This window comes from Flavobacterium soyae, from assembly GCF_021245985.1.
GTDB lineage: Bacteria > Bacteroidota > Bacteroidia > Flavobacteriales > Flavobacteriaceae > Flavobacterium > Flavobacterium soyae.
On record NZ_JAJQXA010000014.1, the window covers coordinates 1 to 57671 of the forward strand.

Annotated in this window: 34 protein-coding genes, 1 tRNA gene and 1 pseudogene (1 of these 36 running past the window's edge); 19 read left to right on the forward strand and 17 right to left on the reverse strand. The window is 33.5% G+C overall.

What is annotated here, in order from left to right:
* Positions 1 to 267 precede the first annotated feature (267 nt).
* Complete coding sequence (locus LUU93_RS16740) at positions 268 to 1002, forward strand: DUF2490 domain-containing protein (protein WP_232682316.1); 735 nt, start codon at positions 268 to 270, stop codon at positions 1000 to 1002.
* A 261-nt stretch (positions 1003 to 1263) separates the two neighbouring features.
* Here the strand turns inward: LUU93_RS16740 and LUU93_RS16745 are convergent, their stop codons facing one another.
* Positions 1264 to 4020, reverse strand: a complete 2757-nt coding sequence (locus LUU93_RS16745) for an outer membrane beta-barrel protein (RefSeq protein WP_232682317.1) — start codon at positions 4018 to 4020, stop codon at positions 1264 to 1266.
* Between the two features lie 343 nt (positions 4021 to 4363).
* Here LUU93_RS16745 and LUU93_RS16750 point away from each other — a divergent pair, with 343 nt between their 5' ends.
* Positions 4364 to 6238: a transthyretin-like family protein gene (locus LUU93_RS16750; RefSeq protein ID WP_232682318.1), complete on the forward strand. Its 1875-nt coding sequence runs from the start codon at positions 4364 to 4366 to the stop codon at positions 6236 to 6238.
* An 82-nt stretch (positions 6239 to 6320) separates the two neighbouring features.
* On the opposite strand, the gene der is transcribed toward LUU93_RS16750, so the two are convergent.
* The gene (gene der / locus LUU93_RS16755) at positions 6321 to 7628 is read right to left on the reverse strand and encodes a ribosome biogenesis GTPase Der (protein WP_232682319.1); all 1308 of its coding nucleotides are present in this window, start codon (positions 7626 to 7628) and stop codon (positions 6321 to 6323) included.
* Positions 7629 to 7952: 324 nt separating this feature from the next.
* Positions 7953 to 8834 carry a GTPase Era gene (era, locus tag LUU93_RS16760; RefSeq protein WP_232682320.1) on the reverse strand — a complete coding sequence of 294 codons (882 nt, stop codon included), beginning with the start codon at positions 8832 to 8834 and terminating at the stop codon, positions 7953 to 7955.
* Positions 8835 to 8983: 149 nt separating this feature from the next.
* Between era and LUU93_RS16765 the strand changes: the two genes are divergently transcribed.
* The 7 genes from LUU93_RS16765 to LUU93_RS16795 all read left to right on the forward strand — a co-directional run bounded on the left by LUU93_RS16765 (position 8984) and on the right by LUU93_RS16795 (position 22245).
* Positions 8984 to 9056: transfer RNA gene (locus LUU93_RS16765), tRNA-Met, on the forward strand.
* Positions 9057 to 9376: 320 nt separating this feature from the next.
* The gene (locus LUU93_RS16770; RefSeq protein ID WP_232682321.1) at positions 9377 to 10045 is read left to right on the forward strand and encodes a TetR/AcrR family transcriptional regulator; all 669 of its coding nucleotides are present in this window, start codon (positions 9377 to 9379) and stop codon (positions 10043 to 10045) included.
* A 53-nt stretch (positions 10046 to 10098) separates the two neighbouring features.
* On the forward strand, positions 10099 to 11451 hold the full coding sequence (locus tag LUU93_RS16775) for a TolC family protein (RefSeq protein ID WP_232682322.1): 1353 nt from the start codon (positions 10099 to 10101) through the stop codon (positions 11449 to 11451).
* A gap of 19 nt (positions 11452 to 11470) precedes the next feature.
* Complete coding sequence (locus tag LUU93_RS16780; protein ID WP_232682323.1) at positions 11471 to 12562, forward strand: efflux RND transporter periplasmic adaptor subunit; 1092 nt, start codon at positions 11471 to 11473, stop codon at positions 12560 to 12562.
* 7 nt (positions 12563 to 12569) lie between these two features.
* Positions 12570 to 15620, forward strand: a complete 3051-nt coding sequence (locus LUU93_RS16785; RefSeq protein ID WP_232682324.1) for an efflux RND transporter permease subunit — start codon at positions 12570 to 12572, stop codon at positions 15618 to 15620.
* Between the two features lie 305 nt (positions 15621 to 15925).
* Complete coding sequence (locus LUU93_RS16790; RefSeq protein WP_232682325.1) at positions 15926 to 16864, forward strand: alpha/beta fold hydrolase; 939 nt, start codon at positions 15926 to 15928, stop codon at positions 16862 to 16864.
* A gap of 530 nt (positions 16865 to 17394) precedes the next feature.
* Entirely contained in the window at positions 17395 to 22245 is a 4851-nt protein-coding gene (locus LUU93_RS16795) for a RecQ family ATP-dependent DNA helicase (protein ID WP_232682326.1), read from the forward strand.
* Between the two features lie 778 nt (positions 22246 to 23023).
* Here LUU93_RS16795 and LUU93_RS16800 read toward each other — a convergent pair.
* The 14 genes and pseudogenes from LUU93_RS16800 to LUU93_RS16865 all read right to left on the reverse strand — a co-directional run.
* Positions 23024 to 24382: a hypothetical protein gene (locus LUU93_RS16800; protein ID WP_232682327.1), complete on the reverse strand. Its 1359-nt coding sequence runs from the start codon at positions 24380 to 24382 to the stop codon at positions 23024 to 23026.
* A gap of 12 nt (positions 24383 to 24394) precedes the next feature.
* A complete protein-coding gene (locus tag LUU93_RS16805) occupies positions 24395 to 27646 on the reverse strand; it encodes a hypothetical protein (RefSeq protein ID WP_232682328.1) in 3252 nt (1083 codons plus the stop codon).
* A 65-nt stretch (positions 27647 to 27711) separates the two neighbouring features.
* On the reverse strand, positions 27712 to 29418 hold the full coding sequence (locus LUU93_RS16810) for a hypothetical protein (RefSeq protein ID WP_232682329.1): 1707 nt from the start codon (positions 29416 to 29418) through the stop codon (positions 27712 to 27714).
* Between the two features lie 15 nt (positions 29419 to 29433).
* Positions 29434 to 30777, reverse strand: a complete 1344-nt coding sequence (locus tag LUU93_RS16815; RefSeq protein ID WP_232682330.1) for a PKD domain-containing protein — start codon at positions 30775 to 30777, stop codon at positions 29434 to 29436.
* A 54-nt stretch (positions 30778 to 30831) separates the two neighbouring features.
* Positions 30832 to 31881: a hypothetical protein gene (locus LUU93_RS16820; RefSeq protein ID WP_232682331.1), complete on the reverse strand. Its 1050-nt coding sequence runs from the start codon at positions 31879 to 31881 to the stop codon at positions 30832 to 30834.
* 17 nt (positions 31882 to 31898) lie between these two features.
* Positions 31899 to 32438, reverse strand: a complete 540-nt coding sequence (locus LUU93_RS16825; RefSeq protein WP_232682332.1) for a hypothetical protein — start codon at positions 32436 to 32438, stop codon at positions 31899 to 31901.
* The gene (locus tag LUU93_RS16830; RefSeq protein ID WP_232682333.1) at positions 32356 to 33369 is read right to left on the reverse strand and encodes a hypothetical protein; all 1014 of its coding nucleotides are present in this window, start codon (positions 33367 to 33369) and stop codon (positions 32356 to 32358) included. Before LUU93_RS16830 ends, LUU93_RS16825 begins: the two co-directional genes overlap by 83 nt.
* A gap of 301 nt (positions 33370 to 33670) precedes the next feature.
* The gene (locus tag LUU93_RS16835) at positions 33671 to 34135 is read right to left on the reverse strand and encodes a hypothetical protein (protein ID WP_232682334.1); all 465 of its coding nucleotides are present in this window, start codon (positions 34133 to 34135) and stop codon (positions 33671 to 33673) included.
* A gap of 206 nt (positions 34136 to 34341) precedes the next feature.
* On the reverse strand, positions 34342 to 35190 hold the full coding sequence (locus LUU93_RS16840; RefSeq protein WP_232682335.1) for a hypothetical protein: 849 nt from the start codon (positions 35188 to 35190) through the stop codon (positions 34342 to 34344).
* 46 nt (positions 35191 to 35236) lie between these two features.
* A complete protein-coding gene (locus tag LUU93_RS16845; RefSeq protein ID WP_232682336.1) occupies positions 35237 to 39016 on the reverse strand; it encodes a fibronectin type III domain-containing protein in 3780 nt (1259 codons plus the stop codon).
* A gap of 2 nt (positions 39017 to 39018) precedes the next feature.
* The gene (locus tag LUU93_RS16850) at positions 39019 to 44061 is read right to left on the reverse strand and encodes a T9SS type A sorting domain-containing protein (protein ID WP_232682337.1); all 5043 of its coding nucleotides are present in this window, start codon (positions 44059 to 44061) and stop codon (positions 39019 to 39021) included.
* A gap of 6 nt (positions 44062 to 44067) precedes the next feature.
* Positions 44068 to 46134, reverse strand: a complete 2067-nt coding sequence (locus LUU93_RS16855; protein ID WP_232682338.1) for a fibronectin type III domain-containing protein — start codon at positions 46132 to 46134, stop codon at positions 44068 to 44070.
* An 83-nt stretch (positions 46135 to 46217) separates the two neighbouring features.
* Positions 46218 to 46976: a hypothetical protein gene (locus LUU93_RS16860; RefSeq protein WP_232682339.1), complete on the reverse strand. Its 759-nt coding sequence runs from the start codon at positions 46974 to 46976 to the stop codon at positions 46218 to 46220.
* 164 nt (positions 46977 to 47140) lie between these two features.
* A pseudogene (locus LUU93_RS16865) lies at positions 47141 to 48712 on the reverse strand (DNA gyrase/topoisomerase IV subunit A); the annotation flags it as partial.
* A 1131-nt stretch (positions 48713 to 49843) separates the two neighbouring features.
* Between LUU93_RS16865 and LUU93_RS16870 the strand changes: the two are divergent.
* The 10 genes in view from LUU93_RS16870 to LUU93_RS16915 are tightly spaced (at most 56 nt apart) and all read left to right on the forward strand, a layout consistent with a single transcriptional unit that may run on beyond the window.
* Positions 49844 to 50446 (forward strand): Pvc16 family protein, encoded by a 603-nt coding sequence (locus tag LUU93_RS16870; RefSeq protein ID WP_232682340.1) that lies wholly within the window; start codon positions 49844 to 49846, stop codon positions 50444 to 50446.
* Positions 50443 to 51279, forward strand: coding sequence for a hypothetical protein (locus LUU93_RS16875; RefSeq protein WP_232682341.1), 837 nt, complete (start codon positions 50443 to 50445; stop codon positions 51277 to 51279). Before LUU93_RS16870 ends, LUU93_RS16875 begins: the two co-directional genes overlap by 4 nt.
* 21 nt (positions 51280 to 51300) lie before the next feature.
* Complete coding sequence (locus LUU93_RS16880; protein WP_232682342.1) at positions 51301 to 53403, forward strand: phage tail sheath C-terminal domain-containing protein; 2103 nt, start codon at positions 51301 to 51303, stop codon at positions 53401 to 53403.
* 28 nt (positions 53404 to 53431) lie between these two features.
* On the forward strand, positions 53432 to 53860 hold the full coding sequence (locus LUU93_RS16885; RefSeq protein WP_111290789.1) for a phage tail protein: 429 nt from the start codon (positions 53432 to 53434) through the stop codon (positions 53858 to 53860).
* A 2-nt stretch (positions 53861 to 53862) separates the two neighbouring features.
* Positions 53863 to 54309, forward strand: a complete 447-nt coding sequence (locus LUU93_RS16890; RefSeq protein ID WP_012025138.1) for a phage tail protein — start codon at positions 53863 to 53865, stop codon at positions 54307 to 54309.
* A gap of 7 nt (positions 54310 to 54316) precedes the next feature.
* A complete protein-coding gene (locus LUU93_RS16895; RefSeq protein ID WP_232682343.1) occupies positions 54317 to 54481 on the forward strand; it encodes a DUF5908 family protein in 165 nt (54 codons plus the stop codon).
* 1 nt (position 54482) lies between these two features.
* The gene (locus tag LUU93_RS16900; RefSeq protein WP_066034801.1) at positions 54483 to 55172 is read left to right on the forward strand and encodes a CIS tube protein; all 690 of its coding nucleotides are present in this window, start codon (positions 54483 to 54485) and stop codon (positions 55170 to 55172) included.
* Positions 55173 to 56918, forward strand: coding sequence for a type VI secretion system tip protein VgrG (gene vgrG / locus LUU93_RS16905; RefSeq protein WP_232682344.1), 1746 nt, complete (start codon positions 55173 to 55175; stop codon positions 56916 to 56918).
* A 56-nt stretch (positions 56919 to 56974) separates the two neighbouring features.
* Positions 56975 to 57265, forward strand: a complete 291-nt coding sequence (locus tag LUU93_RS16910) for a PAAR domain-containing protein (protein WP_232682345.1) — start codon at positions 56975 to 56977, stop codon at positions 57263 to 57265.
* Positions 57266 to 57267: 2 nt separating this feature from the next.
* Positions 57268 to 57671: the 5' portion of a GPW/gp25 family protein gene (locus LUU93_RS16915; RefSeq protein ID WP_232682346.1), read on the forward strand. The gene runs 7 nt beyond the window's last position; only the first 404 of its 411 coding nucleotides appear in the window; it begins with the start codon at positions 57268 to 57270; its stop codon lies beyond the right edge, outside the window.

A 57671-nucleotide genomic window follows, 5' to 3' on the forward strand; every position in this document is an offset into this window, starting at 1 on the left:
ATCTTTAAAGACTACTTTTGAAGCTATACACACACCGCAATTTAATCAAATTGCAAGAATTAGGAAAGCGAAAGCTTTCCTTTTTTTATGCCACAAAAAAAGCTGCCTCACTTTTGAGACAGCCTCTAAACTTTTTTAGATCAAATTTATTTATTGAATTATTAAACTAGCAACTTGAATTAATTAACCAAAACAATCACAAAATCAATAAAAAGTGCAATAAAAAATAATTCTTGTTTGTATATATTCGCATCCTCAATTGGGCAAATGAAAATTTATAAATTAATTATTATTTTAGGTTTTACAGGTTCTATTTTATCAGCACAGAATCTAAAAAAAACAGATCAGCAAACGCTGACCTGGATTCGTTATTATAATATTCTTCCTTTAACCGAAAAATGGGCTTTACATTCTGAATTTGATAACCGTAGTTTTGTGAATCCAATTCATCAAAATTTATTTGTTATACGATTACAAGGTCGATACCGAGCCGCAAAAACTATTGATTTGGGTGGTGGTTTTGCTTACTTCAACGTAAATACGCAGGACCCGAACGCTGATCCCGATTTTTCGATTCCTGAATATCGCATACAGCAAGATATTACTTTCATCAACGATATTGCAAAAATTACTTTTCATAATCGATTTCAGCTTGAAGAACGTTTTATACAGAAAGCGACAAGAACAGAACTTCTTGATAATTTTTCCTTTGCATACCGGTTTCGTTATAGGTTACAATCGACTTTTGATCTTTGGAAAAAGGAAAAACAAAGCTTAAAAGGAACAATTTCTGATGAAATTTTATTGAATTACGGAAAAGATAATAAACGAAATACATTTGATCAAAATCGTCTTTACGCTGCACTTCGCTATCATATTAATTCTAATATCGGCTTAGAATTAGGTTATCTAAAAAGTTTTCAAAGACGTGCCAGCGGTGTAGATTTTTATGACCGTGATATTATCCGATTTACTTTTTATCATAAGATTGATAGATTTTAGATTTTAGATTTTAGATTTTAGATTTTAGATTTTAGATTTTAGATTTTAGATTTTAGATTTTAGATTTTAGATTTTAGATTTTAGATTTTAGATTTTAGATTTTAGATTTTAGATTTTAGAAAAAAATCCTAAATCAAATTTCATTTGATTTAGGATTTTTTTCTATTCTATGTTCCTTTTGAACCTTTGTCTCTTTGCTTCTTTGTCTCTTTGCTTCTTTGCTTCTTTGCTTCTTTTGAGCCTCTGAACCTTCAAAAAAAACTATTCTCGCTGCCTTCTCTTCCCTCCTTTTTCAGATCCTGTGAAGTTTCCGATTTTATAAGCCATGGAAAACATTACATAACGCCTTAAAACGGTATTTTCTTCATCACGGATTGCTGTTGCAGAAATCGTTCGTGTCGCACTTAAATTTTGATTTAAAACATCATAAACTTTTACTTTTGCATACAGCTTTTTATCTAAAAATCCGTACGACAAACTAGTGTTCCATAAATAAAAATCTTTTTTGAAATCGCCAGAAATATTTGAATTATAGGTATATCCAAAATCATTTCCGAAGATTAAATTTTCCGGCCAGTACGTTGTCGTCTGCAAATTGATTCTGTGAACCACATTTGAAGTGGCATCTCGTGAATAATTTTCATATTTCGACTGATTGTATGATAAATTATAAGATGGTGCAATTGTTAATATTTCTCCGTAATCATAGGACAAATAAACTTTTGGTGTTATCGAAGTCGATTTTGCATTATATAAAACGGCATTTGTAAATCCTTTGTCAAAAGAATAGCCCGCGTTTAATCCTAAACCGTATCTTAAAGTATGCGCTCCGCCTTTTACCGACTGATTCCAGTTTGCGCCAATAGAGGCATTGTAAACGCCTGAAATATTTACGTAAGTTGTATTTCTTTTTCCGCTTTCGTCATATATAGAAGTCGACACAATATCATTATCATAATAATCTCCTTTTAAATATAAACTGTAACCAGAACGTGAACGGAAATCATAATTTTTGAAATTGAAATTTACACTGCTTTTTTCTATCGGATGTAAATTAGGATTTCCAACAATTGTATTCAGCGGGTTATTAAGGTTCACAACTGGCATTAACTGCGTTGCAGACGGCAATGCGTTTGAATAATCATATTTAAATGATAAATTTTTAGAACGCGTAAACTTGTATCTAAATAAGGCCGTCGCAAATGGCAATGCATATTTTTTACTTAAATCTGTTGCATTATTTAAATACAACGAATGATTATCAAAATTTACGATAGAAGTTCGGCTGTCAAGATTTAATGTAAACTTATTTTTTTGCAGTGTAACCCCAACTTTTGGTGTAACAGAATTTTGCATGGAGCTTGTATAATTAGTTAGAGACAAATTTAGATCACTATATTCCTGTGTATCAGTATTAAAATTAAAAGTCTTTTCATCATTTACACTAGTATTCCAATCAAAATCAGATCCAAATCTAACTCTTAAAGAATCAGTTATTGGTTCTGTATATTCAATATCTGCAGAATAGGCATCGCTGCTGTTTTTCTTTTTTGTCGTTTGATTTCTTTCATCATTTGGCTGATTGTCCTGATAAAAAATCGTTTCAGACAGATTCAAACCATTAGAATCCGTACTTGTATTATTATTGGTAAATACAAAGCTTAGATTTCGAGATTTCTTTTGAAAGGTTTTATTAAAGTTAATTGTGTTACCAAAATTAAGGTTATCACTTTCAGAATACGATTTAGAATTACTTTCGTTTAATGCATTTCCGTTTTCATCTTCAGAGAAACTTGATGAAGTCGAATTACTGTTTGTTCGCGATTGATTCAGTTTTGGTGCCACAACAATTCGCATACTTGGATTAATTTTATATTCTAATTCAAAATTTACATTATTTCCGGTACTTTCGTTTCTTGTTTTAGAATCGGCTTCGGTAATAATATTTCCAGTTGGTAAAAAACTAAGCTGATTTGATTTGCTGTCATTATTATTAATCGTATTCGAAAAATTATAACTTCCCATTGCCAGCAGGTCTTTTGTCCAGTCGTCAGAATAGTTAAGCCCGACTAGATTTGACTGTGTAATTCCCTTTCCGCTTCCGCCGGAATTTGAGCTGCCGCTTTTACTATTTCTTCCGCCCCCCATATTATCAAAAACATCATCCATAGAAAATCCGGTTGAATTGATATTATTTGAAGAAGCCAGCAGACTTATTTTTTGTTTATTATTAAAATAATTCAGGTTAACATTGGCTTCATAGCGGTCATTTGTACCGTAACCGCCCATTATTTTTCCAAAATAACCTTTGTTTTTCTTTTCATCAATAGTAATATTAATACTCGAAAAATCTGAAGTTGATTCCTGCTTTGCCAGTTCTTCTTTTTTGGTTTTAAAATCAGAAACCTGAATCTTTTTTATAATATCTGCAGGTAAATTTTTAATGGCAATAGCTCCGTCTTTATCAAAAAAGGTTTTTCCGTTTACTAAAACCTGATTAACCTCTCGCCCATTTACGGTAATTTTTCCATCATTATCGACATCAAATCCGGGTAATTGTTTCAATAAGGTTTCTACATTAGAATCTGGACGGACTTTATAAGACCCTGCATTAAATTCTAAAGTATCTTTCTTGATTGTTATGGGCGCAGCTTCAGTTTTTATAACCACATCATTTAAGGCGTTTACATTTTCAAGCATGTATATTTTACCAAAATCTTTACTTTCTGTAAGTCCTTTATATTCTTCAAAATAGGTTTGATATCCCATATAACTTACCTTCAAAAACACAGGTTTGTCATATTTTTTTATATCCATTCGAAAAACACCATTTTTATCTGTGGTGGCATATTCAATAACAGTAGAATCTTTAATTGTGGTAAAATAAACCGTTGCCATTTCCAGCGGTAATTGGGTATTTACATCTAAAATTGCTCCTCTAATAGTAATATCATTCTGTGCATGGGCGGTTAAGACGAAAAGGAATAAAACCGATAAAGATGAATAAATCTTAGTCATAAAAAAATTGGTTAGTTAGATGGTTAGATTACAAAAAAGCTAAAAGGTTTAATTGTAGTTTTTACATTTATTCATATAACGTGTCTTTTCTGCAGTTATTAAGATAACTAAAAATACGCCTAGGTTTTTATTTTAAAACATAAAATACTGGTTATCAAAAATTTAAACCCCATAAAAAAGGGTAAAACTGCCCTTTTAAAAACAGTATTTAGCCTTACTTCTATTTCATCAAAATACAAAAACTTTGCGACTACAATAAAAGGAGAATTCAGAAAATCCTAAAACAGAGTATGACAGAAAAGTCGAAAACTGATAAGAGTAGGCAACTTAAAAACCCATTACCATGAAAAATATTTTTAAAGGTTCCTTAAGAGGATATGTATGTGAAGATTGTCTTGAGGCCGTATCTGAAGTAGAAATTTTAATTTACCATCCATACAGAAATGTTGATTCTACTGCAAATACAGCCTCTAGTGCAAAAGAAACATTCCGTTTTGTTTCAAAAGAAGAGGCAAAACAAAGAGCAGAATTACTTGCTTACAAAGCAAAAACAGATGCAGAAGGTAATTTTCAAATTGAAGTCGATGAAAAACATACAGACGCAAGCTTCGATATTGATTTTGTCTGCGGCTCAGTTCCGCCAAAACATCCAAAACCAAAAAGAGATGAAATAGTGCAGCTGCATATTACGACTTTTTCGATGCGTTTAGAACTTGAAAAACAAGCGAAAGATGAAAGATACAGATGGGAATATGCGATTGCTTATAAATGGTGGTGTTATATTCGCGGTCACTTTTTTGATGCGTGGGTTATCTGCGGACATTTAATGAACTGCCAAACCAATAAGCCAATCGCTAATGCGAAAGTTACGGCAATGGATGCCGATTTTTTAACCGATGATAATTTAGGAACGGCAACAACAGATTCAAACGGGCATTTTAGAATCGATTATACTTCGGCCGATTTTAAAAAGACATTTTTATCGCCCTGGATAAATATAGAAACTGATCCAAGTTTCCTTTCTTTTCAAAGCGGACCAGATGTTTATTTTAAAGCTGAATTAGGCGGCACAAAATTAGTTGATGAAACTAAAGCTGATGCACGCAAAAATGTTGGTTTTTGTTTGTGTGTAAATTTATGTTCTGATGTAAATGTTGTAGATCCTAATGATCCGAATTTCCCAAGTGCATGGACTGGAATTGGATCTAAATTCAGCTCTTCTTATGGAACAAGTGCGCCAGATTTTGACGCAGAAGGTTACGCCAGTTCTGATAAAAATGTATTGTATTCAACAATAAAACTGACTGGACAAGCCGCTTTGAAATCAGCCGCCGGAAATCCGATTGAATATCGTTTTTCCGTAAGTGATGCTACTCTTCCAAACGACGATATTAATAACCCTCCTTTAGCAGGTTTTACTAAAATAGTAGGCCTATATCCTAATTTATTTGTTCCTGGCGTTGTTTCTAAATTAATTCGAAAAGTTTATTCTCCTATCCATAATCAGATTTCAGTGGTTAGTGATCAATCTGATTTTGATGCTGAAGGCTGGTTCGATGTCAACCATGCAATTGAAAGAGCATTAGTAAGTGTTGGTTTTACTCCTGCTGATTTGATATTATATAATATTATTGAAGAAGATACATTAATCTCAATGAATACAGCTGCGTTAACGATAGCTCCGGATGTTCCGAACATTTTTAGCGCAGGACAGCCTATTCCTCCAGCAAATGAAATCCCTGTCGAAAAATTTGCCATCCGTTTTGAGATTAGAGAAGTAATCAATAAAGCTGCAAATCAGTTTGGTGTTATAGATGGCGGAAAAATATTGAATTCGGTCATTATGAATAATAACCCGATTTACAGAAGACTTGCAATTAAAGAGCTTGAAGAAACTACTCTTTGTACGCCAATTAACGGTACCGTACACGCAAAATATACTTTGTACCATCCGTATCTGGCATCTGGTCGTTTACACCTAAATAGTAACAGTCTTAGTATAGACCGAGATGTTACCGATGGTATAATAAATACAACATTAGTTAAAAGAATAAACGACAATTCTGCACTCAACGCTCCACCGCTTGATAATTTGGTACGTTGTACTTACGCTTTAAAATTGTATTCTTCAACCAGAAAACACAACGGAGAAAATGGTGATTCTGACGGAGGTACACCACTAGAGCAAATTTTCTTCTATGATGAGAATCAGATATAAGGTTTAATTTGATTTAAAAATAAAAAAGCAACATTTCATAATTTGAAATGTTGCTTTTTTTTTGATTTCCAAAAAGGATTTTTTATTTCTCTCTGATATAAATATCGATTGGAACTCCTGCGAAATCCCAGTTATCACGAATTTTATTCTCCAAATATCTTTTGTATGGTTCTTTAACATATTGCGGCATATTAGCAAAAAACACGAATTGAGGCGTTTGTGTTGGCAATTGCATACAATATTTAATTTTTACATATTTTCCTTTTGTCGCCGGCGGCGGATAAGCTTCGATTACTTTCAACATATATTCGTTGAATTTTGAAGTTGCAATCCTTTGCTTTCTGTTTTCAAAAACCTGAACTGTAGCTTCTAAAGCTTTCAATAAACGCTGTTTTGTTAAAGCCGAAACAAATAAAATTGGCACATCTGTAAAAGGCATTAATTCTTTACGGATTTTCTCTTCGTAATCACGGCTAGACATGGTATCTTTTTCTACCAAATCCCATTTATTAACCAGGATCACAACACCTTTACGGTTTTTTTCTGCAAGCCAAAAAATACTTTGATCCTGTCCTTCAAAACCACGAGTTGCGTCAATTACTAAGATACAAACATCAGCATGCTCAATTGCCCTTACAGAACGCATTACGGAGTAAAACTCTAAATCTTCTTTAACTTTTGCTTTACGACGAATTCCAGCAGTATCAACCAAATTGAATTCAAAACCAAAACGGTCAAATTTTGTATCAATTGCATCACGGGTAGTTCCTGCAATATCGGTTACAATATAGCGATCCTGACCAATTAAAGCATTGATAAAACTAGATTTTCCTGCATTAGGACGTCCTACAACAGCAAAACGAGGTAATTCTTCCGTAACCTGAACTGGTTCTTTTTCAGGAAATACATCAATTAAAGCATCTAATAAATCTCCCGTTCCGCTTCCTGAAATACTTGCAAAAGTAAAATAATCCCCTAAACCAAGATTATAAAACTCAATCGCATCTTTCTCACGCATTGCGTTATCTACTTTGTTTACAGCCAATAAAACTGGTTTCGTTACTTTGCGAAGTAACTTTGCAACCGTTTCGTCCATTGGTGTAATACCTTCTTCTACATCAACTACAAAAATAATAACATCTGCTTCGTCGATAGCAAGCTCAACTTGTTTACGGATTTCACCTTCAAATACGTCATCAGATCCGCGAACGTATCCACCGGTATCAATGACAGAAAACTCTTTTCCGTTCCACTCGCTTTTACCATAGTTTCTATCACGGGTAACCCCAGATACTGAATCTACAATAGCTTCTCTTCTCTGTATCAGCCTATTAAAAAGGGTTGATTTCCCTACATTAGGTCTTCCTACTATCGCAACAATGTTATTCATTTTTTTGAATTTTAGATTTTAGATTTCAGATTTTAGATTCTGTTTTTGACAAAATCATATTAAATCGTAAATCCAAAATGCTGTCTTTAAATTTTTTGCAAAGGTAGTTAAAAAAAGTTGCTGAGATGCTAAGTTTCTAAGTACCTAAGTTTTTATTGTTTTTTGTATAATTTTCAAGAGCTATTTCCCGCTGTTCCTTCCAATCTTTTGTGCCGAACCCCGGCACAAAAGGATTTTCCCTCTCATCGGGGCTAGGGCACCTTGGTTTCAAGAACTTTTCGGTTATCGATTAAACAAATCAACGATTAACCGATTAAACAAAAACTACTGATTATAACCAAATCGTTTCAGCATATTAGCGTTACTTCTCCAGTTTTTGTTCACTTTTACATAAAGCTCGATGTGAATTTGTTTTCCGAAGAATTTCTCTAAATCAACGCGGGCGTCCATTCCAACTTTCTTTAGCGCCGCACCTTTATGACCAATGATGATTCCTTTTTGTGTATCGCGTTCCACCATAATTACAGAACGGATTCTGATAATATTATCGTCTTCATGGAATTCTTCTGTTACAATTTCAACTGCATACGGAATTTCTTTACTGTAATTCAATAAGATTTTTTCACGAATGGTTTCGTTTACAAAGAAGCGTTCCGGTTTGTCTGTTAATTGATCTTTAGGATAATAAGCTGGTGATTCTGGCAATAATTCGATAATTCGGCCAAAAACTTCCGGAACATTAAAGTTCTGCAGAGCCGAGATTGGGAAAATTTCTGCATTTGGCAGCTTTTCTTTCCAAAAAGCAACCTGCTCTTCTAATTGTTCCTGATTTGAATTGTCTATTTTATTCAATAATAGTAAAACCGGGATTTTAGCATAAAAGATTTTATTAAAGAAATCTTCATCTTTTAAGTTCTGTTCTCCTATTTCGACCATGTAAATTAAAACATCAGCATCTTCAAAAGCCGATTTTACGAAGTTCATCATCGACTCCTGCATTTCATAAGCCGGTTTTATAATTCCGGGAGTATCTGAAAGTACCATTTGAAAATCTTCTCCATTTACAATTCCTAGAATTCTATGGCGTGTTGTTTGTGCTTTTGATGTAATGATGGATAATCTTTCTCCAACAAAGGCATTCATTAGTGTCGATTTTCCAACATTTGGATTCCCGATTATGTTTACAAAACCTGCTTTATGTGACATTTGCATAATATTTAATTTTACTGCGTACAGTTCGACCTATCGGTCTCGAGTGCAAAGGTAGTCATATCAACTCAATACAGAAAATAAAACATTTTTTAAAGTTTTCGTTGGATTTCACAAAAATCGGCGTATCTTTGCACCCGAAACATCGCGGGATAGAGCAGTAGGCAGCTCGTCGGGCTCATAACCCGAAGGTCACAGGTTCGAGTCCTGTTCCCGCTACTAAGACAAAAAGCTTCAGATTTCTCTGGAGCTTTTTTGTTTTATACTTTTTTGCAAAACTGCAATTACCTTGATTTAGATTGCGGATGCGAAGTCAGGAGACATTCGCACAGCATTCCAATGAGAACTCTTTGGGGAGCAGGGCAGGTTTGGCTATTACAAAATTGATGGAATGCACTTCGCTTCCATATCATGAAGATATAGTTGAATTTAATCGTTCTCTGTTTCCTAAAATCCTAAGAAAATTTAAAAGTTTATATCATAAAAAAACACAGTAAAAACAAGCATTTTGGTTACTGTGTTTAATTTTTATTAAAAAAATGAACGTTGTTCAAAAAAAATACATACATTTGCAAAAGAATAAATCAATTATGAGTGTAGCAGATAGAAAAGCAAGAGAAAAAGAAGCATTAAAGAATCTAATTCTAAAAGGAGCGAAAAAACTTTTTATAGAAAAAGGAATCGAACAAACTACCATTAGAAACATAGCTGATGAAATTGATTATAGTATAGGTACTGTTTATGTGTATTTTAAAGATAAAAATGCAATTTTACATGATTTGCATTCTATAGGTTTTCAAGAACTGGGGGGGTACTTTCAGGAATTGTTTAGTGTTGAAGATCCAATGGAACGATTGAGGAAAATGGGTTTTATGTATATAAAATTCGCCCTGGAAAATTCTGAAATGTATGATTTGATGTTTAACCTTAAAGCACCAATGGAATTCTTGGAAAACTCTGATAATGAAAATTGGGATGAAGGCGTAACAACATTTAGCCTGGTAAAAAAAACAGTTGAAGAATGTATTAACAAAGGTCATTTCAAAGGTCATAACGTAGAGCCTCTTTCATTTATGGTTTGGAGTTTGGTGCATGGTATGTGCTGTCTTGAAATTCGACAAAGAACCAAAGGTGTTAAATTCACTAACCCTGATACTATCTTATTTGATGGATATAATGAATATTTAAAAATAATAGAGAAACTTTAATTTTTTTTTGCTTAAAAAAATGAACAATGTTCAATTAATAAACAATGTATATAATGAAAAATGTAACAACACTGGTAATGATTTGTCTTGGATATCTAGGATATTCACAAAGCAAGCTCGACAATTATATCCAAATTGGATTAACCACTAACGAAGTTATCAAACAGCATAACTTTGACATTAACAAGAGTGTATATGCCCTAAAAGAAGCTCGTTCCCTATTTTATCCAACAGTTTCTTTAAATGCTAATTATACAAAAGCTGAGGGAGGAAGAACAATAGACATTCCTATGGGGGATTTGTTAAACCCAGTTTACAATACCTTAAATCAAATCACAAATTCCAACGCCTTTCCGACCTTACAAAATCAGTCAGTTCTAATAAATCCTGATAATTTTTACGATGCCAAAATTCATACAACAATGCCATTGCTAAATTTTGAAATCATCTATAACAAGAGAATTAAGATGCAGCAAAGTTCCTTACAAAAAATAGAACTCGAAATTTACAAAAGAGAGTTAGTAAAAGAAATAAAAATTGCTTACTACAAGTACCTGCAATCAATTGAGGGAGTTAAAATTTATCAGGATGCTTTAAAATTGGTAAAGGAAAATCAAAGAGTTAATCAATCCCTGTTTAAAAATGACAAAATAAACCGTACAGCAGTTCTGCGAAGTGATAATGAAGTAATTCGTATAGAGGCTAACCTCGAAACTGCGAAGCAAGTAAACAATAATGCTAAGTCATATTTTAATTTTTTGCTCAATCAGAAGCTTGATACCGAAATAGAAGTTGATTCTGAAATAGAAGTTGATTCTGAAAATGAATTGCTTCCTAATGTAATGGCCAATGAAAATACCCAAAACAGGGAAGAACTTTCACAATTAAGCTTATTTAAAGAGCTTAATGGCAATGTAGGTAAGTTAACACAATCTTATTGGTTTCCGAAATTAAGTGGTTTTGCGGATTTAGGCTTTCAGGATTTTGATTTTGAAGTCAATAAACAATCAAGGTATTACTTTGCCGGGCTTGGGTTGGAATGGAACATTTTTTCAGGGAACAAAAACAAGTATAAGCTTCGACAAGTTGAAGAAGACACCAAGAAAATAAGTTCTCAAATAGATAATGTAAAACAACAGTTATTACTTCAATTTCAGGTTTCACAAAACAACCTGAAATCTGCACTGGAACAATTCAACGCCGATAAAAATCAGAAAGCATCTGCCAAAAAGTATAATGAGGACATAACTAAATTATATAAAGAAGGCCAAGCTATCTACATCGAACTTTTAGATGCACAAAATCAATGGGTAAATGCCCAACTAAATACTAATATATCTCTTTATAATTCCTGGATTGCCTTTGCTGAATTAGAGAGAGCCAATGCCGCTTTTACTTTAAAATAAATTTAAAAACATAATAATTATGAAATCAAGGATTCACAAACACCGAAAAAATAATTTTATACTTGTGAGTAAAAAATCAATAGCAATATGCCTTTTAGCCTTCCCTATTTTTTATGCCTGTAAAGAAGAAAAAAAAGAGCATGACACATTAGAAACTGCTGATGTTATTTCAATTAAAACAGCAACTGTAAAATCTTTGGTACTTACAAGTGATATAAGTGCTTCAGGTTTGGTAACAACAGAAAACGAAGCTAATTACGCTTTTAAAATTGGTGGAGTTGTTAGTCATATTTTTGTAGAAGAAGGGCAATTTTTCAAAAAAGGACAGCTTTTAGCAACTTTAGATGAAACTGAAATTAGTGCAGGGTTAAATCAAACCGATCTGAATGTAAAAAAATACGAACGTGATTATACACGTGCCTACAACCTTTATAAAGATAGTGTCTACACGCTAGAACAATTACAAAATACGAAAACAGGGCTTGACATTGCTAAAAAGCAGAAAGATGCTGTAGCTTTCAATGCTCGTTACGCAAAAATATTCGCAACCGCCGATGGTTTTGTGGCAAGAAAAATAGCTAACGTAGGAGAAATTGTTGGTGCAGGTTCTCCAGTTCTAGCGATAAATGAAACAACCCAAAACAATAATTATTTGCTAAAAATTGGATTGACAGACCAAGAATGGGCATCTGTAAAAATCGGACAGAAAGCAATCGTCAAACTTGATAGCTACCCTGAAAAGCCATTTGAAGCATCCGTTTTCCGAAAATCACAATCTGCTGATGCAGCCTTAGGGTCTTTTCAGGTAGAATTGAAACTCAAAATGGGAAATATCAAGCCAGCTGTAGGTATGTTTGGGAAAGCAGACATACAAACTGAGAACGCACAAGATTTTATCGTTATCCCTTATAATTCACTTATCGAAGCAGATGGAAACAAGGCCTTTGTATTTATCGTAGAAAATAACAAGGTAAAAAGACAGCCTGTTACAATAAATAAATTTGAAAATAACAGGGTATTTATAAAAAATGGACTCCGAAAAACTGACCAAATAGTTATTTCTAATAGTGCTTATTTAAACGAACAATCAACTATCAAAATAATTAAATAACAACGTCATGAAGATAACAAACTTTTCAGTTAAGAATTATCAGTTTACACTGATTCTCGCTCTTTTAATTGCTGTAGTAGGGGTTCTTACCTTATTCACGATGCCTAGAGCAGAAGATCCCGGAACGCATCCGCCACAATATTTGATTACGGTTATTTATCCTGGTACGAGTCCAAAAGATATGGAGGAACAAGTCGTAAAGCCTATTGAAAATAAGATTTACGGATTAGAAAATATCGAAAAAATACTAACTACTGTAGAAGATGGTGTTGCTGCTTTTCAGGTAAAATTTAAATACGGAGTTGATGTTGATAATAAATATCAGGAAATCTCTACCGAAATGAATGCCTTAAAAAGCAGTGAATTACCAAAAGATATTTATCAGATCAAAACGGAGAAAATTTCGTCTTCGGATGTAAAAATTCTTCAGGTAGCTTTGGTTTCCGAGAGTGCATCTGACAAAAAACTGCGAGATGAAGCGGATAAACTAAAGACAAAAATTGAAAAAATAACCAATCTTAAAGATGTAAAATATGCTGGAATTCCTGAACAGGAAATCCGAGTGGATTTGAATTTGGAAAAATTGGCACAATTAAAAATTCCATTGAATATAGTAATGGGAAGTTTACAAAGTGAAGCTGCTGATATTCCTGGTGGAAGTATTGATTTGGATACCAAAGTATTTAATGTAAAAACAAGTGGTAAATTCAAAAACGCAGATGATGTTGCCAATACAGTTGTTTACAATGCCAATGGAAAAATCATCTATATGAAAGATGTAGCCGAAGTGAGTTACAAATCTGAAGTAGTAAATCATATTACAAGAATTAATGGACACCGATGTGTTTTGGTTACAGCCGGAATGAAGGACAATGTAAACATTAGTGATGTTCAGAAAGAATATTTACCAATAGTTGATGAATTTTCTAAAGATTTACCTGCTAACATCAAACTAATAAAAAACTTTGACCAGGCCGATATGGTATCAAAACGTTTGGGACATTTAGGTTTTGATTTTGGATTAGCTATTCTTCTGGTTGTTATCACATTAGTACCGTTAGGTTCCAGAGCATCCCTTATTGTTATGATTTCCATTCCTTTATCATTGGCTTTAGGATTAATTGCAATGAATGCTTTAGGGTATTCCTTAAACCAATTAAGTATTGTTGGATTGGTGGTTGCTTTAGGATTGCTGGTTGATGATAGCATTGTTGTTGTAGAAAATATCGAACGCTGGCTCCGTGAAGGGCATTCTAAAATGGATGCCGTTTTAAAAGGTACAAAACAAATTGGTGTTGCTGTTGTAGGTACTACGGCTACTTTGGTCATAGCCTTTATACCACTGGCTTTTCTTCCTGACATGGCTGGTGAATTCATCAGAAGTTTGCCTATGGCGGTAATCACGAGTGTATTGGCTTCTATGCTTGTGGCTTTAACATTGGTTCCGTTTTTGGGAAGTCGATTCTTAAAAACACATGAACATGAAGGAGGAAATATATTTCTTCAGTATTTGCAAAAATTCCTTACCAGTTCATACAAAAATATTATGCCTAAAGCACTGAAATTTCCAAAAACTACGATTGCCATTTCAATATTTTTAAGTGTTATCGCTTTTGGACTGTTTTCTGTAGCTGGATTTAAGTTATTCCCAACTTCGGAAAAGCCAATGTTTTTAATCAACATAAAAATGCCGCTTCAAGCCAATATTTCGGAAAGTGACAGGGTAACAAAAATTGTTGAAACTGAGTTGAAAAACCATAAAGAAATTGTATACTTCACCTCAAATGTGGGAAAAGGAAATCCGCAGATTTACTACAACGTACATCCTCAGGACAGAAAATCTGATTTTGCTCAAATTTTCGTGCAATTGGAAGACGAAGCAAAACCTTCAGATAAAACTATTCTTATACAAGAATTGCGCGAAAAATTTAAAACGATGCCCTATGCTAAAGTAGAAGTAAAAGATTTTGAACAAGGAACACCTCTGGAAGCCAATATAGTTGTGCGATTATTTGGCGAAGACCAGGAAATTTTACGCAAGCTTTCTTCTCAAGTGGAGACTATTTTAAGAAATCAAGAAGGAACAGTATATATCAACAACGAGTTAAATACTTATAAAACAGATGTTAAAGTAAAAATTAATAAAGAAAAAGCAAGAACATTGGGTGTACTAACAAGCGAAATTGACAAAGTAATTCGCTTTGCCGTTGCTGGTTTAACAGTTGGAGATTATATAGATAACCGAGGTGATGCCAGAAACGTTACTATTACTTTACCTAGGGATAAGTTTTCTAATCTTGATGCACTAAAAAATTTATATGTAAATAATGTTCAGGGAACACCAATTGCACTAAATCAAATTGCAACAATATCTTTTGAAACAGCACCAACAGCAATAAACCACTTTAACAAATCACGCTTTTCAAAAGTCAGTGCCATGACAAAAGATGGTTATTTAGCAAATAACCTGCTGGTAGATATTATACCTAAATTGGATAAACTTAAAATGCCAAAAGGTTATTATTACAAACTATCTGGAGAAAAAGAATCAGAAGGTGATGCATTAGGAGGTAATTTTCTTGCTGTAATTATATTGAGTACGTTTTTATTCATCGCTGTTTTATTACTGCAATTCAAAACATTTAAAGGAATCATCATCGTACTATCCATCATTCCATTAGGAGTTCTTGGAGGTGTATTATTTTTAATAGCATCAGGAAACCCAATGTCATTGGTTTCTATTATCGGTTTCATTGGATTGTCCGGAATTCAAGTCAAAAACTCCCTTCTTCTAGTCGATTTTACAAATCAATTAAGACAAGAAGGAAAGTCCATTGATGAAGCAATTGCTATTGCTGGTGAAACTCGTTTTCTACCGGTAGTTTTAACATCAGTTACCGCAATCTGTGGTTTGATTCCTTTAGCCTTGAATTCCAATCCTCAAATATCTCCATTGGCTATTGTATTGATTGGTGGACTGATAAGTTCAACAATTCTGGCAAGAATTGTAACACCGGTAATGTATAAATTGATTCCTCCTAAACTAGATGAGATATAAAAATGAATATTATCTATTATAATATTAAAGACGATTTGATTGTCAATAAATTAAGGGAGACAATTAAGTCCAAAATAGAGAAAATATATTGGATGGAAACTCTAGTTCTAATAGAGCCTGAGAAATCACACTTTAAAAATGTTGCTTATCTTTTATACAGCTTTTTTAAAGAACACAAGTTAGACATTGAGGACTTTGTTTACATCTACAATTTTTCAGGGATTGATGAAAACAATTGGTTTTGCCAAATACTGAAGAAAAGAGGTTTAAAAAGAGTTAGCTCGAATTTTAAATAAAGAAATATAATGAGAAAGTATTCAATATTGTTTTTACTAATCATGACAATGATTGCGAAATCAACTGGACAAACAAATAATTTAATTAATAACAATTCACTAAAAACTAAAATTATGGATTTTAAAAATGTTAAAACACAATCAATTAATATTAAAGGGACAGATTTTTTTTATCGTAAACTTGGCGAAGATAAACCAGGCTTACCAATAATTTTTCTAAATCACTTATCTGCTACAATGGATGATTGTGACCCCAAAATTATAAATGGCCTGGCTTCAGAACATCCAATCATTTGCTTTGACAATCGAGGTATAGGTTCTACAGGAGGTACAACTCCAAAAACCGTTGCAGAAATGGCTACAGATGCAATAGCTTTTATTAAAGCACTCGGTTATCAAAAAGTTGATCTTTTCGGATTTTCATTGGGTGGTTTCATCTCACAGGAAATTTTACTTCGAGAGCCACAACTTGTAAGCAAAGTAATCCTTGCTGGTACTGGGCCTGCTGGTGGTGAGGCTATCAGTAAAATGTCAAAAGTGGTATTCTCCGATGTATTCAAAGGAATTTTTACATTGAGAAATGAAAAATTCTATTTATTCTTCAAAGGGAATGCTAATGGTCAAAAAGCCGCCAAAAGTTATCTTGGACGCTTAAAAGAAAGGAAAGAGAACAGAGGAGAAAAATTAAAAATGAAGCACTTGATGTTTCAACTCGATGCAATAAAAGACTGGGGCTTGCAAACACCTCAAGACTTATCTGTTATAAATCATCCTGTACTAATAGTAAATGGTGAAGACGATAAAATGGTTCCTATTAGTAATTCATACGAATTAAAAAAACGAATTAAAAATTCCGAAATAATTGTTTATAAAGATTCTGGACATGGCGGAATATTCCAAAATAACGAAGATTTTGTAAAAAGAGCATTAGAATTCATAGCGAAATAAGATAGAAAACAGAAGACTTCAATTACTTCAAAGTTTTATTAGCAAACCATTTTTAGAAAGTCCGGTGAGACAAGTCATAATAACATTAACCAGACGATCATCAACGAGTGTAGTCGTATTATAATCTAAATACGTAAAAAAGATTAGTTTTAAAGACAATCATTCAGCCTATGCTAATATAGCATATTTTAAATATTAAACGATCAAATTATTATTCAGCATAATTTAGATAGTGGATTCTTCGGAATATTCAGTAAATGTCGCAAATCTTCTACAAAAAAGTTCAACATTTGTCCTTCCGAGGCTGCTAAAAGAAAAGCTTCAGAGAAATCTGGAGCTTTTTTGTTTTGTTAAATTTATTATAAGACTGCTGCTGTCCGCCACCTAACCTCATTTAACATAAAGAATCTTATTTAACAAAAATATCTTGAATTTAGAAATTAAATACTAAATTAGCTACATATCTTCCTCGCCGTTAAACATTTGTGTATTTATAGTTTGATTAAAAAACATAATCTTGTCGAGTTTAAATGCTAATAGATGAACAAAATAATACCCGTTTAATTACATTTATTGACACCGAAATTGAACCATCAAAAGGCAAAATCCTTGATATAGGTGCAATTAAAGAAAACGGTAATCAATTCCATAAAGCATCTTTAGGAGATTTTGTCCAGTTCCTCAAAGGTGACGATTATGTATGCGGGCACAACATTTTAAATCACGATATAAAATATATAGGTAAAGCAATTTATGATGCTGGTATTAATTCTTCTAACATAATTGATACTTTACATTTATCTCCTTTGTTATTTCCAACTAAGCCTTACCATGCCTTATTAAAAGATGATAAACTTCAGACGGAAGACACAAACAATCCGTTAAACGATTCTATTAAAGCACGAGATTTATTCAATAGTGAAATCGCTGCTTTTTGGCAGATTGATAAAACACTTAAAGAAATTTTTTATCTCCTCTTAAGTGAGAAAAAAGAGTTTGGAGCTTTTTTTCGGTTAGTAAAATACAAGAATATAAACCCTGATGCAGAAGTACAGATTAGATTAAAATTCCGCAGTGAGATTTGTGAACACTCAGATTTAACCAAAATAATAGCTGAAAATCCTATCGAATTGGCGTATTGCCTGTCACTGATTAATTCATTTATAATCCATAGAAAGGTTCATTCCATTACGCCCCCATGGGTTCTTAAAAACTACCCCGAAGTAGAACGTATAATGTTATTATTACGGAGTAAACCTTGTATAACCGGCTGTATTTATTGCAACAACGCGCTTGATATCTACAAAGGATTAAAAAAATTCTTTGGCTTTGATGCCTACCGAACTTATGGTGGTGAACCGCTTCAGGAAAAAGCCGTTAAGGCCGCCGTTAACAATAAGTCGGTACTGGCAGTTTTCCCAACTGGCGGTGGAAAATCAATAACATTTCAGGTTCCGGCACTTATGAGTGCTGAAAACTCTAAAGGATTAACCATCGTAATTTCTCCGCTTCAGTCGTTAATGAAAGATCAGGTCGACAACCTTGAAAAAAATGGAATAACAGAAGCTGTTACTATTAATGGACTTTTAGATCCTATTGAAAGAGCCAAATCATTTGAAAGAATTGAAGATGGCTCTGCCTCTATTTTGTATATTTCACCTGAGTCTATACGTTCAAAGACTATCGAAAAGCTAATTTTAGGCCGGAAAGTTGCACGTATTGTGATTGATGAAGCACACTGCTTTTCATCATGGGGACAAGATTTCAGGGTCGACTATTTATATATTGGTGATTTTATAAAGTTAATTCAGGAAAAGAAAAACCTTGAAGACTGCATACCTGTATCCTGCTTTACCGCAACAGCCAAACAAAAGGTAATTGAAGATATCCGGGATTATTTTCGTGAAAAACTATCGCTGGATCTTGAAGTATTCACTTCAAAAGCGTCAAGGTCTAATCTTCAGTACAAGGTTTTTGAAAAGCAAAATGAAGATGAAAAATATTTGACCACCAGAGATTTAATAGAGGAGAAAAACTGTCCTACAATTATCTATGTATCCAGAACACTCAAAGCGTATAAACTTGCCGAGCAGCTGGCAAAAGACGGTTTTAATGCAAAACCATACCATGGCAAAATGGATAAAAAGGAGAAGACCGAGAATCAGGATTCCTTTTTAAATGGCAAAACACAAATTATGGTGGCCACTTCCGCATTTGGTATGGGAGTAGACAAGAAAGATGTAGGCTTGGTTATTCATTATGAAATTTCAGATTCACTTGAAAACTATGTGCAGGAAGCTGGGCGTGCTGGCAGGGATGAAAATATTTCGGCTGATTGTTTTGTGCTGTTTAACGAAGAAGACCTCAGCAAGCACTTTATTCTGCTGAACCAGACCAAACTTTCCATTAAGGAAATCCAGCAGGTATGGAAAGCGATAAAGGATATTACAAGATTTCGTTCTAAAGTATCTAATTCCGCGTTAGAAATCGCCCGTAAGGCAGGTTGGGACGATAATGTTGTAGAAATAGAAACGCGTGTAACTACCGCAATTGCTGCCCTTGAAGATGCGGGGTATTTAAAATGCGGACAGAATATGCCTAGGGTGTTTGCTAATAGTATTTTATCTAAAAATACCCAAGAAGCCATCGATAAAATAAACACTTCGGGAAGATTTGAAGAAAAGCAAAAAGAACAAGGTGTACGTATCATAAAGAAGCTGTTTTCAAGTAAAAGCAGAAAGCAGACCAACAACGAAACTCCAGAATCAAGGGTAGACTATATTAGCGATCATTTGGGTATTATAAAGGAAGAAGTCATTAATGTAATAAACTTGCTGCGTGAAGAAAATATTCTGGCAGATGCCAAGGATTTGACTGCATTTATAAAGAATACAGATAATAAAAACCGCTCTCTTGCCATAGTAGAGTCATACAGCAAAATTGAAAACTTTTTACTCTCAGTTTTCAAAGAAGAAGAAAGTATTTTTCATTTGAAAGAATTAAACGAGAATGCAGAAAAAGATAGCTGTGATGGTGTAAACACCAATAAACTAAAAACGATAATTAACTTTTGGTCTATTAAAAACTGGATTAAAAGAAAGAACTTAGACCATTCTAAAAACCATATTGCCGTACTCTGTCTTCAAACTAAAGAACAATTAAAAGATAAACTTGAAAAACGCCATGAGTTAGCAGCATTTATCGTTAATTTTTTTTATGATAAAACAATCACCGAAGCGATAAAAGGCCAGGCAGATAAAGAGGAGATTTTGGTGGAGTTTTCAGTACATGAACTAAAGACGGTTTATGATAATAGCTTCAGCCTATTCAAAAGAGAAATAAGCATCGACGACATTGAAGATACATTATTCTATCTTTCGCGAATTGAGGCAATAAAGATAGAAGGTGGTTTTCTTGTAGTTTATAACAGCTTAACGATTGAGCGAACAGAACAAGATAATAAAAAAAGATATACTAAAGACGATTATCAAAAGCTAAACCAGTTTTACGAAAGCAAAGTCCAACAAATCCACATTGTGGGCGAATATGCCCAAAGAATGATTATGGATTATAAGAATGCACTTCAGTTTGTAGAAGATTATTTCCACCTTAATTACAGCTCTTTCTTAAACAAATATTTTAATGGCAGTGATAGACAGAATGAAATTAAACGGAATATTACCCCTGCAAAATTCAGACAGTTATTTGGGGAACTTTCACCTACACAATTAAAAATTATAAAAGATAACGAAACACAACACATAGTTGTTGCTGCTGGTCCCGGCAGTGGAAAAACAAAGGTATTAGTCCATAAACTGGCTTCACTCTTGTTAATGGAAGATGTTAAGCATGAGCAGCTACTAATGCTGACATTTTCACGAGCTGCTGCTATCGAATTTAAAAAACGTTTATTAAAACTAATTGGTAATGCAGCAAACTTTATTGAAATTAAAACATTTCATTCTTACTGTTTTGATCTTTTGGGTAAGGTGGGTACTTTAGAAAAATCGACGGATATTTTAAACACTACGGTTGAAAGAATTAAAAACGGTGATGTTGAGGCTAATAAAATTACAAAGACTGTTTTAGTAATTGACGAAGCTCAGGATATGAATGCAGATGAATTCGCCCTTATAAACGCATTGATGAATCAGAATGAAGAAATGAGGGTTATTGCTGTGGGAGATGATGACCAAAATATTTATGAGTTTAGAGGAGCAAGTTCTAAATATCTGGAACAGTTTATTTATGATAACAACGCCGTAAAACATGAGTTAGTCGAAAATTACCGCAGTAAAAGTAATCTGGTTGCATTTTCGAATCAATTTGTCCAACAAATCCAACACCGTCTAAAAGAAACACCCATCATTGCTAATCAAACCGATAATGGAAAAATCAAGGTTGTTAGGTATCAAAGCAGCAATCTGATTACACCTCTTGTAACTGATATAGTTAACGCAGATCTTTCCGGAACTACGTGCGTACTCACAAAAACTAACGAAGAGGCTGTAAAAGTTGCTGGGTTGCTTTTAAAGGCTGGCATAAACGCAAAACTAATACAATCTAATGATGATTTTAGTTTATATAATCTTATTGAAGTTCGATTTTTAATCGATAAAGTAAATGTTGGAGCTGATATTTACACAATCAGTGATGAAGTTTGGGACAATGCTAAAAAAGAACTAATTAACACCTTCTGTAACAGCAACAAATTAGAGATTTGCCAGAACATCATCAAAGATTTTGAAACCACTAATCCTAATAGAAAGTACAAATCCGATTTAGAAGTTTTAATCCGGGAATCTAAATTGGAGGATTTTTATAATGAAAATGGCGAAACAATTTTTGTGTCAACCATTCATAAAGCCAAAGGAAGAGAGTTTGATAATGTCTTTCTTTTACTTGAGAATTTTAATACTGCTGCTGATGAAGCCAAGCGACAATTATATGTAGCGATGACCAGAGCTAAACGTAATCTAAATGTCCACCTAAATGCAAACTATCTCAATCATTTGGCAGCAGAAAATCTTGAACAAATAAATGATTTTGAAGTTTACACTATACCTGATAAAATTGCGATACATGCCACTTTCAAAGATATTTGGTTAGACTATTTTATTAACAGACAGATTTTAGTTTCTGGACTTACGTGTGGAGAAATGCTACATGTTGTGGGTTATGAATGCTTAAATTCAAGCGGACAATCTGTATTGAAATTCTCAAAACTATTCATTGAGAAAATTGAAATAATGAAGTCGAGACATTATGAATTAAAAAGTGCGAAGGTGAATTTTATACTGTATTGGCTTAAAGAAGGAGCATCGCAGGAAATCAAAATAATCTTGCCTGAGCTTTATTTTGAAATTATTGAGCATAAGTAAAAGTTAGACATTTGTTTTGTAGGAAAGAAGATCAATCAGTTCCTTCGATATTCACCAGTAAAAATGCATGAAAACACTACACGTTTTATATATAGATACTGACATGGCAATAATGCCAGCCGGAATTACAAGGAGAGAGTAGTAATGAACAAATAACAGACTAACTGGGAATATTACAATCATACCAAAGCCTTCTATGATCTTCTGGAAAGTCTTATGCTCGAATGAAAAACTTGGAAAGAACGATTAGCATAGTATGTCGTTTCAAATAAAAACAGAACAATAAAAAACTGCCGTGTCAAAGATTAATAATATGCATATTTCAAATAACAAATATAATTTTACTTATCAGCCTAGCTAAATCTAGAACGATGCCCCCCGAAAATATCTAATATTTTTTCTAAATCTTCCAAAAAAATCGACATTTGTTCTGTCGAGACTGTAAAACCGAACAAATAAGATAACAACTTATCTGTTCGGTTTTTTTATCCACTAAAACACTATTAATCGACAAAATGCTCCCTACTATAACATTCACTCTAATTGTTTTTTCGTTTTAATTAGCTTAGTGTTAAACTATTTCTGGATGAAACAGCCTGGTTTCAATTCAAAATGACCACCCTTTTCAGTACAAAGTGACCATTATTTGTAGAAATAGAAAGAAATCTCTATAACAAAAATGCCAGCTCGATAAGGCTGGCATTAAAGGTCTCATAATAGGTTAAATACTATTTAATTTTAAGGTTCTCAGTTATTTTTACAACTAATTTTAAAGTACTTATCTAAACTTATTATTGTTTTTATACTTATATGTATATTCGGTAGACTTCTTATCTCCCGGCAGATTGTACTTCATTAGTATTTCATAATTTCCATAACGCATAAATAGGTAATTACTATTAAAAAAACGTTTTGCAATTGATTCGACACCAGTGTTTCCATTAATGTAAGCATTAATAATTTGATTGTTTAAATCAACCCAGTCTTGTTTATAAAGCAACGGCATATTATACTTAAATGGAAAATTGCCTTTTGTCCAGGATTGATTTATATCATTCTCTATACTGGTCATGTAGTAAGCATTCAGCGGAATTGCTTTTGCAGGAATAACTCCTAACTCATCGGTGTCCCTATTATTAATAGTGTAACTCCCATTTAAAGGATAGTCTTTATACAAATAAGGATAAATATCTATAGTATAATACTCATCATTTAGTTTAGACTGTGCTATAATAATTGGCTTGTTATCACTGTATGTTACTCCTTGTAATTCAGTCAAATCAAATGCTTCCTGACTTGAAATGGTATTAGTTAAATAAATAACATCAGAATACAATACTCCAAAATTATAGCTTTGAGTATTTATAGCATTCATTTTCGCTGTAAATGTTTTGTATTTACTTGTATTAAATGAATAAGATAAACGATCAATACTGCCTTCAGCCTTAGACAATACATCTGCTTGATTTTCTTTTATCTGAATATCATTACCCCCATCACTGATTGTATTTGTTCTTGAATTCGATCCAGTGTTTCCAGAGGGAGCTTGTTTTAAACTGCTCACTATAGAAAAGTTATATTTTTTTTCCTGCTTAATATCAGGTAATTCATAATACACTTCATTTTTATTGGTATCATAATTGAAAGCGGTTGCTTTTGCATTGAAAGCGCCTTCTTCATTTACTTTGATACTGGTTTCCCAGCTTGCATCTTCAAATAAATAATCCTGGCCACGCTTAAGCTGAATATATCCTTTTGGATATTCTTCTTCAAGAAAATATTTCTGATCTACAACCGGATAAGAATATTTAATATTGTTAAGCGGAATATGATTTGGTGCTCCTCCTGTTGTAAATAATCTTTCTTCGTATTCTGTGGCTACTTTTCCATCAACTTTGATAGGCTGAAAAACACCGTTTATCATTTTTTTGAAACTAACTTCTACTTGAACCTTCAATTCTTTGTTTGGAGGTAAAATATCTGTTGAAACAAAATTTACTCTGTCTTTCATAGAACCCCATTCAAAAGTTCCCGGTATTTCGGCCGTGCCATCAAAAACTTTAAATTTTTCTAGGATAACTTTGTAAGTAACATCTCCAGTATCTTCGGGAATTACAAATGCTTCATTCACTTTCATTGAGAAAGCGGCCTACGGAACAGCAAAAACATCCACATCAGCTGAGCTTTGTTTTGGCGTTACATCGGTTATCAATTTAATTCCACCTAACGGAGATGCATTTTCAAATTGGCATTCTTCGCCAATTTCTAATTTAAAACGGAATTTACCTTTGATTAATCCGCCTAAAACATTCATGTTACCGCCAACATAACCACGCATCCAAACTGGATTTGGCAGTTTGGCCTGCAATAATACTGCTGCTCCTCCTGAGATGATTGGAACTTTTATTTTTACAAATGCCAATTTTATTCTAACTCCTAGTTCTCCCTGCAAATAAGCATACGACTGACCATTTGCATACCAGCCATTTATTCCCACAGTCTTTCCTGTATTCGAACATCTGGCCTCCTGGTAATCTTTCAGCATAATATCGAATCCCATTCCTGCCTGAAAACGAGCGTAGAATAGTAAAAAACTTAAGTCTCCTGTATCAAAATCTAAATTAGCTCCAAAAGCTAAACCTCCACCATTAGCCAATGCATTTTCATCACGCATATAATCTAATTGTTTTGCATCGACGCCTAAAATCTGCGCAACAATTGGCGGTGGGGGCGGACTTGCTGGAAGCAGTGTTCCTGCCATAAAATAGCTCGTTGTTTTTAAGAATATACCGCCAACTCCTAGTTTTATTCCACATCTGTCATCAGGAGTTCCTATATACATATACCAGTCTTTGGGATCTTTATGAAAAACAGCCCAGCCTGCTCTTCCTCCTTCTCCAATTCCGGATAAGAAATTACCCGGAGTATTTATAAAAACATCCATAGTACCATGCATTGAATGATTTTGAAAATCAAATTCTATTGCCGAAGCGACTTTAATACCATCATCTGAAGATAAATCTCCAGGTATTGCCAATTTTGCTTCTGGAATATATTTACTGGTAAAAGACCCTTTAAGATCTGCATCTGTGTCTCCTAGAAAAATTTTCTTTGCAGCTGCATTTGAAGCTACTTTATCGATTAATCCAGTTACACTTTTTAATCCTGGTATTTCTCCCGCCACTTTTGCCTTTCCAAAAATCGCCAATCTATTAATGCCGCCTTTTGAATTAAACGCCATCTCAAATCCTGCTTCTCCATCACATATTGTTTCTGAACCAACATGAAAATAAATTAAGGCTTTAAGACCTAAACTTATTTTTTCATCAGGCGTATAAGAAAGTCCAGATAATGAAAAATCTGAAATTGACAAATCACCGTTTCTTCTCATTTTATAATAGGCCCCGCCACCAAAGCCATTAATCATAAATGGTGACGGCACTGGTGGCCACTTAACTGCGGAATCAAAATACCAATATCTAAAAGTAGAGCGTCCAAAAATAGCTTTTGCCTGAACATTGACAACATCAGCAACATCAACCATCAAATCTGCATTAAAACCATTGCCATAAACTGGATCGTTTTCCATTAGGATAAGTCCTCCTTTTATTTTCAGTCCACTAAACTGGCAGTCAATACTAATGGCAGACAAATCCAGACCTGCATATCGGCTTCGCTGTCTGTATCCATCGTCATACATTTTTCCTAATATTCCAATTCTTGCTGTCGCTCCCGCTCCTACACTCTCCATCAAATTTATCCCCAAATCAAAATCAATTCGGGAGTCATTTCCGTTAATGGCAACATTTATATTACCAATTGAAACTGGAAAATTAGCAAAGCCCATAGTGCCTTTATAGCCCATGTTACGCACAGAAATTATTGGAGAAACGGTTTGGAGCTGTAAGTTTTCAAAAGAAATACCTTTAAAATCAACCATTCGTTTTCCTTCTACTTCCTTATCATCTGTGGCGCTCTTATTAGTTCCAATAGAAATTGTACCATTTAAATTGGCTCTGGGTAAAAATCTTCCGTTTACTAAATTTAATTCAACGGAACTATTGGGCAGCAATAATGCTTTTGCTTTCCAGATATCAAAAGATAAAGAATCTTTAGTAGCAACAACTAACTGCTGTTCACTCATGGATATAAATCCATTGTAAAGCAATCCCTTTCTATTCGTTTGTGCTGAATTTGTTGAAGATGAACCCGTTGATTTAGTAATTGGCAGCAAAATTTCACCGCTTAGATTTGCTTTCACAAATGTATTAGCGGCAATAGTGACATCAATATGATCCAGAGAATAAGCCCAAGATTTTTCTTCGCTTGTAATTCCTCTATCAAGCGGAAAAACATTATCTGCATAAAAAGTTCCTGAAACCCCATATTTATCTATAATAAGGTTTTGTGCCCCAACATGAATTCTGCCTTTATTGGATGCTGTATCTGTCGTTTGAAATTCTTTTGGCAGCCCAACATCAAAGGTTTGAATGTATACCCCCTTCCAAGCTTCCGGGCTTGGTGATAATAATGCGTTTTTTGTATAATATTCCGGAAAGAACACGCTAGGATCATTCTTTAAATCACTTAAATCTAATACAGCATTACTTACCAAAAATGTAAAGTTACCATCAAAATCTTTTCCATTTCGTTTGTCTTTTAAAACAAAAGGCTGCAGGCTTACATTGACTAAAATGTCATTCCAATCACTTGCAGTAAAATTAAATTCTCCTCTAACTCTATTCGGGATTTGCACTGGTTTACCATTATAATAGGTTTTAGTAGTAGTCGTTGCTGCTTCGTCAACTAAACCTGTTCTTGGATCAATAGGTAAAATTAGATTTCTAGAAAACTCGACCGCTCCTGAAATTTTCATTTCTTTAAAACCATCGCAATCAATTGTTACATAGGTCAGGTCTTTGGTATGACCGGCTGCCATATCAAAACCTCCATACAATGATAATTGCCATTTATCATCACTGAACGGAATATCTACATTTCCCAACAGCACTAATTTTGCTTCTCCTATTATTCCTCCCTGATGAGAAAGTTTTACATCATCGGCTCCAAAAAACAGCTGCATCGGCTGTCCGTTTGGACCCTTCTGAGGAATGTCAACCCTGCAGAATACTGTAAGCGTAGTGTATTCAGGGGAAAATACCGCTTTTGTTATCCCGATAGAATACTGCACATTGTTTACCGTATTTCGAATCCCTACAGGAAGTTCGACCAAATCCTGATTGGAGAAATGATCTACCCAGCGGTCTGCCGCAGCAATCTTTTCTATTGAGCCAGCTGCTGCATTCAGCTCTTTAGGAGGTGCTATATCCTGTCCATATGAACTAAAGATCCAAAACAGAATAAACAAGGCAGATAAATGTAATTTGTAAAACTTCTTCATAGTAAATAATCTATATTGTGCTTGAAACCTGAATTTCAATATTTTTTATATTTAATGTACTCTCGCTAAAAGCTGTAACCATAGTTAAAATTCAACATTACATCATTGTTTGCGGGTCGGTTTGCTGCGCTTCTAAACATCGTTATCATAGACAATGCAAAATTGTGTTTTTGCATTAGTGTATAGCTGTTATTGAGTTTTATCCCAAAAACTGAACTTGTATCTACATCACTTTGGGTATTATTATACAATAGTCCAAAATTGGAGTTTAACTTCTCTTTTAATAATTTTTTAGAAACCGCTACTGAAGCGCCCAAAGATGAATTATCAAATAATCCTACTTGATTATTAGTGTAATTTAAAGTGCTGATTAATGCCGTTTTGATTCCGATAAAATTTATGGTATGTCCTAAATTATAGTTTTGAACGGTGCTTGCCTGTCCTTTTCTAATTACACCTCCTTGTTCATTGGCCTGACCTGCAATACTATAATTAAAATTCATATTTTGGTTTTTCTTTTCTCCAAAAGCATAACTAAAGTTTAAGTTAGCATTTTGTGATAACTGCTTATAATCTAAAGTATCGGCTGCTACGACATTTGGATTATTAATAAGTTCAAATTGATCGAGTTTTTTATTGGTATAAGTTGAAAAATTAGAATAACTTCCTGTAAAATTAAACTGCTCTGTAACCTTATAATTCATATTTACAGAACCCACGACCCTCTTAGTATCTTGTTTTTTCTCGTGTGCCAAATCATCTCTTTGATATCCTAAACTTACTGCTATATTAATATTATCATTATAAAAAGGTCTTGAAAGGCGTAATGCAATATTTTCTAAATCATTATTAAAGTACATTGCTCCCAATGTATTGTAATTGGGATCAATACGTTCATACGTTAATCCAAGTCTTGTTTTTTGTATGCTGTAATCAAAATTTACATTTAATGCGTTTAAGAAAACAGTGCTTTCTTTTGCGGAGAAAAGTCTGTCCTTAAAATTTCCTCCTTGGAGTGTTTCTGCACGTGTATCGTCTGTTAATACTGATAGCGCATACTCTACATTAAAAGTTAAATCTTTTAATAATGATGTACCAAAAAGCAGACTGTTTACAAAATTTGATTTAGGTGTTACTCCACTGTCATTTCCTGTTAGGTTGAGTGAGTTTACATTGTCTTTGGCATAAAAGCCAATCCAGCCTATTTTATATCTTTCTTTTTCGAAACTTGTTTTTATGCCGTAGCCAAATCGTTCATAAACGGGAACGCCTCCTAACGCGTCTTCTTCATTTACAGCTTTTAATAATTGCCCTCCCATTAAACTAATTTTAAACGGGCTTCTTGGTGTCAATTCAAGACCAACTCCTCTAAAAGGATAACCGCTTAAAGTATAAGGCGAAAAAGTCATATTTGCATTACCTATATAAGCTTTTACCCATTTGTATTTAGGCATGATACAAATTCGGTTAAAATCAAAAGGAGCAGTATAACCCAGATCATTTCCCTGATTGGTCAGGCTGTAAAATACCGGAATATTAAAACTGAATGCACTGATATTTAAATTACCTGAAAGCAGATAAGTAAATGGCTCTCTAGAATTTTGCTGATTCGAATTATAAAATATCATGTTAGCATTTACTCCACCTGTAACTTTAAAATTAGGCTTGTAAAAATTCTCTAAATCAACGTCCTGCGAATATCCATTTTTAGTAACTAAGAACAGTAGAACAACTAGGAGTTTTAACCAATTATTTGTATTATTTATTTTCATTAATCGATTCCTCCTTTATTGTTTTTGTACTTTAATGTCGCATAAAATATAAGAGCTGGTTCCGTTTTTTACCATGTCTTTAATTTTGATTGCACCTTTTCTGCCGTCCTGCGTTTTAAATAAAATTATTCTTGGATATGTTAAGCCAAATTGCTGTTCTCCTGCTGCACTGTAACTTATGTTTAATGATTTTATAAGGTTATCATTTACCATGGCATCAAATTGTGTTTCGGTAAAGTTTAGACCGCAATTGCATAAATTTTGAGAGTTTACAAAAATGGTGCTTTGAGCATTTTTAAGAGGCAGAAAGCCATAATTATTAGCCTGATCTGGCGAAATGAATTTGTTGTATGTCAAATTGCTGTTTAGTCCCTGAAACACAATATCGATCAAACTGCTGTTTTCGTCATTGATCTCATTGGCTTTATAAACCTGTCTGGTTGTAGTCGAATACATTGCGCCAATATTATTATTGTTGTGTGCCGAATTTATTCCCAGCTTGATATTGGTCAAAATACGCAGGTTTGTATCAGGCTGTACTATAATTGTTGACTTGAAAATCTGGCTGGTTTTATCGTTGGATGCTTCTAGAGTAACTTCGTGCGTACCGACGCTTGTAAATGCAACTATTGGGTTTTCTTCTGTTGATACTGCCGGATTTCCGCCTTCAAAAGTCCATTTGTATTTTGTGGCACTGATTGATTTATTGATGAAATTAATTGTTACAGGTGATTCATAATCATCATTTTCAAACTTGGGTTCATAAGCAAACAAGCTCACCAAAAATGGTGCAACTGTAATAGTTTTAGTTACTTTTTGAGTTTCAAGTCCATTTGAAACGGTTAGGGTAATTGGATGTTCTCCAGGTATTGTAAAAACAACATTGGGCGGTGTTTTTCCTGTAAAATCAGCTGGCATTCCATCCTGAAATTCCCATTTATAACTAAGCCCTTCACCTGCTGTATTATTGGTTAAGATAACTTCTACTGGCGAATAATTATTTTTTACAATTTCATGGGTGAAATCGATATTGATTCCGTCTCTAATAACAACTGTTTTACTAATTTCTTTACTCTCGCCATCTGCATTCGACGCTCTTAGTTTTATGGTATAAGTTCCCTGCTTATCATAGAGTATTTCGCCTGGATTTTTTAAGTTTGAAGTACTCGGACTTCCTCCTTCAAATGTCCACTGGTAGGTATCTGCTCCTGTAATTTTACTATCGATTTTAATGACAACCGGTACCGATTCTTTGGCATTAACATACGTAGTCGTAAAATCTCCTTCAACGGCTATAGAAGTTTCCTGATAACAAGAGGTTATTATAATAAATACTAATAAGAGTAAAGCTTTTTTCATTTTGTTGTATTTTAAACCACTACAGTTTTAAAGCTATAATGGTTTTTTAATCTTTTATTTTTCTGCTGCCGCTTTTGCAAATTTTGTTTGGAAATCTGAAATTTTAATCAAGTCGCTGCTTGTGGCCATATACATATCATTACCTATAAACTTGATCATTTTAATACTTCCAAACGAATTAGTAATTTTTTGGCCAGTCGATCTGACTTTGAACTCTCCTTCTTTAAAAGAAGACAAAGAGTTGTCTTGAAGATTTAATTTATAAATGCCTTTTCCTTTTACGGCTACATATAAATCATTTTTTGAATCGAATGTAATATCATTATAAGATTCATCATTTGTTGTTGAAATTAAAGTTGTTACTTTCCATTCATTATTAACATACTCCACTTTTCTAATATTAGAACTCTTATAAGCTCCATTACTCGATTCGTAAAAATTATCGATTATATACTGTACATTATTTAATGAAATCATTTTTAATACGGTGCCAAAACTTGCATTTAGACCTGTGCCGTCTTTTATTTCATTTTTTTCCGAGCCGGCAACAAACATATCGCCACTTAGTTCAGGAAAAAATCTTTTTATTTGTCTATTGCCGTAATCAAATACAAAAAAAGTATTATCACCATTGTTGCTGATAGACAAAAGATTGATTTTGCTCGCAAAAGGCGAACTTATTGGCTTCATTGTATAAAATGGCTTGAGATCTGAGAAATTATTTTCGAATCGCAATATTTTATCTGAGCCCGGTGTATTACCTTTTGCAACCATCAAAAGATCCCCATTATTTGCGAATGTCAAATTTGCGAAATTGAAATTTCCAAGGTCAAGATATTTAAGTGCAGTTTCCTTTCCTTGTGGATCAACTTTCTTTAATCCCATATACCTTGATCCTTTCTCATCATCTGTCTGTCCTATTTTATATACTATATTATCAGTACCAATGACAAAATCATCAACATAACCATCAATAATGTAATCAGCTACTATCTCTCCTTTTTCAATTGGATTTGTTCCCGGCTGACTTTCTGAATCTGAACTACAACTATTCAAGGTTAAAAAAAGTTGTAACACTGCTACTAATAAAATTCTCTTTTTCATTTCTATTTTTACTTTAATTATTTACTGCAATTATTTTTATAATCTTCTAAAACTTTAATCAATCCTTCAAGGGTTTTAAAATCATAGTTTTCAAACACAAACGAATCGCATTTTAGATATTCACTAACATTTTTCCTTAGCTTATCATTACTTGATTTATTGGTGTATAAACCTTTTTCTTGTGCTGGTATTTTTATAATGAAATCAGATGACAGCAATGGATCAACTAGAACCATATAACCACTTTCTTCGTACAAGATTTTATAGAAACTCGAAAAATCAAAGCTTAAGGAATTTAAACTTCCTGCTGCTGCCATTGTATTTCCTATCGTTTTTAATCCTAAATAACATTCTTCTTTTCCGCTTTTCTCGATACAGAATCTGGTTCCGTTTTTTGATTTAAAATTTTCTGTTTTCTCACGTCCTTTTTCATTGGTAAATTTTAATGTTACCGTTTTCCCATAAGCAGTCATATCAGCCATTCCGCTTGATGATTCCGCTTTTTTCGATTGAAATTCGGCTGTAATTGGCCCAGATTTTTTTTTCTCCTTTTTCATTTATAACATATCCGTTTTGTTCATAAATATTAGCTGAATTTGAACGTTCTGTCTTTATTTTTTCTTCAGTTATTTTTGCTTGCTCAACTCTGATTGCCATAACTTCAGCTTTTCCTTGATGCTGTAGTTTATAACCATTCCCAACCAATACTCTTACAATATTCATTGCAGTAATATCTTTACTCATTTTATACCCCATAGGGTTACCATGGTTGTCAAAAGCAACTTTAAATATCTTTTTATCATAGGTGACTAATTCCTCATTCAAAAAACCTTTATATCCAGGAAAAGTTCCGCTTTTTGCAAACCATGTTGCCATTAAATAGTTATCTAAGTCCAGAACTTCATAGTTTAATTCTCCATTTTTTGAGGGTAATATCACTCTGATGTAACCAATCCTCTTATCTGCTGGGTCCGGATTCTGTGCCTTTATACTATAAATAGTTCCTGCATCATCAATACTCAATTGATAAGCATCTATAGCTTTATTTGCCTGATCTATTTCATTTTTGGCTTCTATTAATTTTGCAGCAATACCAGTTGCTTCTCCATTAATGAAATTTTCTATCGCATCAATATTCAATCCGTCAACATTTAGATAATTATGTTCTATTAATGCAGTAACAACACTTTTCTCGTTGTTAAAAGGATTAAACTTTCCTTTTGTAAATTCGATTTCATTCGACTTTGTAGTTTCTTCATTCGTGAGTTCCATTATCGGAATAGCAGGAACTGGCAAGATCTGCTTTAACTGAATGCTCATTTTGTAATTTTTATCTAAACTCGAAACTTTAAATGAAGGCTTCTTACCTTCTATATAAGCAACTGGTTTTTCATCTAGTTTTATTTCTCCTTTGTCGATTTTAATTTTTTGAGCATAATTACTTATAGTAAAAAGTAAAATTAATATGGTTAAAAAAAATTGTTTCATACGTAAATACTTTATTTTAATTAATATAATTCATAAAAAAATTCTTCTGGTAATCATAGAAGGCCAGATAATTAGTTTCGTTAAAATTGTGGTATTTTTGGTATGCTAAAATTTGTAAATTATACAAAAGGATATTTAAAAATATTAAGTTTAATTAGTTCTAAGATTTACTAATTATCTTCAAATCTATTTGGTTTCAAAACTTATAAAATAAGCGTTTATTTTATTATCAGCGTTTTTTGCTCATTTATTGCTTTGGTTCAATCTTAACTAAAGCTTTGCAATAAAGAGCAGCAATTAATTATTCCACTTCTATTTTTTCAATTTTTTTAGATAACGGTTCTATTATATTCTCTTCAAATAATTTTATTTGTATATTCTTTGTATTTGAAAACCATTCAAAATCATCTTTCCCTTTGCCATTTATGAAATATAAATTTATCGCAACAGTTGTTTCTTTATCATTTACTTCATTTACTTCCAAATAATAGGTTAGTTTTTCTCCATTTTCAAATATCCTTATTGTATTTATTCTTGAATTACCAAAAACGGAATCTTGATAACTTAGATATATTGATTTATCAGAAATTATTTTTAATTCATTTTTAAATTTTATAATAGATGTATTAAATTCATATACTTTCATTTTGCTTGGAGGATTTGAAGAACTATGAAAATAAAGGTATGTCAAACCAAAAAATAATATTTTATTTAATATGTATCCTGAAATAACAACTATCATTAAATATTTTAATATTTTTCTCACTTTATTTGCTTTAAGTTTTCCCTACTTAATAATACTTCTATCAACAAGTTTTATTGAATTCTTTTATGAAATTTATAATTTCTTATATATTTTAATTTTTAAACTTTATAATAAAACTAAAACTTGACATACTTTCTGTCACACGAAAGATTCGTGCGGAAGCCGTTTTTTAATTCATATATTATTAGAAAATAAGTATATCCACATTATCTGCTACTTTTTTTCAATTTTACTATTGTCTTTTTTTCAATAAATCCTACATTAGGATTTCCGTCCCACATCCTCACACAGCACCAATCGCTGTTGTCTATTCTTTCAATCACTCTCAATAAATCGCCTTTTTTTAATTGTCTAAGCTTTTTTGTTACAGGAAATTCAGGCGAGTATAAATAAGTATCCCTATTTACAGAAGTACTGTCTTCATTCCAGACCGCCAAAGCCTCATGACGAAAAAAACAATCCTCATACTCTTTTTTGTCATTTAATTCACGACAGGAAAAATAGGTATTACTATCAGTTCTGCGTTCTTTAAAAAGAATTCTAGGATGGTTTATTTCTTTAAAAAAATCATCATTTATTTCCCAATCCGTTTTGCCAAACAGATTATTCCAAAAACCTTTATCCTTTTTTTTTAAATATCCATTGAATACTTCATTCATTGCGATTTCATGAAGTTTCTCAAAACTTAAAGGTGTATGAATGTCTTTTTGGTAGTATTCACGAGGAAGATGAATTGATGCTCCATTAAAGAAATACCATTTATCTTTAATTTTTAATCCATAAAAAAAAATAATTCCATCATGATCAGTTAATTCAGAGATATATTGATATTCAAGAGCCGTTATCACTTTATTCCTCGCTTTATTAAAACATAAAAGACTATCTATTTTAAAAGGTTCTGTAGCTATTCTATATGGAACTAAATTATTCTTTGCCCATATTCTTATGCTATCATTCATCAGATAGTATACATTTTTATACTCGTACTTTGTTATAATGCTTTCAGATGTTTTTTTGAAAAATTTTGTAGTTTCATTTATTTCTTTTTCTTTCACATTATGACAACTAGCAAAGCATATTATAATAATAATTTTAAAAAAATTATCTCGGTTTAACATAGCCTACCTCCTTTTCTTTTTTATTAAAAATCCATTTATAATTACCAATTGAATGGCTGTCAGTAAATCCTTTTGGTGACCAATCTTTGGGTATAAATACACGCTGTTGTATAGTTAATCCACCTGCAGCGCATTGAGGAGCTACACCATCCTGGTCTGAAATTTTATCAGCATTTGGTTCTCCTAAATTACTTCCGTATTGGAAAACTTCATCGAAGTCTTTAACATTTACAGCTCCACTACATGCATTTTCAGGGGCAATAATGTAAAATTTACCAAATTTACAACCATTTTCTTTTAATTTTTTTATTATTCCAAGTGCATATGCAAACCCCATGCTATGTGCTACAATATCAATCTTTTCGGTTTGTTTATTAAACTTGATTTTTTGTAACTCCTTTAACAAATTATCACCTGCAATTAGTCCCTTACTCTCACGAAAACTAAATCCTTCTATATTTGGACTTGTTGCCATTTTATGGTTAAACATATTATTTGCAAAACTCACCGTGCTTCCATGATTAGAAGTTCTTACTCCATGATGTCCATCTGCATAATAAACCTCTCTATCTTTTAAGCGTTCTTCAAACAAAAGATCTATTCCCTCCCAATAATCTTCGATTGCAACATCTTTAATAAGATTATCTGAATCCTCAAACTCAAACTTCACCATTGAATTTCTATATCCATTTGCAAAAACAAGTACATTTTTATTATTTTTAGAAGCCTCATATTGTGTTTTAGTCTTATAGTATGAAATATTATAAACTGGTGTTTTTTCTGTAATTTCAATTACCAAAACACCTGTATGTATTCCATAAAAACCATTTTTAAAACTGCAGTCATTTCCTAAGGTATATTGACTATATCCTTCAATCCATTCACTAAAACCTTTTTTATTACATAATTGAAAGGTATCCCAAAGTGTTTTTTTATATTGATTATATTTAGTCAAAGACATTTCTTTAGTTTCTTCTATATCTTCTTTTATCTTTCCACTCGATTCTTTATATTTTTTTATTACAATTAAATCATAATTTTTAACCAACTCCCCACTCGTCTGACTCTGAAACGCGTACAACCTAAATGTAGGATCATTAATCTGTTTCCAATCGTTATGATTCAAGACAGTACCTGAACTATAATCCATTAAGAAATCAGTACTCCTTTCCTGAGTATTATACTGCTCAAAAGGATGTTCTAATTTAAAAATTCCGTGACCTAACTCATGAGCAGGAGTTTTAGCTCCTTCAAGTCCCGAAGGGAAAGCAAATACATATCCAAATTGACCGTTCAGCCTCATATACCCCAATTGTCCCTCTTTATCAGAATTTCGATTGGATACAAATAAAATATATCGGTCGCTATTTTTATTTCCATATCCATTATTAATATTCTGTTGTACAGAACTGTAGGTAGAAAGTGCTGTATTTTTCTCTGTTGATATTGTTATACTTCCGTTGAGGTATTTTGAAATATCAAATAGATCGTCTTTATTGAAATTTATTTTTACACCAACTTTATTATAAATCTTTTGGGTCTCTTTAATAATATCATCAAGCTTGTTTTTTGAATCATCATCTGTAGGAACCAAAGCTACATTAACCTCTTTTGAAGAAATATGCACCAGCATAAAAGCACCTATCACTTTCCATTTATCACCTTGCTGTATAGTCGCTACTATTTGTTCCTCTGCATAAGTCAATTTTCCTTTTACGGTTAAAGTGAAAGTTTTATCATTTCGCACTGCGTCGACTTTTGCACCGCTTTCAGTTTTAAAAACAATATCGTCTAGTTTTATATTCGTGTCTGTAACACTTACTGTTGCCAATACGGTATCGCTCTGCCCATTTACAACGGCTTTATAAGGCAGGGCTTTTGTGCTAACTTGTTTATACAGTTTTTTCAAACTTTCACTGGCATTTTCAGACATTACATCGAAGGCATATTTGCTTTCATCTCCCTTACTTTTATCTTCATTATTCGAAAAAATAATAGTAATCCCCTTTGCAGTAAACTCAGTTACCTGACCGTTTTTATCTACTCCGTCTGTATTTGCAGCTGTAGATTTTCCGCCTACTGCAACTGCAATGCCTTCATTACTTCCATTTCCGTCTTTATCAACATAATAAATCTTTCCTGTACTATCTGTAATGACAGTATCTTTTCCTCCTGGAATAGTAACTTGCTCGCCGTCTTTGCCATTAACAATAATATCGCCATTTGCATTGATTACAATTTTATCGATCTCAAATGATATTTCTTCTTTTATTTTTCCGCTTTGTCCTTCTCCAGTAAAATCTTCAACATCAGTAACATTTTTCCAATCTGAATTATAACTTGTTTCTACTACTCCGCTGATTAATTGATAATCGGTATTAACTACAATATTATTGAACTCAACGGCTATTTTAGTATCTTTTAAATAAGGCACTATGATATAACCTCGACCGGAATACGGACTATTTTCTCCTTTTAATTCCAGAACCGTTACCGGAAAATCGCCTGCTGTAAAGGTTTCGCTTTCTATTAAGTTATCAAGTATTTTTTGATTCTGAATATTAATTTTAGGGATGATGCCGCAATTATAAGCAGGAACCCCATTAGTTTGTGTAGGCGTTGTAAAGGTGCTGATCGCTGAATAAGTAAACGACTGAATTCCCTCAGTTGCAGGATCACAACTTGAACCTACCCTAAACTGATAGGTTACTCCAGGCTCTAAATTGGTGATTAAACTTTGTGTGTTTAAACTATTGGTCGAGAACCATTGCGCGTTACGTACATCTTGTTTTTTGTATTGAACTTGATATTTAGTATGATCTGGAATTCCCTGCCAGGTTATCTTAACGCTGTTTGGTCCTTGTGCCTCACTTAGTAAAAATGTTGGGGCAGCACAGGATGCGGTGTATTTAAAAGAATAGATTTCACTATAGCCATCATTTTTAAATATCGCATTCTCTGAAAGTCCTGTAGTTGATATGGCTCTCACACGCCAAGCATAACGCATTCCTGGAGTGAGGATTGGCATGCTTAAATTATACAGCATAGCAGTGCTAAACAATGTTTCTTCGTATAAAAGCGGCGACATTTGAAACGCAAACTGCGGATCGAGTGTTGAATCGATAAGCTGTTTTAATTCGAATTTATAAGAAACGTTGGTAGCGTTCATCTGGCGCGGTGTCCAGGTAAACATTATGTTTGGGAAATCGCTTGCCGCGATTTGTTCGTTTTTTTGCGGTGTGTTTAAAAGCGGTGGATCGTTTAATAGGAGATAGATACTGGCACAGCTTTTTTGAGATATTTTTTGATTGGTGATATAATCATACATTTCAAAACAAAAATCATACATTCCGTCTGGCAGTGGGTTCGCATATTGCGACGGTGTTATGCCTTGTAAATTTTCTAACCTGAATAAAGCAGAAATATCAGTATTGGTCAGGGTTTGAAATTCACCTCCGTTTATAAAAATAGGTCTTTGTCCTGTTATATAATCGCTGCTTTTTATATTGACTCCGTTACCTTGTATGTACAATTTTAAGCGTACTTGTCTTTGCGATATGGTAATGTCAGTAGGATTTATCAGCAATTGAAATTTGGTATCCATACTAGTTGCGTAGTCAGATATTTTTACACTGTATGGACTTTTAAAAACTGGAGTTAATTGAACAGGGTATAGTTGGGCGTATACATTCCCCCATCCCCCGAAGGGGGAACATTGGGTAAGTAGAATAAGTAAGAATGTATATTTTAAAAGCTTTTTCATTTTTAGTAGATGATAATTTTTTTAACAAGGGTCTGCTGTTCAGTTTCTAATACCAAAAGGTACATTCCGGATTGCAATGAAGTATTAAAATCTACTTCGTAGTTTTTCCTGCCTGAATCTTTTTTCTGCATAGTAAATTCTCCTGTGGTAGAAAACAATCTTAAATTAACTGCACTGTTATTTTCTAAATTGATAAGAGCTTTAAAGTTTCCGTTGCTCGGATTTGGTGTTACGATAAAATCTATAATAAATTTTGGTGCACTACCAGCATTTGGTAATGTGCTTCGCTGTTCTACTGTGATATTTTTATTGTATATGGCGAAACATTCTCCTTGTGTTTGCTGTAGACCTATGGTATAAGTACCCAGGTCATTAAATTTAAGAGTAATGTATTTTTCTTTTAGCTCTACCGTTTTTACTCCTTCAGGAATTATCCATTTTGTGCTTTCGCCAAAAGGATTACTGGTATTAACCAAAATAACTTCTTCATCCAGATATGCCTGAGAACTTAATAAGAATTCAGAACTAATAATGGCCTGACTTGATTTTATTACAATTTCATCTTCACCTACACATCCTAAAGCCGAAGTTGCTTTTACATGATAGGTTCCCGCTTTTGTTAAACTTACTTTTGCCTGGTTTGAGGTAAATCCGTTAGTGGATGTCCAGCTATATTTGGCATTTTTATCAGCGATCGTTGCATCAAGATCTAAAACCTGATCGTTACACAAGGTCCTGTCTTTTCCTAAATCGACTATAATTGGGTTTGGATCTTTTAAAACAAATCTCTTTTTATACACACAGCAGTCCGGACAGCTAATGGTTACCTCATAATTACCTGCAGAAAGATTATTTAAATCTTTGGTCGTAGCTCCGGTATTCCACAAATAGGTATAAGGCAAATTTCCTCCCGAAACATTTAACTGAATTGAACCATCATTTCCACTAAAACAAGTTGGATTTTTTACTGTTTCAGTCGTTAAGATTCCTTTGGGGTCTCCCACAAAAATGCTTCCCTGAACCACGCAGCCTTTTGCATCCGTAACTAATACAAAATAATTGTTTGTGGTAATGTTTTCAATTTTAGAAGTTGTTTCTCCGCTTGTCCACTCATATGTATAAGGAGCCGTTCCGCCAGAAACATGAGCTTCTGCCCAGCCATCATCACCTTTGTCACAGCTGGCATTGAGTTTTGTAAATGTTAAATTTAGTTTTGCAGGCTGCCCTATATATTGAACCGCATCTGTCTCTTTTATCAAAATATTATTGGTATAGGTACCTAATTTTATTCCGTTGGCATCTTCAATATTCAAGGCGTATGTTCCTTCTGAAATGTTGTTGAGTGTTTCTGTTTCTTCATTCCATATCTTCCATGAACTGTCATTTTGCTTTTTCTTCCAGGTGTAGAAATATGGAAGCCCATTATTTTTATCGGCCTGTAACTGGATTCCTCCTTTTACATGTGCGGTTAAAATTCCGTCCTGTGATTCATCTCTTTGATTGTCCTGTGGATTATTATCGGTTTCATTTCCAAATTCATTACTTGCATTACAAGAAATAGTTCTTACTATCTCGAATGTGACTTCGAGCGGATCGGGTTCTTCTAAAGTAATTACAGAATTTGAAATGTTGCAACTCGATTTGTTTGCTGCTATATCATAATTGGAATCATGAATATTTAACGTATATGTTTCTTCAGGAATTCCGTTTAAAGAAATCGTATAAATACCATCATTAAAACTAGTAGTTGCTGTCTGTATAATTCCTTTACTGTTTTTCCATTCATACCAATAAGAATTATCTGCTGAAATAGTGCCGCCTGCAACTTCTGCTGTAATTTTTCCGTTTGTTGCTTTGTAAAAACTCGGATTTATAACCTCAGTATATTTTATTTTCAAAGGCGCTTTTGGTTCTGTAATCGTAACACTTTCCTGTGTGGTACATCCTTTTGCATCTGTTATGAATACCCAATATTCACCAGCTTTTAAAACCATGTTTTTATCACTTTCAACATCATTTGACCATTTATAATCATATGGAGGCGTTCCTCCTGCAACATTTGCCGTCGCCCAGCCGTCGTTTCCACCATTACAGAATACATCGCCTTTGGTTATGGCAACTGTTAATTTCGGAGGCTCCTGCATCAATTGGGTAACATCAATTTCCTCCACCAGCTGATTATTAATGTAAGTTCCTAATACTATTCCGTTTCTGTCTTTTATATTCAACGCATAATTGCCATGTGAAAGGTTGGAAGCGATAGAGTCTTTAATCATCGGAAGGGTTAACCGCGAACCGTCTGCCTGCTGTTTCTTCCAATAAAAATAGTAAGGCAAACCGCTATTTGCAGAAGATGCGAGAGGTGTTCCACCTGTAACATGTGCTACTAAAATACCGTCCTGTGATTCGTCACGCTGTCCGTCTTTTGGAGCTGTATCTTTATCATTTCCAAATTCATTATTCACATTACATGAAATAGATCGAACAATTTCAAAAACAACTTTTAGAGGATCAGGTTCAGTTAGTTTTACTTCTGATTCTAAAACTGAGCAGTTAATAATTTGGCTGGTACCTTCATTATAATTTTTGTCTTTTATCGTTAATAAATATTTATCGGCTGGAATGCCGTTTAAGCTAATGGTATAAATCCCATCTTTTATTTCAGCAGCCGCGGTTTGAACTACTCCTGCAGAATTTTTCCATTCATAAAAATAAGTGCCATCATTGTTAGGAGTTCCCCCAGTAACCTCGGCAACAATTTTTCCATTTGTGGCACCAGAAAAAGCAGGCGCCGTAATTTCCTTATAATCTATTAACACAGCAGATTGAGGCTCTGTTACTACAATACTTCCTTTTATGAAACAGCCTTTTTTATCTGTAATTTCAACAAAATATTCTCCCGCTGTTAATTGGGATATTTCATTTCCGTTTATGATTCCATCAACGTTGTACCAAGCGTAGGTATAAGGCGCCAGCCCGCCGGCAACGTTTGCTTTTGCCCAGCCGTTATTTCCGTCATGGCAGGAAATATTTCCTGAATCAAATGACAATTCTAATTTAGCCGGTTCTATAATTTCTTTTATTGCCGGGATTGCAGTAACTAAGTCCGTAGTGCTGTAGGTTCCTTGTGTGATGCCATTTTTATCAATAACATTTAAGGAATAATTCCCTTTTGAAAGATTTATGGCAGTATCTGAAAGCTGTTCGCTTAAAACATCCCAAGCATTTGTTGAAGCATTCAGTTTTGACCATACATACTGATAAGGAGGAATTCCTCCTTTAACTGATGCTGTTAAAATTCCGTCTGAGAATTTATCTGCATCTGTATCTCCATTTTCTGTATTGCAAGAAATTGATTGGGTTTCTGCTAAGGTTATTTTAATAGGCTCTGGCTGGGTTAAAACCTGAGAAGACTCTATAATAGAACAATTCGTTTTATTGATTGCTGCTTCATAATTTTTATCTGTTACTGTCAATTTATATTCGCCAGCGGGAGCATTCTCTAATGAAATTGTAAAGGTTTTATCTGCCTCATTATATTGGGTAGTTCCTGTAAATTCTTCTCCGGTTGTTTTTACCCACTTGTAGTCATAAGATTTATCGTCTTTTATGGTTCCGCCGCTTATAGAGGCAGTAATTTTACCATTGAAAGCTCCGTTAAAAGTTGGGTCTTGTTTAAAAGTATAGTTTAGGGCTAATGGTGATAATGGTTCTGTTATGGTTGCTTCAATAATTTTTTCTTCTCCCAGTTCAACTTTTCCTTCAACTACAGTTTGAATTCTGGCAATACAGCCATTCATATCTTTTACTTTTATTTTGTAAATACCTGGTGATAAACCTGTTATTGTGTAAGGTTTGTTATTTGGAAATGGTATCCAGCTATATCCATTATCTAATGAATAATAATCATTTGCTAATACATCGCGGGTTCCTCCAGTTGGGGCGATAGTTATACTACCATTATTAGCTCCATAACATAAAATATCCGAACTTTTTAATGAAAAGTCTAGCAGATCTGGTGCTTCTATCATAAATGGATAAGGAGTCCCTCCTAACTCTGTATATGTAGAATAAGTATTATTTCCATTATAGAAGCCAGTCGTTGTTATTTTATAATTTCCTCTGGCGAGTCCAGAAAGCACATAAGTATTATCTGGGTTTAATTGTGTAATATTTAGAAAATTTTGAGTACTAGTTCCTAAAAGTGCAATAGAAAAAGTCTCACCGGGATATAGTGATCTGTTAAACTGAAGTTTTAATTTTCCATCATCACTTCCTAAATCATAACAACTCACCTTATCAGGAGTAGAAGAAATAATTTTTGGAGCACTTAATCGAATAGAATATGTTATCGTTTTGCCTGTTACTGTGCCACAAGGTTTTAATCTGAAATAAATTTTTTGACCATGTTTTAAACCTGCGTCTGCGCCAAGAACTTCAATTGCATTTGTACTTATTGATGATGTATTATATTTTGTAAAATCTATCCAATCAGTTGTATTGTTATAAGATGGGTTCAAAGTATATTGCCATTTATAGTAACCTGTATCATATCCGGGTAAACTATTTATAGTAATATTTTCATCTGTAGGTAAAAAGTCAGAAGTTCCCTGAAATACGTCTAAAGTTGGTTCAATTTTATAATTGAATGTTATATGCGACATTCTTGGAGAATAATCCCCATCAAAAGTGCCATTAGGACAATATGAATCTACATTTATAAATTTTGAACCATTTGCATCCGTTCCTGTTCTGAAATTTACAAAAGCGTAACATTCGATAGAAACGGGTTTTGTAGAATTGTTTACAGGATCGATATTTAAACTAGTTTCATTATCACCGCTACTACCAATACTTCTATAGTACGCAGTTGTACTAGTACCATTTTGGTAATGAATTATAATTTTAATATTGGAACTTGTGCTGTTCTTGACTCCTTTATTTATCCTGTAATTTAAATTAGATATAGTTATTATATACTTAGTTTCTTGAGCAAAGCTAAATATGGAAATCAATAAAATTATCAACAAGTAAATCTTCTTCATAAACACCTAATAAACAATAATTAAAACTTCTTCTTTTGCAGGACTGTTACTTTTTAAACTTGGAATTAAGTGATATTCATATTCCATGTTTATTTTTAGATTTTTATCATCCAGAGTAAAAACATCTCCATTTAATTCTTTCCATAAAGTTGGAGGCGCTCCTTTGAGATTTTTATAAATACTTAAACCGATCACCTTGTCTTTGCTTTTGTTATAATCCCAAGTCAGGGTTATTTTTTTGTTTTCCCTATCAGGTAATCCTTGTAGAAATGAAATTATTTTTACTGGTGTAAAGTCTAAAACCTGTACTGTAATCGTAGAATGATCTAATGATGACCATAAATTACTTCTGTCTTTAGCCAGAATAGCATATTGGTATGTTTTCTTATTCTCTACTCTGTCATCTGTAAATTCCTGAATCGTATCGTTTATTTGTTTTATTTCCAGCCACTTTTCCTGTCCTTTTTCCCTTCTTCTTAAACTGTATCCAACTACATCTTCACTGTAGCTGCGAATCCATTTTAAATGCACTTTGCCATCTTTATTATCATAATCTTTAAAAATAGGTGCAGCTGGCGGAATTTTATCCGGTTTGTCTAAAACCAATACATCAGATGGCTCTGAAATATTAAATCGCATATCTTCGGCAGCAATTCTGTAATAAACTTTGCTGTTTGTCATTTTCAAGCTCACGCTGTCTTTAAAAGTCGTACCTTCATAAGATTTATGATAAATATCTACAAATTCCTCGTTTAGGTTATTTGCTTTTAATATGCGGTAGCCGCGTAAATCTTTTTCCTGATTTGGCTTCCATTTTAATTTTACCGTTCCGAGACTATCAATTGCACCTTCTAACCCAATTGGTTTTGCGGGCGGAATAGAATCTACTGGCTGCACCAGCATACTTTGAGAAGTTAATCGCTGATTATTTTTGCCCACAACAGATATGGTAAAATAATTGGATGGAAATAAATTTTCTTTATAATTTAGTTTTCGTTCTGATGGAGAGATTATTTTAGAAACAACTTTGTATGGGCCTCTATCGTTATCTGCCAAATTGATTTCGTACCCTTGAATAAAACTTTCTGATTCCTTAGGATACTCCCATTCCAGATTGACTTCATTTGAATTAATGATATTATAGTCAATCAGCCTTGCCGAGGTTACTATAGCGTCTACTCCTTTTACAGTAATAGGTTTGGTTATCTCTCCTTTTTCTCCAAAAGAAGTTATGCCATATAGTCTATAATGATATATTTTATCGTTGACACTAAGTGTATCCACATAATACATAGTTTTTGACGGATGATCTTCCTTATCATTTAAATTGACAAGAGCTGTATTTGATATTGGTGTGTAATTTATTCCGTCAGAAGATTTTTCAACCATAAAAGAGGTATAAATTCTCTTGAAGGTTTCGTAATCCCAGGAAAGCATTACTTTTTTATCATCTGGAACTGCAATAAAATCTGCTGGCGCTGGTAAAGCTGTATAATCTTTTAGACCAATAACATATGATGATTCTTTTACTTTTGGAGTTTCAAATACACTTACCTGATAAGCATATACTTCATTCTTTTTTACATTGGCATCAACAAATCCCCAACCTGCTTTTTCCGCTCCTTCAAAACTCATATCTGCGGCATACAAAGCAAATGTAAAACGCTGATCAAGCTCATCTGCCATACTTACAATTTTAGACAACTCTCCCTCTTTTGCTCCTGTTACTTCAAAACTTTCGCCATATATCGATTGCGCTATAATAGCTGCGTTATTGTCTTTTTGTACTATATCTAACCAAGAATCTAATGGTTCCGGCATTAATGGTTTTGGCGTAAGCAGTATTTTTTCGGGTTTGGGTAAAATAATCCCATCTCGTAAAACTGTAGTTCTGGTAATTATAAATCCTTTTTTATTTGCTTTTTGCCATTCTATTGGAGAATTAACTGCCCAGCGAATCAAAATTTTATCTTTTTGAGCACGGGCATTGACCATGACAGCCGGACTCTTAAATTGAGAGTATGATAACGATACAAATAGTAAAAGAAGTAAAAGAAGTTTATTTTTTGACATTTAAAAATGTAATTATTTCAATAAATAGAAAAAGCAAACACTTCAACTTAATATTGAAGTGTTTGCTTTTATATAAGTTTAAATTAATAAACGTACTGAACAGTTTCAGTATCAGTTGAACCAGAAAGTTTTGTTATTTTTTCTGTTGGATAATTATTCACATCATATGTATAGGTAGATATATATGTATCTGTATGAAGATTACCTTGAGATCCTGAAGTATCAACCTTTTTAATTATGTTTTTAACAGCTGGCTCTTCATCTAATAATAAATTCCAACCTAAAATATTTTTTAAGGGACTATTTTTAGTATCGTATTCATATATTTCCACAGTTTCAAATTTATCGTACAATCTTTCTGCTTTTATTAAATTACCATCTTTGTATGTTAATTTTCCCGTTTGCTGAAATTTTACTTCAAGACCTGTTTTAATGTTAACTTTAAACTGTTCGTAAGAAATTGTACCGTCAGCATTATGCGTATATTTAGTTTTACTATTATGATCATCGTCATATTTTTCAATATAACTTGTCATTAGTCCATCAGTATAGCCATATTCACTAGTGTCTTTTAACAACCCTGTCTCATCAAAGTATTCAATTTTGGTTATTAAATCTCCAGTATAAGTATACTTAGACACGGAACCATCTCCTTCTGTCACACTAACAATTTTATTACCACTATAATGATATTCTTCTGTAAGACGTTCTCCATCACTATAAGTCGTAGTTATTTTTTTAACTAACATTGGAGAAACTGAATCTGATGAATCATTATCATCTTTTGAACAAGAGGTAAATACCAATAATACGGTGCTTAATAAGCATACTAATTTTTTCATGGTTTTGATTTTAAATTAATTAGCAAATCTAAAGATCAAAATAGGAGTAAAGCTCCACTAGAAGCCTAAATTATAACAAAATAAGACTTGTTAATTTATTATTAACTACTGATTAAATGCACAAAAAAAACGCTAAGAAATCAAATTCTTAGCGTTTTCATTTTTTAGTCTAAAACCAAACCTATCTGACCATCGTCATCTAATTCTGTTTCAACAGGATCATCTTCTGATACTTCTGGTCTTTCAGGAACTTCTTCAACTGGTTCTTCATAAGGTAAAGAATCTAAAAGATTAACTTGTCTTAATTTTTCAGTTGTTAGTTGATTTCCTAATGCTTTAGGTCCTTTTATAGCAATAAAATCCTCTACATCGATATGTAAATCTTCTTTTTGAACTCCTTTTACTTTTGCATAAACTAATTGTGCTACCGGGCGATAATCTGTTGATACAATCTCTAATTGAGAATTTGGATGGTCCGTTATAAAACTTTCCTCTTTATCTGTTTCGACCAGAAAACGTTTTAAATAATATCACTCTTTTTCTCCATCATAATAAATCGCTGAAACTGGTTTTTTAGGATTAAATTTCTCCAGAATAATCATATCTTCATCAAAATGAGTTGATAATTCCGGAATGATAACCTTCAATTTACCGGTTTGATTAATGATTAAGATTTTATCACTTGGTTTAAATTCGCCTAATAATTCTCCTCTTGCATCAACGTTTAGACGTTTTACAGTATCATCAAACCAAACTTTTCTTGGCAATAAAGTCGAAATTCCTTTCTCTTTTAATTCGATTTTCTTGATTGGATATTTAGTAACTAAACTTCCTTTTGAAGCACGTCCTTTGATTGCTAGTTTGGCAAAATCGATATCAAACTTCAATTTCTTGATAGTTCCAATCTGACGCAATAAAATTGTTATTACCTCAGCTTCTCCATTTGGATTATGTGAAAAATAAACAACTTGAGAACCTGCAGTTTCATTCGTTAAATCATAAGGTTTATCACGTGTTACTCCAGAAACATTGAAGCCTTTGATATATGAAGAGCCTGATTTTCCGTCACGATAAATCATGTTATAAATGGTGCGTTTATCGTTTTTATCAAAAACAGCAGCGTGTATAATATCTTTTCCGATAAAGGTTTTGGCGTCTACTTTTGTAATCATCAATGTCCCATCTCTTAAAAACACGATAACATCATCAATATCCGAACAATCGCCTACGTATTCGTCTTTCTTTAAACTCGTTCCAACAAAACCTTCTTCACGGTTTAAATAAAGTTTTGTATTTCTTAAAACAACTTTTGTAGCCTCAACGTTATCAAAAACACGAAGTTCCGTCTGACGTTCACGACCTTTACCATATTTCTCTTTTAATTTTGTAAAATAAGTAATTGCAAAATCAGTTAAATGTTCTAGATTATGCTCTACTTCTTTCATTTCCTCTTCTAGCCTTGAAATTAATTCGTCGGCTTTATCAGAATCAAAACGCGTAATACGAATCATCGGGATTTGAGTCAGTCTTTGTAAATCGTCGTCATTGATTTCTCTAACGAATGACTTTTTGAAAGGCTCAAAACGATAGTATAAATACTTATAAAGTGATTCTCTGTCTCCATATAATTTGAAGTCGATATACATTTCTTCACGAATGAAGATTTTTTCTAAAGTAGAGAAATGCCACTTATTTTTTAATTCTTCTAATTGAATTTCTAACTCCTGACGAAGTAAAAAAGCTTCAGATTTCTCTGTAGCTTTTTTTATTTTACGGCATTTCTTTGAGATTAAGCATTGATAGTAAAATATTATTGTCAATAACATAAAGCCTATTTCTGTAAAACCTTAATTAATTCAAGCTGCTAGTTAATAAAGTGTAGTCCCTACGGGCAATGTCATTAAGTTAAGAGGAAATTTATAAAATTACTTAACAGTTTAATTAAGAAAGTAATTAGAAAAATCAGTTTTTATCAGCGTTTTCGCTTTAGCGAATCAGTAAAATCAGCGTCTAATTGTGACGCGGATAAAACAGATTTACTTCGTAAAAACGCGGATAAACACGGATTTGATTTGCAATAATTTTATTTTCTAAAAGCTTAACTTAATAACATTGCCCGTAGGGACAAAAATTGACATGAATAAACTGATTTCTAACAATATATAATCTCTCCAAGATATTTTTTGTTGCTCCGTTAGGAGCTAAATATTGCAGCCGAATAATAAAATCTGCCAGAAAAAATATTCCGTAGGAATTAAACTTTTTTAGAGCCGATTTATTTATTGAATTATTAAACTAGCAACTTGAATTATTTATAATATTTAAGAATTATAAAAAGAACTTAAATCTTTAAATCCGAAAAAGCTTAAATTATAATCATTTTCAGACAGAACACATTAAACATACCCACTTTAAACATATAAAAATAAAGTAGTTATACCTGATTTACTTATTCTGTTCTAAATTATTTTTATGCCAAAGCTGCCTCATTAGATAAGTCAAATTTTCAGGAAACATCAAATTTGTTGTTTCAATTCATATTTAAAAATTGAACAAATTAATTTTTTCCTTATTAAAATTTTTGAATGTTTTTTCCTTCAAACCCTTGTTTTTACTAAGAATTAAAACAAAGCCACAATATCAGCACAACTAATTAACAACCAATACCTTAAACAAGTAAAAAAAGGGGAAAATTCCCCTTTTTTCGTACCCTTACATTTTTCTAATTTAGTCAACTCTATCAGCCTTGTTTTCTTTACAAGTTTAAAGCACACTCAAAAGCCTATCCTTATTTTTAATCTGCGCCCAGAATCTAATTCCTTTTCAGTAAAATTTCATTTAGTATTTATAATAAATTTTATCAAAAGATGATTTTTGAAGTAATACAAATAATTACAGAACAAGTAAACAACTATCTCGAGGAAATTGGGCTGGACAAATCTGTTGTTCCTGAAAATATTGCTTTTTTAGAATCTCAAAATGATGATATAGCCGACGCATTAAAAAATGCCGTGGCACTTACGATAATTAATTTAGATGAAGAAGCTACTTTAAAAAACTTCCCAAATCATACTATTGAAAATACTAAAACAATTTATAAAAACAATATCGTCAATTTAAATCTGTATATCCTTTTTAGTGCCAACAGAGACAAATATGTCAATTCACTTAAGGACATTTCAAAAATTATCGAATTTTTTCAAGGAAAAAGACTTTTTACTCAAGCCAATACTATTTATAACCGAAACAATATTGCAATGAGCAATGTAGACAACTTTAGATTTACGGTTGAACTCTACACTCCCACTTTTGAAGAGTTAAATTATATCTGGGGAACATTAGGCGGAAAACAGCTTCCGTCTGCCTTATATAAAGTCAGCATGATACAAATTGACCGCAATATTGCACAAGCAGAAGGACAGCTTATCGGTGAGTTCACCGGAATAACCAAAAGAAAAGAACAGTCATGAGTTATTCTTCTACATATGGATTGTTATTTCAAGTAACGCTTCTTCATAATTATTTTTTGAATAACGGAGAAGAAACTTTTGCAAGTATGACAAATGCTGATAAAGAAAAAATGATGCAGCAATTTAGTGCAGATGCATTTATAGCAGTAATGCCAGCTTTAGAAACCAATACTGTACTCAAAAACTACAAAATGGTATTCAAAAAAACTAAAACAGGTTTCGGAATATATATTAAAATGAAAGATGAATTCGACCCATTTATTAAAGTCCCTGCTGATTTGAACCTAAAATTTTTAATCAAAATCAATGATTATCAATTCGAAAATTATACTAATCTGGACTTTGTCCTTAATCAGGTATTCTTATTTAGCAACGTTAGACCTTTAACTGAACCGGTCTCATTTGAATATCTTCCTCTAATAAATGACAACAAGTTAATTTCAAACGATTATTTAGTATCTGAAGAAACAACTGCCAACTTACTTTCAACACTGCAGCCGTCAGAACAGCAAAATGTCTTTGGAGTTATTTCTCTTACCGCTAAAGGTGACAACAGCTCAGGAAATATTATAGACAATTCGGATAAAATGATAAGTCCAAATTTTAAAATTCATTTTGACAATCGAAAAACGTTTTGGAGATACATCAACCGTAAAGCAGGAACCATAATTAAAACTACTGCAGCAAAGCCATTAACGCGATCTGGTTTTGTAGAAATTGACCCTGTTAACGATCTGGAGCCTTCACAACCGGCAGAAAGTCAATACCCAAATCCCTCTGTAAAATCAATAACAAAAATCAATAGTGATTACTATTCGGAAATATTTATTTAATAATTAAAAAACAAATCAATTATGGCAACAACTTACAAAACGCCTGGGGTATATGTTGAGGAAATCGTAAAGTTTCCTCCTTCTGTTGCCCAGGTAGAAACAGCGATTCCTGCTTTTATTGGCTATACTGAAAAAGCCACGAACAAGATTAATGGAGATTTGAAATTGAAACCAACAAGAATAACATCTCTTTTAGAATACGAACGCTTTTTTGGCTTTGCAAAACCAGAGACAACAATTAGTGTTACCATTAATGATGTTTCAACTGATAATGGAGACACAAGATCTATTGTTGTGGACCAGCCAACTTCAAAACAGCCTTTTTTAATGTATTATTCATTGCAGCTGTTCTTTGCAAATGGCGGCGGTCCTTGCTACATTATTTCGGTTGGGCGTTATGGAAATGATTTAGATGAGGAAGACGCTCCTGTCACAACAATCAATAGCATTGCTAAATTGGCTGAAGGATTAACAGAATTAGAAAAAGTAGACGAACCAACACTAATTCTTTTTCCAGATGCAACAAAAGTAAGCGGAATAGATAAAGCTAATTTCTACGGATTATATAATAGCGCATTAATGCAATGCCAAAATCTTCAGGACAGATTTACCATAATAGATACTTTAAGTTATGATGAATCAAGCCCAACAGATCCAAATATAGATGATTTAAGAGGTGTAATTAGTGCTGAAAAAGACACTGTTAAATACGGAGCTGCATATTATCCGCACTTAGAAACCATCTTGGACTATGCTTTTGACAGCAGTAAAATTATATTAAAACATTACTCTTATACGGCAAAAGCGTATGATAAAATTGCTGAGGGGCTAATATCTATAGAAAGTCCAACTTTAGGGATTGATGCAACTGTAGCTAAATTGATTAGCGTCACAGCTACTGTTCCTCCAGATATTTCTGGTCAAATTAGTGATTTATTTTTACAGATGTACAGTAATGATGCAACTGGTTTTGATTTAGGCGGAACCTTTGTCAGCAATCCTGCTAAAAAAACAGCTTTCCTGAATAAACTGAATGTTCTTCTTACTTCTTTAGAAAGTTTGTCTCTTTTAAGAAATTCTTTAAACGATGAAGCAAATGCCGCAATCAGCACAATATCTGATGAGGATATGGTTATTGCAAACAACATCACAAGTGCTTTGACTACTTTTAATTCGAATTTTACTACTGCAAATAAAATTGACTCCGTATATAAAAATTTAAAAACATTAAAGAAAAAAATACAGGACGAGAACGCAGTGGCAAAACTGCTTAAAATTGTATCAACAGATGCTGTAAGTTTTGATAAAGAATTAAAAAAACTTGTAGACTATACTCCTTTGACTACTCAAACCGCAATTACGGTAGTTACAAATAATTTTTCCACTATTAAAGCAGACCTGCTTGCACTTTTAAATGCGATTAAATCTGTTAGCGGAAAAGATGTAAATAACGGAGCATTAAACGGAAGAAAATTAAGCACTTTAGAAACTATCGACAATGCAACTTTTAATAAGATACTTACTGAAATTTACAACCTGCCGATAATACTTCCTCCAAGCGCTGCTATTGCGGGAGTTTATGCCAGAGTTGATAAAGACAGAGGCGTATGGAAAGCACCTGCGAATGTAAGTTTGAACTATGTCATAAAACCAACCGTAAAAATAACAAATACCATTCAGGACAACTTAAATGTTGATACTGTTGCAGGTAAATCTATCAACGCTATCAGAACATTTACCGGCAAAGGAACCTTGGTTTGGGGATCAAGAACCTTAGCCGGTAATGATAGTGAATGGCGCTATGTACCGGTTCGACGCTTTTTTAATATGGCCGAGGAATCTATTAAAAAAGCAACCGAACAGTTTGTTTTTGAACCTAACGATGCCAATACCTGGATAAGAGTAAGAGCTATGATTGAGAATTTCTTAATTCTTCAATGGAGAGCCGGAGCTTTGGCCGGGGCAAAACCAGAACAAGCATTTTATGTTAGAATTGGGCTGGGACAAACCATGTCTGCTATGGATATTTTAGACGGTAAAATGATAATCGAAATCGGTATGGCAGTAGTTCGTCCGGCTGAGTTCATCATACTTCGTTTCTCTCACAAAATGCAGGAATCTTAATTAAATCATCATTAAAAAAATATAGATCATGAGTTATCCGTTACCAAAGTTTCATTTCTCAGTTGACTGGGGAGGAACAAAAATAGGTTTTACAGAAGTTTCCGGATTAGATGTAGAAACTGAAGTTATTGAGTACCGTCAGGGCGCAAGTCCGGAATACAGCAAAATAAAGATGCCCGGCATGCAGAAGTTCTCTAACATCACCATGAAAAGAGGCACTTTTAAAAGCGATAATGAATATTACGCCTGGTGGAATACGGTAAAACTAAACACCATCGAAAGAAGGGATATTACCATCAAATTACTTAATGAAGAGCACGAACCAGTGATTACCTGGAAAGTAAAAAATGCGTGGCCGACTAAAGTACAATCTACTGATTTAAAAGCCGATGGAAACGAAGTAGCCATCGAGTCAATCGAATTGGTTCACGAAGGTTTATCTATTCAAAATGACTAATCATGGCTAATTATTATCCACCCGTAGGCTTTCATTTTCTGGTTGAATTTGATCAGCTGGGCACAAAAGAAAAAGACCATCAATTTCAATCCGTATCAGGACTTTCTGTAGATCTTGAAACGGAAGAAATTGTTGAGGGTGGAGAAAACAGATTCAAACACAAACTTCCCGTAAAAACCAAATATCCCAATTTGGTTTTAAAAAGGGGGATACTGATTGATTCTGACGTAATTGAATGGTGCAGAAAAGCATTAGAAAATTTCGAATTTAAGCCCGTAGATTTAACTGTAAAACTCTTGAATCAAGACCACGAACCGTTAATGCACTGGAAAGTTGTACATGCTTATCCCGTAAAATGGGCCGTTGAAGATTTTAGTGCTTTAGAAAGCAAAATTGTTGTTGAAAGCTTTGAGCTTGCTTATAATTATTTCACCCTTCATAAAAAATAATTTTACGATGCCAATTGAAATCAAAGAGCTTCACATTAAAATAAACGTGAACGAAAGCTCAAATTCGGGTGCAAAACCAGCTTCTTCACCATCACCTGCTGCAGAAAAAGATACTGTGGCAGAATGTGTCGAGCAAGTAATGAAGATTATTGAACGAAAAAAAGAACGCTGATATGACAACTGGTGAATTAAAAAAACTGAAGATTATTGCCTATAGCGATCCACAATTCAACAGTCCCATTTCGGATATTGAAGAGTTCGTTACTTTGATGAATCCCGAAAAATATACTTTTCATTACAAAATAGAGCAAGATACAACCCAAGCCGCCGGAACGAGCAGTCCTGCGCCAAGATTTACAGCAATTGCTCCAGAGGAATTAGAATTGGATTTTGTTTTTGACCGAACTGGCGTTATTGCCGGCAAAGAAAGTACCGAAAATGGGGTTATTGAAGACATTGAGCATTTTAGAAAAGTAATTTTAGAATATAATGGCACAGAACATAAGCCAAACTATTTAAAAATTGCTTGGGGAAGCCTGCTTTTCAAAGGATCTCTCACCGAAATGACCATTGAGTATAAACTTTTCAGGCCAGATGGAACACCTATTAGAGCCATTGCAAAAGGAAAATTCAAAGGAGTTGTTGAAGATGAGTTAAGAGCAAAACAGCAAAACAATCAATCTCCTGATTTAACGCATACCAGAACTGTAAAAGCAGGCGATACGCTTCCTTTAATGTCTTTTAAAATCTACGGCGATTCAAAATATTATCTCGAAGTAGCAAGAGCCAACAAGCTTATCAATTTCAGAAAATTAAAAATTGGCCAGAAAATATTTTTCCCTCCTCTGCAAAAACAACAATAGATGAACAATAGCGACGTCATACAAACCAGTAAAAGTGCCGATTTAGTAACGCACAAATTGCTTATTGAGGGAACTGAGCTGTCTGGCGTTTACCAGGTAATGAGCATTGTTGTTCATAATGAGGTAAACAGAATACCTATGGCGCAGATTATTTTAACCGATGGAGATGCTGCCGCACGAGATTTTAAATTAAGTAACGAAGATTTACTCATTCCGGGCAAAAAAATAGAAATCAAAGCTGGCTATCATAGTGATGAAGAAACTATTTACAAAGGAATAGTTGTAAAACATTCCATAAAAATAAAAGACAACTCATCACTTTTGATTGTAGAATGTAAAGACGAAGCCGTAAAACTTACTATCGGCAGAAAAAGCAAATATTTTTATGATGTAAAAGACAGCGATGCTTTTGAAGACATTCTTGGCACTTATGGATTGCAAAAAGATGTAGAAAGTACAAATTATAGCCACAAAGAGTTAGTGCAGTACAATACTTCCGATTGGGATTTTATTGTCTCTCGTGCGCAGGCCAATGGAAAATTATGTTTTGTTGAAAATGGCAAAATCTCTATTAAAAAACCAGATTTGGCTTCAGAATCAGTTGAAACGGTTGCTTTTGGCGCCACTATGCTCGATTTTGATGCTGAAATTGATGCTCGAAATCAGTTTGCCAAAGTTTCATCCTACAGTTGGAATGCATCCAATCAGGAATTATTAGAAATTGAAGCCAAAGATCCCAGCGTAAGTCTAAACGGGAATTTATCTGCTTCGGATTTATCCGATATCGTAAAACTGGAAAATTTAGAATTGCGCCACGGCGGTAATGTTACCGATACCGAGTTGCAAGATTGGGCTGATGCAAAATTATTATTTCAGCAGCTTTCAAAAGTTCGCGGAAGAGTAAAATTTCAAGGCATTCCAGCCGTAAAGCCCAATACCATTATTACGCTTGAAGGTGTAGGCGATCGTTTTAATGGCAAAGCATATATTACGGGAGTTTTCCATGAAATTGCAAACGGCAATTGGACGGTAAACGTGCAGTTTGGATTAAATCCGGAATGGTTTTCTGAAACGTATGATGTCAATACACCATCGGCTTCAGGGATAATTCCATCCATAAAAGGACTTCATATTGGTATTGTGACCCAGCTTCAGGACGATCCCGACGGCGAAGACAGAATTTTGGTTAAAATCCCAATCATCAATAATGAAGAACAAGGGATTTGGTGCAGAGTAGCAGCTTTAGATGCAGGTGACAATAGAGGCACATTTTTTAGGCCCGAAATTGAAGACGAAGTAATTATTGGTTTTATCAACGAAGATCCCAATGATGCCATTGTTTTAGGAATGCTGCACAGCAGCGCAAAACCCGCTCCTTTAAAAGCAGCTGACGATAATCATCAAAAAGGGATTTTTACAAGAAGCGAAATGAAAGTACTCTTTGATGATGATAAAAAATCAATAGCCATTGAAACTCCGGCAGGCAAAAAAATAATACTGGACGAAGACAAAGGATCTATAGTTGTTGAAGACGAAAATTCTAACGTGATTACCATTGACAGCGCAGGAATAAAAATGGAAAGTGCAGGCGATATTTCAATAAAAGCAACAGGCGATGTAAAAATTGAAGGCACCAATGTAAATCTAAAAGCAGCCGCCCAATTTAAAGCCGAAGGAAGTGCAGGCGCAGAAATGTCATCAGCAGCGGCAGCGATTGTAAAAGGCAGCATTGTACAGATAAATTAACTCATCCCTTCTACTTTCTCAAACGCTCAAATGAAAGCTTAACTATAAAAAAAATTATGGGAGCACCAGCCGCAAGAATTAACGATATGCATGTCTGCCCAATGGTAACAGGAACTGTCCCTCATGTTGGCGGGCCAATATTACCGCCAGGCTCGCCTACAGTATTAATAGGCGGTCAGCCGGCAGCCTGCTTGGGAGATATGATTGTTTGTACAGGTCCTCCGGATAGTATTATAGCTGGCTCAGCCACAGTGCTGATTGGAGGAAAACCAGCCGCAAGAATGGGAGATTCAACAGCCCATGGCGGAACAATTGTAATAGGATGCCCAACCGTTTTAATAGGTTAATTATGGAAAGTAAAGAAGCTTTTTTAGGTACTGGATGGAGTTTTCCGCCAGAGTTCAAAAAGAACAATAAAGCAGTCGTAATGACATCTGATGAGGCAGACATTAAAAGCAGTCTGGAGATATTGCTTTCTACCAAAATCGGCGAACGCATTATGCTGCCCAGATACGGCTGCAATATGGATGAACTGCTTTTTGAAACATTAGACAGAACACTAAAAACCTATGTTTCAGAACTCATAAAAACAGCAATTTTATATTACGAACCCCGAATTGATGTAGAAAAAATTGACATCACACAAGGCGATGATTTAGAAGGAGAATTATTGGTCATAATCGATTACAGAATAAGAAGTACAAACTCAAGAAGCAATCTTGTTTACCCTTTTTACAAAGAAGAAGGGACTAA

Bases quoted from the DNA above. Each gene is read 5' to 3' on its own strand.
- LUU93_RS16740 (WP_232682316.1), top strand. From the start codon at position 268: ATGAAAATTTATAAATTAATTATTATTTTAGGTTTTACAGGTTCTATT.
- LUU93_RS16745 (WP_232682317.1), bottom strand. From the start codon at position 4,020: ATGACTAAGATTTATTCATCTTTATCGGTTTTATTCCTTTTCGTCTTA.
- LUU93_RS16750 (WP_232682318.1), top strand. From the start codon at position 4,364: ATGAAAAATATTTTTAAAGGTTCCTTAAGAGGATATGTATGTGAAGAT.
- der (WP_232682319.1), bottom strand. From the start codon at position 7,628: ATGAATAACATTGTTGCGATAGTAGGAAGACCTAATGTAGGGAAATCA.
- era (WP_232682320.1), bottom strand. From the start codon at position 8,834: ATGTCACATAAAGCAGGTTTTGTAAACATAATCGGGAATCCAAATGTT.
- LUU93_RS16770 (WP_232682321.1), top strand. From the start codon at position 9,377: ATGAACGTTGTTCAAAAAAAATACATACATTTGCAAAAGAATAAATCA.
- LUU93_RS16775 (WP_232682322.1), top strand. From the start codon at position 10,099: ATGAAAAATGTAACAACACTGGTAATGATTTGTCTTGGATATCTAGGA.
- LUU93_RS16780 (WP_232682323.1), top strand. From the start codon at position 11,471: ATGAAATCAAGGATTCACAAACACCGAAAAAATAATTTTATACTTGTG.
- LUU93_RS16785 (WP_232682324.1), top strand. From the start codon at position 12,570: ATGAAGATAACAAACTTTTCAGTTAAGAATTATCAGTTTACACTGATT.
- LUU93_RS16790 (WP_232682325.1), top strand. From the start codon at position 15,926: ATGAGAAAGTATTCAATATTGTTTTTACTAATCATGACAATGATTGCG.
- LUU93_RS16795 (WP_232682326.1), top strand. From the start codon at position 17,395: ATGCTAATAGATGAACAAAATAATACCCGTTTAATTACATTTATTGAC.
- LUU93_RS16800 (WP_232682327.1), bottom strand. From the start codon at position 24,382: ATGAAAGTGAATGAAGCATTTGTAATTCCCGAAGATACTGGAGATGTT.
- LUU93_RS16805 (WP_232682328.1), bottom strand. From the start codon at position 27,646: ATGAAGAAGTTTTACAAATTACATTTATCTGCCTTGTTTATTCTGTTT.
- LUU93_RS16810 (WP_232682329.1), bottom strand. From the start codon at position 29,418: ATGAAAATAAATAATACAAATAATTGGTTAAAACTCCTAGTTGTTCTA.
- LUU93_RS16815 (WP_232682330.1), bottom strand. From the start codon at position 30,777: ATGAAAAAAGCTTTACTCTTATTAGTATTTATTATAATAACCTCTTGT.
- LUU93_RS16820 (WP_232682331.1), bottom strand. From the start codon at position 31,881: ATGAAAAAGAGAATTTTATTAGTAGCAGTGTTACAACTTTTTTTAACC.
- LUU93_RS16825 (WP_232682332.1), bottom strand. From the start codon at position 32,438: ATGAAAAAGGAGAAAAAAAAATCTGGGCCAATTACAGCCGAATTTCAA.
- LUU93_RS16830 (WP_232682333.1), bottom strand. From the start codon at position 33,369: ATGAAACAATTTTTTTTAACCATATTAATTTTACTTTTTACTATAAGT.
- LUU93_RS16845 (WP_232682336.1), bottom strand. From the start codon at position 39,016: ATGAAAAAGCTTTTAAAATATACATTCTTACTTATTCTACTTACCCAA.
- LUU93_RS16850 (WP_232682337.1), bottom strand. From the start codon at position 44,061: ATGAAGAAGATTTACTTGTTGATAATTTTATTGATTTCCATATTTAGC.
- LUU93_RS16855 (WP_232682338.1), bottom strand. From the start codon at position 46,134: ATGTCAAAAAATAAACTTCTTTTACTTCTTTTACTATTTGTATCGTTA.
- LUU93_RS16860 (WP_232682339.1), bottom strand. From the start codon at position 46,976: ATGAAAAAATTAGTATGCTTATTAAGCACCGTATTATTGGTATTTACC.
- LUU93_RS16870 (WP_232682340.1), top strand. From the start codon at position 49,844: ATGATTTTTGAAGTAATACAAATAATTACAGAACAAGTAAACAACTAT.
- LUU93_RS16875 (WP_232682341.1), top strand. From the start codon at position 50,443: ATGAGTTATTCTTCTACATATGGATTGTTATTTCAAGTAACGCTTCTT.
- LUU93_RS16880 (WP_232682342.1), top strand. From the start codon at position 51,301: ATGGCAACAACTTACAAAACGCCTGGGGTATATGTTGAGGAAATCGTA.
- LUU93_RS16885 (WP_111290789.1), top strand. From the start codon at position 53,432: ATGAGTTATCCGTTACCAAAGTTTCATTTCTCAGTTGACTGGGGAGGA.
- LUU93_RS16890 (WP_012025138.1), top strand. From the start codon at position 53,863: ATGGCTAATTATTATCCACCCGTAGGCTTTCATTTTCTGGTTGAATTT.
- LUU93_RS16895 (WP_232682343.1), top strand. From the start codon at position 54,317: ATGCCAATTGAAATCAAAGAGCTTCACATTAAAATAAACGTGAACGAA.
- LUU93_RS16900 (WP_066034801.1), top strand. From the start codon at position 54,483: ATGACAACTGGTGAATTAAAAAAACTGAAGATTATTGCCTATAGCGAT.
- vgrG (WP_232682344.1), top strand. From the start codon at position 55,173: ATGAACAATAGCGACGTCATACAAACCAGTAAAAGTGCCGATTTAGTA.
- LUU93_RS16910 (WP_232682345.1), top strand. From the start codon at position 56,975: ATGGGAGCACCAGCCGCAAGAATTAACGATATGCATGTCTGCCCAATG.